The following is a 57303-nucleotide window of genomic DNA, read 5'->3' as shown; positions in this document are numbered from 1 at the left end:
GGCCCGTTCACCACCGCACGCACGTTGCCTGCGCCGGCGATATTCACATCAGCGCTGGTGGCGCGCAGCCCTGCCGCTTCGACATCGCCGGACCCGGCGATGTTCACCGCAAGCGCATCCGCCTCACCATTGGCCTCAGCGCTGCCGGAGCCGGCAATCGACAGCTCGAGCCGATCGACGCCCACCCGGCCCAGCTTCAGCGCGCCTGAGCCGGCGATGCTGCCGTCAAAGGCGCCGCCTTCGATGCGGTCGATGGCAATATCGCCTGACCCCGCCAGCCTGGCTGCCTCGATGCGCGGCATGGTGACGTAGATCTTGGCAGAGCCGGAGTTCCAGTTGATCCCGCTGCCCTCGCGCGTGATCAGCAGGCGGCTGCCATCCTTCGCGATCTTCACACGGGAAAGAACGTCGTCGTCTCCCTCGGCGCGAACCGAAAACCCGGTCCCGACACGAACGTCCACATCGTCCGGCCCGCGCTGTTCGATGCTGGAGAAGTCCGCAACGGCGTAGCGCCGCTCGTTCCCCGATCCAGTACCAGGAACGCCAGGCACATCATCGTCGCCGGACCACACCCCACATGCTGCCAACGGGAGCAAGAGAGCCAAAGCTGATACGCGCATCGTTTCCTCCTGTGTATTGCTACACTAATACACAACCCGCGTATCGGCAACCCTCAGCCGCCGCAGATCGCCCTTCCACTGCCGACGCGCCGTACGGTGCAGCGCGCGCGCTGCCCCAGATCGACGACGCCGCTGCCGACCAGCGAGACGGCGGCAGGGCCGTCGACCAGCGCGCTGATGCGGCCCGAACCGGCGGTGGCGACGGTGGCGCTCGATGCCCGCAATCCCGGCGCTGCGAACCTGCCAGATCCGCCATTGTTTACCGTCAGTTGGTTGACGCGGCCCGACGCGGAAATCTCACCGGACCCGCCGATCGAGACCGCCAGTTCGTCCAGTGCCACCGTGCCGAGTGCAAGAGTACCCGAGCCGCCCACCGATGCGCGCAGGCTCGCCCCGCTCACCCGGTCCACCGTCATTCGGCCAAATCCGCCGATGCTGGCCGCGGCAAGGCTGGGCATGGTGATGGTCACCCGCACCTGTTGATCCACCGCATTGCGGTTGTTGCGCCAGCCATTGCGGGGCCGGATACGCAGAGAGCGGCCTTCCCGCTCGATCAGCAGCCGCCCCAGCGCCTCTGCCGGCCCGGTCGCACGCACTGACCAGGCGGGCCCGACCCGTACGTCGACCGATGCCGACGTGCCCAGCGCGACGCTGTCGAAATCGCCGACGCGATAGACAAGCGCCTCGCCCTCGCGCTGCCCCGTGACTTCTTCGGCCTGGGCACTGGTCGCTACTGAGACGAGGGCAAGGGTGAACAGATAGCCGGTCAGTCGCATGATCATCTCCCTGGTGTATTTGTCGAATAATACACTCGGAGGATTACACATGTAAACAGTTGAAGCGTCTGCACACAAAAAGGGGCGGCCCGATGAAGGCCGCCCCTTTTTGGCGATCAGCAATCAGGCGCAGGGGCCGGAAGCCCCCGCCCGCCCTCAGGCCGGGACCTTGTCCTTGTTGTAGATGGCCGCAGCCTGACGGAGGATCTCGAGGATCTTCTCCTGCGCCGCCGGCTCGTCGATCTGCTCCATCGCGGCAAGCTCGCGCGCAAGGCGGCTGCATGCCCCCTCGAAGATCTGCCGCTCGGAATAGCTTTGCTCGGGCTGGTCATCGGCACGGAACAGGTCGCGGACCACTTCGGCGATCGACACCAGGTCGCCCGAGTTGATCTTCGCTTCATATTCCTGTGCGCGGCGCGACCACATGGTGCGCTTGACCTTGGGCTTGCCCTTCAGGGTCTCCATCGCCTCGCGCATCGTCTTGTCCGACGACAGCTTGCGCATGCCCACGCTCTCGGCCTTGTTGGTCGGCACGCGGAGCGTCATTTTTTCCTTTTCGAAGCGCAGCACGTAAAGCTCGAGCTGCATGCCGGCGATTTCCTGTTTCTGCAGCTCGATCACACGGCCGACACCGTGCTTCGGGTAAACAACATAATCACCGACATCGAAATGCAGCGCCTTGGCAGCCATAGGAACCGGATCCTCTGGGTTGAATCACGCCATCGGCACAATCATACGAACGTTTCCGCCCGCCTGAGCCCGTCCATCATGACGTGAAGGGTTAGCGTCTCCAGCGAACGCGCTAGATCAATGCGTCCGTCGCGGGCTTATATAGCAGCATTGCAACAATATTACCAGCGCAGATCAGTCAGCATCGCTGGCACAATCGCCGTGCTGCACGGTCGCGCGTGGAACCGTGCATTCACCGGCGGGAACGGCACGCTTCAGCCGCAAGGCTGGCACCCGCCTGCCCGCGCTTCAACTGCGGTCTCTACCTAGGGGATGAAGGGGGGCGCTCAGCCTTCAGTCACCGGCGCCGGGCTCGGGCGAGAAATATTTGTCATACTTCCCTTCCTCGCCCTTGTGCTCGTCCGCGTCCGCCGGCGTCTGGTCCATCTTGCGGGTAACATTGGGCCACTGGCCCGAGAAGGTGGCGTTCAGTTCCAGCCACTGCTCCAGGCCGTTCTCCGTATCCGGCAGAATCGCTTCGGCCGGGCACTCGGGCTCGCACACGCCGCAGTCGATACACTCGCTCGGATTGATGACGAGCATGTTCTCGCCCTCATAGAAGCAGTCGACCGGGCACACCTCGACGCAATCCATATATTTGCAACGGATGCACGCGTCGGTGACGACATAGGTCATGGCCGGCAAAACTCCTTCGATCGGCAGACTGGGCGCCGCTGCTATTCGGGCCGCCTGCCAGCGTCAATCGCCGTTGCTCTTCTGCGATTCGTTCGCGCTCACGGCATCTGCTTCAAGATCGCGATAGCACAGCCTGGCTTCGGGTGCAGGCCCACGGCGCTGGGGCAGTGCCTCGATGCGCAGGACGCGCACCGATCCCGCCTTGAAGAAGGTCAGGATGTTGCCGACTCGCACCGGCGCATGGGCCCGGTCGATCGGCCGCCCGTCGATGCGCAGGCGGCCATCGGCGGCCATTGCCTGCGCCATGTCGCGCGTCTTGGCGAGTCGGGCGAACCACAAAAAGCGGTCCAGGCGCATGGTCGCCTCAGTCAAAGGCCCACTCCGCCAGTGCGGCAAAGGCATTGTCGGACTTCGGCCTGACCACCTTGGCCGCAGGACGCCCGCGCCAGGCCCAGCGCCCTTCGGCGGCGGGGCGGAAGCCAAGCTCCGCCATCAGGCGCGTAATCGTGCCGACCTCCAGCCCGATCGACGTCGCGAGCGCCGGGTCCGGCAGGAACGGTGCCCGCCCCTTGCGCGCGTCATGCGCCGACCGTGCGATCCGCTCCACCAGGTCAACGCGGACCGCCTGCGTACCCAGGGGACGGAAGCCGGCGGCGAGTGTCGCTCCAGGCGCTCCGCGCGGCAGCACCGTCGCCCCTTCGCGAGCCGCCGGCGGGACGGGCACTCCCGCCGCCGCCAGCACCGCCTCGCGCCACGGGCGAGCGCGCGGCTTCAACAGCCGGGCGTCGAACAGGTCCAGCGCCCCGATCGTCACGCCTGCCTTGCGCAACCGCTGCCGATCATCGGGCGTCAATGCCTCCACGGCGCTCCGCACCGGCAGCCGCTGTGCCAGCCCCGCCCCTCCCTCGATCGCGGCAGCCACGCTGCGCAGCGCGGGCGTCGCGGCGGGATCACGCGCCATCGCCGCCATCTTCGCCAGCACGGGGAGATGCGCGGCCACCGCGTCATCCACCCAGGTCTGGATTCGTTCACTCACCGCACGGCGCAGCGGCGGGTCCAGGCAATCGAGCGCCTCATCGAGCTGGATCGACGGGCGCCCCAACGATCGGCCGCGCACCAGTTGCGCGACCGGATGGTCCTGCCACGTGACGATCCCGCCCTCGGTCAACGAAAAGGCCTCGTTCTGCGCCGTGCTGAGCGCGCCGCCGCGTGCAGCGCGTTCGCGGCTCAGTTGCTTCTCCGCCGTCGCAAGCAGCAGCCGCTTGTCCGCCGCACGCGCGTCGGGCGCGACAACAAAGCGAAAACCCTGAAGGCGCCCGATCGCATGAGTGTCGATCGTCACTTCGCCTTCCGCGCCAATCTCCACCGGCAGGGCGCCGGCGCCAGCGCCGATCTGCTTCAGCAACACGCTGGTCCGCTTGTCCACAAACCGCTGGGTCAGGCTGGTATGCAGCGCGTCGGACAGCCGCTCCTCCACCGCCATGGTCCGCGCTGCCCAATGTTGCGGATCGGCCAGCCAGTCGCGGCGCTGCGCGATATAGGCCCAGGTGCGGATCGCAGCGACCCGCCCGGCGATGGTCTCCACATCGCCATCCACCCGGTCGAGCCGGGCGACCTCATCGGCGAACCATTGGTGCGGCAAATGCCCTTCCGACAAATGGCCGAACACCCGGCTGACGAAGCGGGCATGCGGCTCCACCCCCAGCTTCTGGAAATCGGGAATGCCGCAGACCGCCCACAGGCGCTCCACCTGCCCGCGCGCCCGCGCCCGGATCGCCGGATCCTCGGCCAACCGGCGAAGCACCGCCAGATCCGTCGCTTCGGGTGCAGCACGCAGCGCCTCATGCTGGGGCGGCGCGCTGAGCGAGGCCAACAGGGCGGAGATGCTGGACAGATCCGGATCGCCCTCGCGCCAGTACAGCCAGTCGAGCGTGGGGAAGCGATGCGCCTCGATCGCCAGCACCTCTTCGGGCAGGAACGCCTCCGGCCCTTCTTCCGCCACCGCGCCGAACGTGCCGTCGCGCTGGTGCCGTCCGGCGCGCCCGGCGATCTGCGCCATTTCGGAAACGGTCAGCCGGCGCCGCCGCCGCCCGTCAAACTTGTGCAGGCCCGCAAAGGCGACATGGGCCACATCCATGTTGAGCCCCATGCCAATCGCGTCGGTGGCGACAAGGTAATCCACCTCGCCGGCCTGGAACATCGCGACCTGCGCGTTGCGGGTGCGTGGGGACAGTGCGCCCATGACCACCGCCGCGCCGCCGCGCAGGCGCCGCAGCATTTCGGCGACCGCATAGACCTCCTCGGCGCTGAACGCGACGATCGCGGACCGCCGCGGCAACCGGCTGATCTTCTTGGCCCCGGCATAGGACAGGTCCGAAAAGCGCGGACGCTCCACGATTTCGACGCCGGGCACCAGTGATCGCACCACCGGCTTCAGCGCGGCGGAGCCCAGGATCATCGTTTCCTCGCGCCCCCGCGCATGGAGCAGCCGGTCGGTGAAGACGTGACCTCGTTCGGCGTCGGCGCCAAGCTGCGCCTCGTCGATACCGACAAAGGCGACATCGCGATCCGTGGGCATGCTTTCGGCCGTGCACAGGAACCAGCGCGCGTCCTTGGGAACGATCCGCTCCTCGCCCGTGATCAGGGCAACGCGGTCCGGCCCCTTCATGGCGACGACCCGGTCGTACACCTCTCGCGCCAGCAGGCGCAGCGGAAAGCCGATCATTCCGGATGAATGCGCAACCATCCGCTCAACGGCTAGGTGAGTCTTGCCGGTGTTGGTCGGCCCCAGAACCGCTGTGACGCGGGCATTGTCGTGGCGAGGCATGGTGGGGACAACATCGGGGGAGAGGCATCGCGAATCAACCATTCCCTTCCGGCGCAGGTGCTGAACGGTTCGGCGCAACGCACCGGCTAAGCCTACGGGTTAATTTGACTTTAGGGTCTTTGCGCCACAACGGCTGGGCCTGCGCCGGGGGTGGATCGGCGAATTGTTGCGTTTGGGGGCGCTCACACTCGCCGTGTTCTTGCGAGAGCAGCCTGGGTTGGAATTGGCCGGCGGCGCGGGTGCGCGCGGGTTCGGCCGTGCCGTTGCGCCTGTGCGGGATCTGTCCTGGCGCGATCACGTGCGCCACACGCTTCACGAAATTGACTGGGTTCCCGATCTCGGCGCGCGCATCGGCAGCGGAACGTGGTGGCGCGGTCTTGCCACCTGCACCGGCCTGATCGCGGCGGCAGTGCTGACTGCACCCGGCATTCAACCGATCCCCGGCTTCGTCGCCACCAGCATGACCGCCGCGGAGCACGAGGAAGCGCGCACGCTCTCGATCGCGCCGCTGGGCCTCGGCGCCTCGACCGGCCGGCGCATGGCCGCCAATGATCTGGTGCGCCCGCTGGCCGAAACGCCGGAGCGCCCGATCATCGAGCTGACCGCAACGCTTGGCAGCGGCGACAGCTTTGGCGCGGCGCTGCAACGCGCCGGCGTTGGTCGCAGCGATGCCGCGCGGGTGGCTGATCTCGTCGCGGCAGAGGTATCGCTCGGCGATCTGAAGCCAGGCACCATGCTCGATCTCACGCTCGGGCGTCGCCAGGACCGCCGCACCGCGCGTCCGCTGGAAAAGATCGCCTTCCGCGCTCGCTTCGATCTCAACCTCGCCGTTCATCGGGAGGGCGATGAGCTCACGCTGGAGCGGCGGCCGATTGCGATCGACCGCACGCCGCTACGGATCCAGGGCCTGGTCGGCTCCAGCCTTTATCGTTCCGCCCGCGCTGCCGGCGCGCCCGCGAAGCTGGTCGAGGCATATATAAAGGCGATCGCCACCCGTACGTCCGTCGGTGCGATCGGCGCGAACGACCGCTTCGACATCATCGCCGATCACGCCCGCGCCGCTACTGGCGAGGTTCAGGTCGGCCAGTTGCAATATGCCGGGCTGGATCAGGGTCGGAAGAAGCTTCGCCTCGTCCGTTGGGAGGATGGTGACGGCAAGGGCGGCCAGTTCTGGGATGCCAATGGCCAGTCGGAACGCCGCGGCTTCATGGGCATGCCCGTCGCTGGCCGCGTTTCCTCCACCTATGGCATGCGCCGCCATCCGCTGCTCGGCTTCCTGCGCATGCACAAGGGCATGGATCTCGCCGCGCCGCACGGAACGCCGATCTATGCCCCGATCGAGGGCCGCGTGGTGATGGCCGGGCGCAACCGCGGTTACGGCAATTTCGTGAAGCTGAACCACGCCGCCGGCGTCTCGAGCGGCTATGGCCACATGAGCCGCATCGCCGTGCGCCCCGGCCAATCCGTGTCGCGCGGTCAGGTGATCGGCTATGTCGGCTCCACCGGCCTTTCCACTGGTCCCCACCTCCATTGGGAAGTGTGGAAGAACGGCCAACCCGTGAACCCGCGCTCCATCTCGCTCTCCAGCGTCGCCACCTTGTCCGGCGAAAAGCTGCGCGCGTTCAAGGCAAAGGTCGCGAACCTGCTGGCAGTGCAAGCGGCGAATTGATCGGCGAGCGGGGGGTGTTTCGCCTCCGCCACCATGGCGGCGAAAGGAAGCCCCACCCTCGCCTACTCCCCGTCACTCCCGCGAAGATGACGGTGGAATCTTGCCCGTGAGAACTCAGCTCAGCTGGTGTAAGCGTCCGGTTCTGCAACGGAAAGCGGAACGGTGGCAAACGCCACTAGCGGACGCCCGGCATAACCTAGAGCGCCTGCCCCGCTGCCCACCCGCTGGCCCAGGCCCATTGAAAGTTATAGCCGCCGAGCCAGCCGGTAACGTCCACCGCCTCGCCGATCACATGCAGCCCCGGCACCCGCCGAGCCTCCAGCGTCTGCGAAGACAAATCGGCGGTGGAGACGCCGCCCACGGTTACCTCGGCCTTGGCGAACCCCTCGCTGCCGTTGGGCAGGAATTGCCATGCCGCCAGCCGCTGCTCGGCGCCGGCAAGCTTCGCGTCGGGCAGGTTCGCCAGCTCGCCCGCCACACCCAGTTGCTGCGCCAGCGCATCGGCCAATCGCTGCGGCATCGTCGCCGCAAGCAGCTTCGCCACCCCCGCACGCGGCGTCGAACGCTTGGCCGCGCGCAGCCATCCTTCCTCATGCCCCGGCAGCAGGTCCACGGTGATCGGCTCGCCATGCCGCCAATAGGAGGACACTTGCAGGATCGCCGGCCCGGAAAGCCCGCGATGCGTAAACAGCATCGCCTCGCGGAAGGCCGCCTTGCCGCTTCGGGCGACAACTTCGGTGGCGACGCCGGCAAGCGCACGGAACGGATCGTCCCCGCCCAGCGTCAGGGGCACCAGCGCCGGCCGCGGCTCCACCACCTTCAGCCCGAACCGCCGCGCCAGATCATAGGCGACACCGGTCGCCCCCATTTTCGGGATCGAAGGCCCGCCGGTCGCGATCACCAGCGCTGGCGCGCTCGCCATGCGGCCGCCAAAGGACACGCGGAACCGCCCATCGGCATGATCGACCGCGCCGATCCCGTGCCCCAGGGCGATCTCCACCTGGCCCTTGTCGCATTCGTCCAGCAGCATGGCGACGATCTGCCGCGCCGATCCGTCGCAAAACAGCTGGCCCAGCGTCTTCTCGTGCCAGGCAATGCCGTGACGCTCCACCAGCGCCAGAAAGTCCGCAGCCGTGTATCGCGCCAGCGCCGACCGGGCAAAATGCGGATTGGCCGACAGGAACCGGTCCGGCGCCGTGCCAAGGTTGGTGAAATTGCACCGTCCGCCGCCCGAGATCAGGATCTTCTTGCCGGCTTTCTCGGCGTGGTCGATCACCAGCACGCGCCGGCCGCGCTGCCCGGCGGTCGCCGCGCACATCAGCCCCGCCGCGCCGGCCCCCAGCACGATTGCGTCATAGTCGGCCATGGCCGCGCGTCAGTGCAGCTTGGCGATCGATAGCCCGTCGCGCTTTGCCTGTTCCTTCACCGATTCCTCGCTGCGCGTCAGCGCCTTGGCAATCGCCTTCAGCGCCATGCCCTTCTTGGCCAGCGTATGCAGCTTCTGGATCTCGTCCGGCCGCCACGGCTGGCGGTGTCGTTCGAAGCGTTCGGCCATGGTGTGTCTTAACTCCAAAGGGGGGGCGCAGCGTTACTCAACCCGTCTCGTCATCCGCGCCGCAAAGCCCGAGCGCGCCGGCTCAACGCTCCCGCGTCGCTGCGAACTTCACCTTGCTATACCGGTCGGCGATATAGCCGACTTCCCACGCACTCTTGGCCAGGAAGACGGGATTGCCGTCGCGATCCTTGGCCAGCGCGCCGCGGTTCAGGTCCATAAAGTCCTTCAGCGCCGCGGGATCCTCGGCTGAAATCCAGCGCGCCGTGTCAAATGGCGAGGCTTCCAGCACTGCGCCCACCTTATATTCGGCCTCCAGCCGCGACAGCAGCACGTCGAGCTGAAGCTGGCCGACGACGCCGATGATCCAGTTCGATCCGATTTCCGGATAGAACACCTGGATCACGCCCTCTTCGCTGAGGTCGTCCAGCGCCTTGCGCAGCTGCTTCGTCTTGGTCGGGTCCTTCAGCGCCACGCGGCGCAGAATTTCGGGCGCGAAGTTCGGCAGGCCAGTGATCCGCACCCCCGGCTTCTCGCTCAGCGTATCGCCGACGCGAAGCGTGCCGTGATTGGGGATGCCGATGATATCGCCCGGAAACGCCTCGTCGGCGATCTCGCGGTCCTGCGCGAAGAACAGGATCGGCGAGTGCACCGCGATCGGCTTGCCATGCCCGGTCGGCGTCAGCTTCATACCGCGCTTGAACGTGCCCGAGCACAGCCGCATGAACGCGATCCGGTCGCGGTGCTGCGGGTCCATGTTCGCCTGCACCTTGAAGACGAAGCCGGTGACGTCCTTCTCGCCCGGATCGACCGGCGCGGGTTCCGCCGGCTGCGGGCGCGGCGGCGGCGCGAATTCGGCAAGCGCGGCGATCAGCTCGGCGGGGCCGAAATCCTTCAGCGCCGACCCGAAATACACCGGCGTCAGGTCGCCGGCGCGATAGGCTTCGGCATCAAACGCGGCATAGCCGGCCTGCGCCAGTTCGATCTCCTCCGCCACGTCCGCCGGCAGTTCCGGCGCATCCTCGACGCGCCCCTGGAAGGTGCGGCTATCACCATCCGGCCGGCTGATGCGGTTGGTCTTCAGGTCCAGCACGCCCTGGAACGTGCCGCCCATGCCGACCGGCCAGCTCATCGGGCAGACGTCCAGCGCCAGCATGTCGGCAATCTCGTCGAGCAGCTCGAACACCGGCCGCCCCTCGCGGTCGACCTTGTTGACGAAGGTGATGATCGGCACGTTCCGCAGGCGACATACCTCGAACAGCTTGCGCGTCTGCGCCTCGATGCCGCGCGCCGCGTCGATCACCATCACCGCCGAATCGACGGCGGTCAGCGTGCGGTACGTGTCCTCGCTGAAATCCTCGTGCCCCGGCGTGTCGAGCAGGTTGAAGAACACGCCGTCCTTCTCGAACGTCATCACGCTCGACGTGACGGAGATGCCGCGCTGCTGCTCGATCTTCATCCAGTCCGATCGTGCGCGCCGGTTCTGCCCGCGCGCCTTCACCTCGCCGGCCAGGTGGATCGCGCCGCCGACATACAGCAGCTTTTCGGTCAGCGTCGTCTTGCCGGCGTCAGGGTGCGAGATGATCGCGAAGGTACGGCGGGGAGATGGCATGGTCGTCCTGGTATCTGGGAATCGCAGCCCCTTAGCCTGTCAGGGCAGGAACTGTCGAAGCCGGTGTTCGCTGGTCGAACCCCGGCTCACGAAGGTCAATCGGACTGAGGTAGCTCAGCTGCGCGGCGTGGCGCGCTCGGCAATATAGGAGCTTACCGCCGCAAAAGTAGCATCCAGCGTGTCGCACGCTTCTTCGCGCTCGAAGAGGTCGCCGACCCGCGTCGGCAGAGGCGGGCTGATTCCCGTCGCGCGCTGCACCGCCTCCGGGAACTTCGCCGGATGCGCGGTGGCAAGCGTCACCATCGGCACGTCGAGCTTCTGCCGCTGCGCCGCGGCGAGGGCGATCGCGGTGTGCGGGTCGATCAATTCATTGGCATGCTCGTGCGCCCAGCGCATCGCCATTGCCATGCCATCGGAATCGACGCTGGCGCTGATCAGGTGAGTCGCCGCCCCGCTATGCTGGGCGTCGGTCAGCCGCATCGCCTTGCTCGCCTCGAACCCGCCCATCTGGCCGGCCAGTGCCACCCCGTCACGCCCGCCAAGGTCGAACAGCAGGCGTTCGAAGTTGGAGGACACCTGAATGTCCATCGACGGGGTCGCGGTCGGCACGACCTGTGCGGAGGAATAATCCCCGGCCGACAGGGCGCGGTGCAGAATGTCGTTCACGTTGGTCGCCACGACCAGCCGCGCGACCGGCAGGCCCATCTTCGCCGCGACATAGCCGGCGAACACATCGCCGAAGTTGCCGGTCGGCACGCTGAACGCGATTTCGCGTTCGGGCGCGCCCAGGCGCACGGCGGCGTAGAAGTAATAGACCACCTGCGCCATCAGGCGGGCCCAGTTGATCGAGTTCACCGCGCTGAGGCGGAACCGGCCGGCAAAATCCGGCGCATTGAACATCGCCTTCACCAGCGCCTGCGCGGTGTCGAAGTCGCCGCGGATCGCGATGTTGTGAACGTTGGGCGCTCGCACCGTCGTCATCTGGCGACGCTGCACGTCGCTGACCCGTCCGGCCGGGTGGAGCATGAAGATGTCGATACCCTCGCGCCCGGCGACGGCATCGATCGCGGCGGACCCGGTGTCCCCGCTCGTCGCGCCGACGATGGTCAGCGGACCCTCCGTGTCGTCCGTCAGGAATCGTTCGAACAGCAGGCCGAGCAGCTGAAGCGCCACGTCCTTGAACGCGAGCGTAGGGCCGTGGAACAGCTCCAGCAGCCATTGATCGTGATCCAGCTGCTTCAGCGGGGTGACAGCCGCATGGGCGAAGCGGCCATAGGCCTGCTGGCAAAGTGCCCGCAGCTCTTCACGCGACAGCGTTTCGCCGACGAACGGCGCCATCACCGCCACCGCCGTATCGACGTAGGAAAGATCGGCGAGGCCCGCGATCTCGTCACGCGAGAGCGTCGGCCATGCTTCCGGCACGTAGAGCCCACCGTCAGACGCGAGCCCGGTAAGCGTCGCGCCGCGGAAGTCGAGGGTCGGGGCGGCTCCACGGGTGCTGATGTAGCGCATGGACGTGCCGGTTAGCTGCGGGAGGGGCCGGATACAACCACGGCCAGCTATTGCCACGCAAAGCCCGCCTTGCTCGCGCAAAGAAGCAAGCGGCAGCCACGTGAATCGTGCAACGCCACCCCGCCTTCGGCGGACCATCTCCGCGAGAGGATTTGGCCCCGATCGAAGGGTGTCCTTTAGCCCCTGGCTGGACGACCTCACACGGGCCGAACCGTTCCCGCTCACCCGAGCCGGGGCCCCGCGATGTTCAAAACACCGACGCAACGGGTGTGATCCTCACCCGAGGATCAAACGGACAAAGACACCGCCCGGCGCCATCCCATCACAAGACCATGCGCCGTCCACAAACGGCGAGACGCCGAGCCCCCACCTTTGACCTCGCCGATGCACGTGCCGGAAGATGCCGATCGCATCGAACAGATTGACCGGCGCCGCTTCTGCTCGCGCCAAATCAATGCCGCCCTTCGCCGTGGCGGCAAGTCGGAATGGTGATGGGGTTACGCCAACCACCGCCCTGCACCGCCGCTGGAGCCAAGCGGGCCCCGCCCCGACCGGCATGGGCTAGGGCAAATGGTCCGCAGTGAAGTGCCGAGACAGGTGACCGATGCGGCCTTGCTCAGGCTTCCTGCGAATGAACCGCTATCCGCCTTGAAACCGCCGCGCCCGTTCCCGCGGATGTACCCGCCTCGCCGCCGTCCCCCTCAAGCGAGGCGCCCCGAGCCTGGCTAGCGCGACCCTCGCCGGCGCAGCGCCAGGACGTAGATGACGCACGCCAGCGCCGCGAAGAACAGCCACTGCCCGGCATACGCCAGGTGGTTGTTCGGCACGAGGCTGATGTCTGGCCGGGTGTTCGCCACAAGACCGGCCAATGGCTTGTCCGACACCAGCAGCATCTCTTGCGGCACATGGCTGAACAGCCGCGAGATCATCGGCGTGGCGTCGGGCGCATGGCTGATCCAGCCGCTCACGCGCCCACCGGACCATTGCACCTCTTTCAGCGGGTCACGCGTGGTGCCCAGCTGAACCTTGATCGCAGGCGTCCCCGCCGCGGTCCGGCATGTGGCGATCAGCCGATAGCCCGCACTCCCCGCTCCGGCGCGACTGATCCCCGTCACGTCCCGGCACAGGGCCGAGGTGCGGCGGAACAGCAGGCGATCGTCCGGCGTGGTGGGGAAAGCGACCGGCGGGCGCACCGGATTGGCCGCCAGCTGCGCCAGCTGCGCCTCTTTCTCGGGCAGCCGCACCAATCCCTGCCACAGACCGAGCGTGATCATGACGGCGACGGCCACGACGACCAGGATCGTCGGCAGGACGGGGATGCGCCTCATCTGCGCAAGCGCCCTTCCGCGGCGCGGTTGCGGTATTCCAGGGCGAGGAGCCAGCCCTTCGCCAGCCGCAGGCTCACCAGCACGCCGCCAAGCGTCACTGGCGTCCAGATCAGCATGTGGAGCCACAGCGGGGGGGACACGCTCAATTCCAGGGCGACGGCGCCGATGGTGACCAGCGTGCCCAGGATCAGCGTCAGGAAAGCGGCCGGCCCGTCGCCGACGTTGAACGCCGCGATGTCGAGGCCGCAGGCGCGGCAACGGTCGGCGAACCGGATCCATCCGGCAAACAGATCAGGGACGCCGCAGCGCGGGCAAAGCCCCTTCAACCCACAATCGAAAGGGCGCGGCTCACCCGATGGGGGAACCGCGCCCGTCTCGTCAGTCACTCGATCAGCCGCCGTGGACCGGCGCGCCCCAACCGCCCCAGATGTAGATGGAGACGAACAGGAACAGCCAAACGACGTCAACGAAGTGCCAGTACCAGGCAGCCGCCTCGAAGCCGAAGTGCTGCTTGGGCGTGAAGTCACCCTTGTACGCGCGGATCAGGCAGACGATCAGGAAGATCGTGCCGACGATCACGTGGAAACCGTGGAAACCGGTGGCCATGTAGAAGGCCGCGCCATAGTTGATTCCCTTGAACGGGAACGGCGCGTGCATGTACTCATAGGCCTGGATCGCGCTGAAGATCAGGCCGAGCACGACCGTCAGCCACAGGCCCTTCAGCACGCCGTCGCGGTCACCAACGCCAAGCGCACCCCACAGGCCGCGCTTCTCGCCGCCACGCTGGTTGTGGATCAGCGCATGGTGCGCCCAGGTCACGGTCGTGCCCGACAGCAGCAGGATCAGGGTGTTGAGCAGCGGCAGTTCAAAGGCGTTGATCACCTCCAGGCCCTTGGGCGGCCACTGCGCGGCAATCACCATCGCTTCGCTCGACCGTTCCACCGCGCCATCGATGAAGCCGATCGCGTCAGGGAAGAGGGCGAAGTCAAAATAGGCCCAGAACCAGCCGACGAAGAACATCACCTCGGAGGCGATGAAAAGGATCATGCCGTAGCGGAAATGCAGCTGCACCACCGGGGTATGATCGCCGGCATGCGCTTCCTTGATGACGTTGCGCCACCAGCAGAACATGGAAAACAGCACCGCGGCCAGGCCTGCGAAGAACAGGAAGCCGCCGCCATTCGGCTTGCCGACATGGCCGCCGTGCATCCACATGATGCCGCCAGCCGCCATGGCCAGCGCCGAGAGGGAGCTGATCATCGGCCAAGGATCGGGTGGTAGAATATGGTAATCGTGGTTCTTGGCGCCGGCCATCGGGCTCTTCCCCTATAGATGCTCGAATTTTCGTCCGCTTAACTCGACGCCTTGTCGGAATCTACCGGGTAAAACGTGTAGCTGAGCGTGATGGTCTCGATATCCCGCGTATCGGGATCCTCAAGGATTTTCGGATCGACGAAGTAGATGACGGGCATGCGCATGCTCTCGCCGGGCTTCAGCGTCTGCTCGGTGAAGCAGAAGCATTCGATCTTGGTGAAATACTGGCCCGCCTGGCTGGGCGTGACGTTGAACGTGGCGGTGCCGGTGACCGGCACGGCCGCACGATTCGTGGCGTTGAAGAACGTCATGTTGCGCGCGCCGACGACCACCGTCTGGTTCGGCTGTTCGGGCGTGAAGCGCCAGGGCAGGCGCGGGCTGGTGTTGGCGTCGAAATCAACCCGCATCCGCGCGTTGACGGCGCCCGGCGCCTCGCCGCCGCGTTGGGTCGTGCCGGCAAAGCCGGTCACCTGGCAGAACAGGCGGTAAAGCGGCACACTGGCAAAGGCGAGGCCGGTCATCAGGAAAATGCCCAGCACGGCAAACGCAGCCGTGCGGCCCTTGCTGGAAAACACCCGAATCATTTCGCGGCGATCCCCTGCTGGATCTTCACCAGCGAGATGGCGAAAACGAGGATCACGAACGCACCCAGCAGCACCGCCATCACGATCGCGCGGCCCTTCTGCCGCCGACGCACCAGATCTTCCTCGTCCTGCCTCATGCCATCCACCGATCGACCACCAACGCCCCGAACACCACGAAAAGGTACAGGATCGAATATTTGAACAGTGCCTTTTCGGGCAGCATCGCATCGTCCGCGCCCGTCGTGCGCATCGCCACCCGCAGCGCCAGCACGCCGAACCAGCCGGTCAGCGCCAGCGAGGCGATGCCATAGATCGGGCCGGTCAGCCCCAGCGGCCACGGCGCCACCGCGGCAAGCGCCATCGGGACGGTGTACAGCCCGATCTGTCGCCGCGTCACCTTCTCGCCCGCCACAACGGGCAGCATCGGCACGCCGGCATTGGCGTAATCGGTCTTCACGAACAGTGCGAGCGCCCAGAAATGCGGCGGCGTCCACAGAAAGACGAGCATGAACAGCAGCAGCGGCAGCAGCGCCACTTCACCGGTCGCCGCGGCCCAGCCGATCAGCGGCGGAAAGGCGCCTGCCGCGCCGCCGATCACGATATTCTGCGGCGTCCGGCGCTTCAGCCACACCGTATAGACCAGGACGTAGAACAGGATGGAAATGCTGAGGATCGCGGCGGCCGCGAAGTTCAGCGCCAGCCCCATCAGGATCACCGAAAACGCCGCGAGCCCCACACCGAAGTGAAGCGCCGACTGGCGCTCCATCCGCCCGGCCGGCAGCGGCCGCCCGGCAGTGCGTTTCATCATCGCGTCGAGATCCGCCTCATACCATTGATTGAGCGTCCCCGCCGCGCCGGCGCCAAGCGCGATGCACAGGATCGCGGTGAAGCCCAGCACCGGATGGATCGACACCGGCGCCGCCAGCATCCCGCACAGCCCGGTGAACACGACAAGCGTCAACACCCGCGGCTTGGTGAGCGCAAGGAAGTCCCGCCAGTCGGCTGGCGGCAGGAGGGGCGTTGCAGGTGTCATCGGTTAACAGGGGGCCATAGTCGCTTGCGCTACGGGGGGAAAGGGGAAGCGTTGCGCGTCTCACCGTCATCCCGGCCTCGCGCCGCGATCCAAGGTGTCGCGAGCGATGGCGATAGAGGGGCAAAAGACAGCGTCCGCGGAAAAATGGATTCCGGATCACGTCCGGGATGACGTGGCCGGATTACTCACCTCACCCCATCGTCATGCCGGACCCATCCCGGCATCCACCGCGCCGCACATCCCACACCAGCGGCGCGCGCGGAGGTCTGGATGCCGGCACAAGGCCGGCATGACGATCGCGACTCGCTACCCACTCCTCCCCTTCCCACGTCATCCCCGCGCAGGCGGGGATCCAGACGCGCAGGTCTCACGAGGAAAGCGGGGCTCAGCGGCTAGAGCCACCCGCCGCCGCGATGCTTATGAAGCACGCCGCATCACCCGTGCAGCACATGATCCCGGTCGCGCACCGTGCGCGCCGTATTCGCCGGATGGTCCGGATCCTCATAGCCAAAAGCGATGCCGAACAAGAGCTTGTGATCGTCCCCCACGCCCAGTTCGCGATGCACGATCTCGGCATGGTGGCTGAGCGCCCCTTGCGCGCAGGACGCAAGGCCGTTCGCGGTCAGCGCCAGCATGAACGACTGGGCATACATGCCGCAGTCCGCCGCCTCGCGCATGCCGGCCCAGGCCGGGATGAACAGGAACATGGCATGCGGCGCATCGAAGAAGCGGAAGTTGCGCAGGAACGATTCGGTGCGCGCCGCCACATCCTCGCGCGCCACGTTGGTCGCCGCGAACAGCGCCTTGGCCGCATCGATCTGCCGCCCGCGATAATGGCCGGGATAAGCGCCGGTCAGCGGGAAGTCCGGCGTCATCTTCGTCCCGGATTTGGCGGCATCGTGCAGCACGGTCCGCATCCGCTCCGCCGACTCCCCCGACACCACATGCGCGGTCCACGGCTGGACGTTGCAATTGGACGGCGCAAGCTGCGCCATGTCGAGCACGCGTTCCAACAGATCGGCGGGAACCGGATCCTTCTTGAAGCCACGTACCGAACGTCGCTCACGCAGCAGACCTTCCAGCACGTCGCTCTCGTTCACCCGCTCCACTGCCCCCGCCACTGCTGCCGTCGCCATCACCCGCTCCTAAGTCACTCGTTCGAATCTCCTTGCCTCATGCCCATGCGGAAGTCACCATCAGGGGCAAAAGACGAAACCGATGGAGAGGCGCGATGTACGACCTGATCATTCGGGGCGGCACGATCGTAGATGGATCGGGCGCGGCCCCTTACCGCGGCGATGTGGCGATTTCGGGCGATCGCATCGTCGCGATCGGCACCGTGACCGGCCCAGCTCGTCGCCAGATCGACGCTACGGGCAAGCTCGTCACCCCCGGCTGGGTCGATATCCACACCCATTATGACGGCCAGATCACCTGGGCCTCGCGAATGGACCCCTCCTCGACGCTCGGCGCCACCACCGTCGTCGTTGGCAATTGCGGCGTCGGCTTTGCGCCTGTCCGCCCGCAGGACCACGATACGCTGATTCGCCTGATGGAGGGCGTCGAGGACATTCCCGGCGCCGCGCTTCACGAAGGACTGTCGTGGCAGTGGGAAAGCTTCGGCGAATATATGGACGCCGTCGACCGGCTGCCGCACGATATCGACGTCGCGGTCCAGGTGCCGCACGGTGCGCTGCGCGTCTATGTGATGGGCGAACGCGGCGCGAACCGCGATCCCGCCACGCCCGAGGAAAATGAGGAGATGCGCCGCCTGACCGCGGAGGCGATCCGCGCCGGCGCGCTCGGCTTCTCCACCACCCGCACGATGGTCCACCGCACCGCCGATGGCGACCTCACCCCGACCGTGCGCGCCGCGCGCGAGGAGATGGAGGCGATCGCCCGCGGCCTGGCGGACGCTGGCTCGGGCGTCCTCCAATGGGTGTCCGACTTCCAGGACATGGACGAGGAGTTCAGCCTGGTACGCGATCTGACGCAGATCGCCGGCCAGCCCCTGAGCTTCTCGATGGTCCAGGCCGATGTCGTCCCCAACCAGTGGCGCGAACTGACCCAGCGGCTCGATGCCGCCGTCGCCGAAGGCTATCCGTTGAAGGCGCAGATCGCCGGCCGCCCGGTCGGGCTGATGCTCGGCCTGCAAGGCTCGGTCCACCCCTTCATCAGCCGGCCCAGCTACCGCGAGATCGCCGACCTGCCGCTCGACCAGAAGGTCGCCCGGATGCGCGATCCCGAATTCCGCGCGCGCCTCATTGCCGAGGCGCCGATGAAGGATCATCCCTTCGTCAATTCGGTCGCCGGCGCGCAGCACAAGATGTTCCGCATCACCGACCGCGTTGATTACGAGCCCGATCCCTCGACCAGCCTCGCGGCGGAGGCAGAGCGGCTCGGCGTCCATCCCGACGAACTGGTCTATGATGCCTTGCTCGAGGACGAGGGCCGCGCCTTCCTCTTCTTCCCGATGCACAATTACGTCGAGGGCAATCTCAACAACGTCCACGCCATGATCACCAATCCCAACACGCTGTCGGGCCTGTCGGACGGCGGCGCGCATGTCGGCGCAATCTGCGACGTCAGCCTGCCGACCTTCATGCTGACGCACTGGTGTCGCGATCGCACGCGCGGCCCCCTGCTCGACCTCGCCGATACGGTGAAGCAGCAGACCCGCGACACCGCGCTCGCCGTCGGGCTCGAGGACCGCGGCCTGCTCGCCCCCGGTTATCTCGCCGACGTCAACGTCATCGATTTCGACCAGCTCGAACTCGGCAAGCCCTACATGATCTACGACCTGCCCACCGGCGCCCGCCGCTTGATGCAAAAGGCGAAGGGTTATGTCGCGACGATCAAGTCGGGCCAGGTGATCTACCGGAATGGCGAGCCGACCGACGCCCTCCCCGGCAAGCTGATCCGCGGCCGCCAGCCCGCGCCCGCCCCGGCGACCGGCCGCGAGGCGGTCGCCGCCTGACATGCCGCCGCTCATCATCGAGGCCGCGCTGAACGGCGCGACGCCCAAGGCGCGCAATCCCAACGTGCCGGTCAGCCCGCAGGAACTCGCCAGCGAGGCGCTGGCCGCGATGGAGGCCGGCGCCGCGATCGTTCACACGCATATCGAGCGGATGGACATGACCGGCGACGTCGCGGTCGACCGCTATATGGAGGCTTATGGCCCCGTGCTCGCGGCGCGCCCTGACGCGATCCTCTGGGGCACCGTCGCCACCGGCCCCGATGTGGAGGCGCGCTTCGGCCATTATCGCGGCCTTGCGCGCGCCGGCGTGCGGATGGGCGCGTTCGATCCCGGCTCGGTCAATCTCGGCACGCACGGCGCCGACGGTTTGCCCGGCGCCTCGGTGCTCTACGCCACCACCTATCGCGACATCGCCTGGCTCGCCGACCTCCACGAACAGGAGAAGCTTGGCCCCGCCATCGCGATCTACGAGCCCGGCTGGCTGCGCACCACGCTCGCCTATGAACAGGCCGGCCGGCTCCCCGCTGGCACCTTCGTGAAGCTCTATTTCGGTGGCCGCTACAATTTCCTCGACGGCAAGCGCAGCAACGTCACCTTCGGCCTTCCGCCGACGGAGAAGGCGCTCGATGCCTATCTCGAATTGCTCGACGGCTCATCGCTTCCCTGGGCGGTCGCTGCGATCGGTGACTGCGTGGTCGAAACCGGCCTCGCCAAACTCGCGATCGAACGCGGCGGCCATGTCCGCGTCGGGCTGGAGGATTTCGGCGGCGAGCGTCGCCCGGGCAATCTGGAGCTGATCGCAGAGGTCGTTGCGCTGGCGAAGCAGGCCGGCCGCCCCGTCGCGACGCCGGATCAGGCAGCGCAAATCCTCGGTCTGCCGCGATGAGGCCGGCGCCCTGTCAGATATGGCCAATCGTCTCCGCAGACAGGCCAATGTTCGCCGGCAACAGGCCGGACTGACCCATTACGACCCCAGGAGAGGCCCTATGTTCGATCTGTTGGTGAAGAACGGCACAATCGTCGACGGCACCGGCGCCCCCCGCTTCCGCGGCGATGTCGCGGTACAGGGCGATCGGATCGTGGCGGTCGGCGTAGTGTCTGGAACAGCACGCGAAACCATCGACGCCGACGGCTGCATCGTCACCCCCGGCTTTGTCGACATCCACACCCATTATGACGGCCAGGTCTCCTGGGACAAAGTGTTGGCCCCCTCCTCCATCAACGGCGTCACTTCCGCCGCGATGGGAAATTGCGGCGTAGGATTCGCCCCCGCCCGTGCCGACAAGCACGACTGGCTGATCCAGCTTCTGGAGGGCGTGGAGGATATTCCCGGCACCGCGCTGGCGGAGGGGCTGACGTGGAACTGGGAAAGTTTTCCCGACTATCTCAATGCCTTGAGCGAGCGCGAATATACGATCGATCTCGGCGCCCACATGCCGCACGCGGCGCTGCGCGCCTATGTCATGGGCGATCGCGGCGGCGACCATATGGAGCGCCCAACCGACGCCGAGGTCGCCCGGATGGCGACGCTCACTGCCGAGGCGATGGAGGCTGGCGCCCTCGGCTTTTCCACCTCGCGCACCCACGCCCACCGCAGCCGCGACGGGCTCAACATCGGCACGCTGACCGCCGAAGACCCCGAATTGCTCGGCATCGCCGCCGCGCTGCGCAAGACCGGCAAGGGGGTCATCCAGCTGATTTCAGACGCTTATCTCACCGCCGACGATGATTTCGCCGCGGCCGAGCTCCAGCTGATTCGCCGCCTCGCCACCACCAGCGGCCGCCGCGTTTCCTTCACCGTGCAGCAGACCGACGACGCCCCGGATCGCTGGAAAAGCATCTACCGCGAGATCGACCAGATGGTCGCCGATGGCCTACCCGTTAGTGCGCAGGTCGCACCCCGCCCGATCGGCGCGATCCTCTCCTTCGCCTCCACCACCAATCCCTTCATCGTCGCGCCCACCTATCGCCGCATCGCGGCGCAAAGCGCCACCGTCGCCGATCGGCTTCAGGCGCTCGCCGACCCGCAGATTCGCGCTGAAATCCTCGCCGAACACGCCGCCTTCCATGCCAGCGAGGGCTTTATTGCGCTGATCACACGCGGTTTTTCGCGCATGTTCCGCATGACCGACCCGGTCGATTACGAACCGCATGAGAGTCAGTCTATAGCCGCCGAGGCTGCCCGCGCTGGCGTCGATCCCGCCGCCTACGTCTATGATGCCCTGATGGAGGAAGGCGGCCGCCGCCTCCTCTACATGCCGCTGATCAACTATGCGCGCGGCAACCTCGACGACGTCCACGGCATGATGACCGGTAATCATGTGCTCTACGGGCTGTCGGACGGCGGCGCGCATTGCGGCACGATCTGCGACGGCAGCTTCCCGACCACGACGATCGCGTTATGGTCACGGGGCAGCAAGTCAGGGCTCAGCGCGCCACTCGAGCAGCTGGTGCACGGCTATACGCAGCGCAACGCGCGCCATGTCGGCTGGCACGACCGCGGCGCGCTGGCACCTGGCCTGCTGGCCGACCTCAACGTCATCGCACTGGACAACTTGCAACTCGCCCCACCGGAAATCGTGCAGGATCTCCCCGCCGGCGGCACGCGCCTGCTCCAGCAACCGCGCGGCTACCGTTGGACGGTGAAGTCAGGCGTGCCGACTTTCGAACAGGGCGAATGGACTGGCCGGACGCCCGGGCGCCTGGTGCGGGGCGCGCGGGCGGTCGCCTGATCAACAGCTCGGGCTGGCATGGATAGGCCAGCCCGAGCGCTCGTAGCCACAGACTATGGAGAGCGCGCCTGAAGATCGCCACCTACAATGTGAACGGCGTGAACGGCCGGCTTCCAGTGCTCCTGCGCTGGCTGGAAGAAACCCGGCCCGACATTGTTGCGCTTCAGGAATTAAAGGCACCGGACGAACGCTTTCCCGCCGCCGCGCTGGCGGACCAGGGCTATGAGGCGATCTGGCATGGGCAAAAGAGCTGGAACGGTGTCGCCATTCTCAGCCGCGTCGGCTCGATCCACGAAACCCGGCGCGGACTACCCGACGATCCCGATCCCTCACAGAGCCGCTACCTGGAAGCGGCAGTAAACGGCGTGCTGGTCGCCGCTTTGTATCTTCCGAACGGCAATCCCCGGCCCGGCCCAAAGTTCGACTATAAGCTGGCTTGGTTTGATCGATTGATCGATCACGCCTCCGCACTGCTGGCAAGTGGCGCGCCAGTCGTTTTGGCTGGCGATTTCAATGTCATGCCGACGGATAAGGATGTCTACAAGCCGGAGCGGTGGCAGGATGATGCGCTGTTCGCGCCTGAGGTGCGCGCCCGCTTCGCCAGGCTGCTGGCGCAAGGCTGGACGGATTCTCTTCGTCACCTTCACCCAGAAGATACGATCTACACGTTCTGGGATTATTTCCGGAACGCATGGGCACGCAACGCAGGTTTACGGATTGATCATCTGTTGCTGAGCCCGTCGCTGGCAGGTCGCTTGGTCGGCGCCGGCGTTGATTGCGACGTGCGCGGATGGGAGAAGACCAGCGATCACGCTCCCACGTGGATCGAACTCGACGACCCCGTGCGCCCGCGCAAGGTGCGGTAGCGCGCCCGGGCGCAGCGAAGAGTTCACTTGCCCTTGCCGGCGATCGCCGCAAAGGCACGCGCCGAGGTTGCGCCACCTGACCTGCGTGCCGGTGCGGCGTCCTCCATCCCTCGTCGGGATGTCCGATCACGAATGTCCGGATTGCTTCCATGAACGTCGACCAGTTCGATTTCGATCTGCCTCAAGAGCGCATTGCCCTGCGGCCCGCATCCCCCCGCGACTCCGCGCGAATGCTCGTGCTCGACGGCGCATCGACCCGCGATCGCAGCGTTGCCGATCTCCCCGGCGAACTGCGCGCCGGCGACCTTCTCGTCTTCAACGATACGCGGGTGATCCCCGCGCAGCTTGAAGGCACACGCGGCGCCGCAAAGATCGGGGCGACACTCCACAAGCGGGAAGGACCGCGTCGCTGGCGCGCCTTCATCCGCAATGCGAAGCGACTGCGCGATGGCGATCCGATCGACTTCGGGCAAGGTGTCATTGCCGCCGCCTCGGACCGGGCAGAGGACGGCAGCTTCGCCCTCGAGTTCGCGGGTGATGAGCCGGTGGAGTTGCTGCTTGAACGTGCCGGCCAGATGCCTCTTCCACCCTATATCGCGGCGAAGCGACCGACCGACGCACGGGATGCCGACGATTACCAGACGATGTTCGCACGGGAGGCAGGAGCGGTCGCTGCGCCAACCGCAGCCCTGCATTTTACGCCGGACCTGCTGGCCGCGATCGAAGCGGCGGGCGTCGGCCATGCCACGCTAACGCTGCATGTGGGCGCGGGAACGTTTCTTCCCGTGAAGGCAACCGATACCGCCGACCACCAGATGCACGCCGAATGGGGCCGTATCGATAGGGCGACAGCAGAGCGTCTCAACGCCGTTCGGGCGAGTGGCGGTCGAGTGATCGCAGTGGGCACGACGTCCCTTCGCCTGATTGAAAGCGCAGCGACACCGGACGGGCTCGTGCACCCCTTCGAAGGAGACACGTCAATCTTCATAACGCCAGGCTATCGTTTCCGGGGTATAGACGGACTGATCACCAACTTTCACTTGCCCCGCTCGACACTGTTCATGCTGGTATCGGCGCTGATGGGGCTTGACCGAATGCAAGCGGCATACGCCCATGCGATCGAGAATGGTTACCGTTTCTACTCGTACGGAGACGCCTCGCTGCTCCTGCCGTGATATGCTTGCGGCGGGTGGCTTCGCGGATCTCAGCCGACAGAGAGTAGATCTGTGTTGCCCGCAACTTGGATCGCTTGAACCCCTTTTTTGAGCAGCGCTAACGCCGGCCCCGCGGCGCAGGATGGAGGTCAACCGCCTCGTACCCGCAGGGGAGCGCCAAACGTCCAGACCAACTCAGCAGCCGGGGTGCCGTCCTCAAGCTAGGCGCTCTAGCCGGATCTTTTGTGAGTGTTGGACTGATCACGGTTCGCTGCAACATATTTGAACCCCGCAGCCATGAAGAGAACCATCCGATCTCTGATCGCGTCCACATCACCGCAGCTGGACGGTCCCGCTGAAAGCTTGTTGATTGGACACGGCTGAGCGAGCGAGAGCATCAGTGCGCCTCTCAAAAAGTGACATCCCCAGAGAATGTCCTCGTCGGAGCACCCGGGTAGTGCCTTCTTCAGCAACTCAACGAGCCGCAGCACTACGGGACTGAAGTGCGCGTCAATCAATGCGGCACCGCTATCTGGCAGCTCATTCAGCTGAGCACCCAAAGCACCATAATGCCGCCAGCCGGAGTCATCCGGCTTTGGGTCGGTATCCAAATATGCGCGCAAAATTCCTTCAACGGTTAGCTCGCCAGCAGCCTCACGCTCGTACGACGCCAAGGCCGCCATGCGGCGCTCGCTTGTTCGCGGCGTGCGTTGGGTAATCACTGTTTCAAACAGGTGCTGTTTGTCTTTGAAGTAGTAGGCAAGCAGCGTGTTATGTACCCCCGCCGCCTGAGCGACGTCTTTGAGCATCACGTCGGCTAGGCCGTATCGGGAGAAGAGCTCCTCTGCTACGTCGAGGATCCGCTCTGACGTTGGTACTCGCCGGGGCGCTTTGATCGGGTGGGGCGACCCGTGAATCGCTGACTTAGCCATAACACCTCGACGCCTCACTGCTCGCCTCAAGGTAAACATGGTGGCACAGGACCGACGGTGTCTCTCGGCACCGCCCATCCAAGACAATCAACCTGCCTCGTCAGGACGTTGGCAGGAGCAGATGATCAAAATTTCACGCCCGCTGCGATGCCATAGCGGCGAGGCTCGAGCGTGAAGATGTTCGTGAAGAGGCCCGACGACTGATCCGTCAGGTAGAGCCCGGTCGTTGCACTGTTGTCGAATATGTTCTGAATAAAGCCACGCACGAACCAGCGGTCATTCAGCCCGTTTAGCTGGATTTGAGCGTTGGCCTGTTCATAGCCCTCGATACGATTGATGCGGCCGTTGAAGATGTTGCCGTAGCTCTCCCCTGTGTACGTGAGGTCGAACCGCGGAACGAGGCTCATGCCATTGGCGAACTCGAACGTCTTTTGCACGCCGGCCGAGAACTTCACCACCGGAGCCTGTGGCAACTCATTGCCTTTCAAGCTGATCCCAATGCCTTCCAGCACCGAAATCGCGCCAGCAGTATTCGCTGCCGCCCCCGTCAGCACTGAGCAGAGGCCAAAGGCACCGGTCGCCGCACCGACATTGGCATCGGCCGGGAATGGCTGCGGCCCACGCAGGCCGAGCCCAGTATTAACCGCGGTAACGAATGCCTGGGCGGCCGCCGCACCGCCGGCGTTCGCCAGGACGACGCAGTTGGAGGCATTGCCGATATCCTTGATGATGACGGTGTTCGGGTTGCCACCGGACACGTCGCGCTGATTGATGAACGGCGCAGACGAGGTCACCTTGGTGTTTAGATAGCTTGCGCCAAAATTCACCACCCAGCCCGGACCTGGTCGGATCGTGGACTCGGCTTCCACGCCCCAGATATCCGCATCGATATTGTCGTTGATCGAGGTTCGCGCGACGATCCGACTGAGCTGCAAACCCTTATACTTGTAGTAGAATCCCGTGAGGTTCAGCGTCAGCTTGCCGTCAGCGAAGGTGTTCTTGGAACCAATTTCGAAGGCGTTGATGATTTCCGGCTGGAATGCATCAGGCACGGTAAGGCCGGGCACCTGCACCGGAGGGTTGAAACCGCCCGATTTGTACCCGCGCGAATACGAGGCGTAGAGCAGGTTGTCGTCGGTGATCTTGTAATCAACTACCGCGCGCCCGGTAATCTCGTCGAACGTTCGATTCCGTACGGCATAAGGCTGAATACCTGGGATAACGGGATCGGCGTCATACAATGCTGCGCGCGGCGCATCGAAGGCGCTGCCTGTCTGGGTATAGGGCACGGCGAAACTCGCCAGCGTCGAACGCGATCGAACGAACTTCTTGTCGTTGTTGTAACGGGCGCCAAGCGTCAGCTTCAGGCTGTCCGAGAACTGGAAGTAGGTTTCACCGAAAATGCCGTATGACTTCAAACGGAACAGATCGGTGTTGCTACGGAAGAACGGCGTTGCCGAAAATTCCGGCGCCCGCCCCGCACCTAGCGCACCCACGCTGCCCAGAATTCCAGTCACGTAATCGATGGCAAAGGCGTTGACGTAGTAGTCGCCGTCGCGAACCTTGGCGTCGACATAAATCCCGCCCAGCAGGAAGTTGAACAAGCCGTCGAAGTTCGACGAGATGATCGCCTCTGCCGACCAGTCCCGTGTCTTCTGCACCGAACGGTCATAGGCGTTGGGGATCGGGCCGCAGCGGGCGAACCCGCCATAGACGCCAAGCCCGGACTTCTCGGGCAGTGAGGTACACAGGTCGCCCTGTGGCCCATTGGGAATTATCGCCCGGGCGATTGGCTGGAAGTACGCTGCGGGAAGGCCGGGGACGCCGCCGGCCGCGGCCGCCGCCAGCGTGTTGAGCGTCGGCTGGATCAGCGAGCGGTTGCTGACGCCGAGGTTATAGTCCTGCGACGAATCAACCGATGTCTCGTGATAGAAGCCGGTTAGCTGCGCCCTGACCGGGCCAAAACTATGCTCGATCCGCCCCTGTACCGTCAGTTCGTCGGTCTTGTAGGTCGGGTTGAACGCCGTGTAGACCTCGCGCGGATCATCGAGGATCGGGTTGCCGGCATAAGCGTCCGGCCCGTAGAGGCTGCCTAGGCCAAGAGCGTTGCCCAACGCGGGGCTTCCAAAGGCGATGGACAGGAACTCTCGGCTGCCAAGCGTACCTGTGAAGGTTGAATTGGTGTTGGTGCGCCCCCCGTCGCGCCGATTGTTGAGGCAGCCGAGTACGCCGGTCGGATCGGTTTGGCACAACTGCTTCTGAATGCGCAGCCGGTCGTCATCCTCCTTGAAGTAGGAGGCGAGCAGGTCGACCGTCGTGTCGATGGAGGGCTCCCAACGGATCGAGCCGCGCACCGAGTACATGTCCCGCCCGTCGATACGGCTGTTGTCGAAGGTGTTGAGGGTATAGCCGTCGCGATTGAGGTAGAAGCCGGCAACGCGCACCGCCAGCGTTTCACCCAGTGGCAAGTTGATCATCGCTTTGGCGCGGATCGAGTCGTAATTGCCATATTCCGCCTCGGCGGTAGCAGCGAACTTGTCGGTACGCGGCTTGGCGCTGATGAAGTTCACGACGCCCGATGAAGCCGAGCGGCCGAACAGCGTGCCTTGCGGCCCACGCAGCACCTCAACCCGTTCGAGATCGAAATATTCCGTTTCGAAGATGCGGGTCGCCAGCAATGGCGAGCCGTTGAGGTGAATGGCGGTTGCCTGATCGCAGGAAATGCCAACACACAAGTCGCCAATGCCGCGGATCGTAAAGCTTGAGCCGGAGAAATTACCCTTTGAGAACGTCACATTTGGAAGGGTGAGCTGGAGGTCGGACGCGTTGTCGATCTGTTGCGCCTCCAACGCGGCGGCTGAAAAGGCGCTCACCGCGATTGGCACTTCCTGCAGTGTCTGCGATTGGCGCTGGGCAGTAACGATGATGTCCGCCCCGTAGCCGCTGTCCTGCGCCGTGGATGCTGGCGCAGGCGGCGAGGATTGTGCCTGTGCCTGTGCCTGTGCCTGTGCCTGTGCCTGTGCGATCGATGGGTACGCTAGGAAGAGCGCTATTGCGGTAGCGCCGAACAGCTCAAACTTCTTCATTGGCATCCTCCCAGAGCCCTTGCCGCCGGTTCGTACCGGTCTAGCCAATGGGTCCGGATCGGATCCTGTGTCGCATGATTGCCCACGTCAAATCAGAATCGTAATATTAGTACTTTTCCTTAATGTCTCAAAAAACAATAATGCGTTATGAAAAGGCTGATAGTCAGGCGCTCGCTGCGTCCATGGAGAGACATCGGACGAGGAGCGCCTCGGTTCGCCAGCACCCCTACTCAGACTTGGCCTTCAACTGACCGCAACCCTGCGGATTGTAGCTAGCTCCAGCGGCTGCTGAAATTTCAGCCGCTGACAAGGACGCGAGCCGCCAGCTCATCACGAACATAGCTACCTAGCTTACGTTGGCCCGCCTCGCATCCATCGAATCGCGCATCTGTTGACCGAGGGCTGCCGCGCCAAATTGCGGGCGCTTGTCTGCGCGACATGATGACATCAACACCGCCACGGGAAGAGCGGGGGAGAAGCGCGTGCTTTGCCGCGTGATCGCCAGGGAAGCGGCACCTGTTGTCCGACCCATCATGATCGACGGTGGTTCACTGCCTTCTCGCCATCGACGTACCACAGACGCCGATCTGTCACCGAGGCGGAGGGGACGCGGGGATCGAAGCGTCGCCGAGCGCGATAGCCGGCGACGTTTCTGTGCTGGCCTCCGACTGGTCGGTGTCGTCCGCCGATGTGTCCGTGTCCGCCGCCACCAGGTCATCTCCGCCCAGCGTCGCGACCGCGGCGGGCGGGGCCTCCACGATGGGTGCGTCGATGGTTCGCACCACCGGTGGCGGGATCACCGGAGGTGGAGCTGGCTGATAATAGTCTCGCCAAGCGTCGTATGCCGCGTAAAACTCGACAAACGGGCGGTCGAGCCGCAGCAGCGCCGCTCGGGCAAAAGCAGGTAGGTCGTCATCCTCGACTTGAATGACTTTCGCGACCTCCTCACGGGCTACCGCGCAAAAGGCCGCTCGAATCGCCGGCTGCGCGTAGAAATTGTAGATGCGCGTCTGATTGTCGTCATAGACACGTTGCCAGTCCCACCAACCGGGTGCCTGCCATTCCCGAATGTAGGCTTGATAGTAGCGATCGATCGCGGCGGCACGTGTCCTGAGCCAGGCGTTATAATGCTCGAGCACCCCGCCACCTGCCTGGTCGCAGCCAAGCGCGGCGACGTTCAGTGCGTTGCGCAGATGCCAGACGGCAGCCTGGTCAGTATTGTCGAGATTGGGTGTGAAATACTTGCCATCGGCCCGCTTGGTCGGAATCTTCATGCCGATATAGCCACCCGCTGGCATCACCGGCGGCGGCGGCGGCAGCGTCGCGACAACCGGCGGCGGCTGCACGGGAGCAATCGGCGTGGCGCAACCAGACAGGGCGAGAGCTAGTCCGCCTGCCAGTCCCCAGCCGAGGTTCGCGCGCAATGTCATCGTGTCGCCCAGATAATCCGTCGCCCCGCGCTTAGCCCGTGGCGGCTGAACATCACAAGAATGGCTAATCACCACTCGCCCCTCTCTCCCTTCAATCAGTCGAGGATGCGGCCGAGCCGTCGGCGCTGACCTGGACGCAAGCGATCGCAGCGGCGTCATGGCGCGCCACGCCGCGACAAATGGCTATTGTCGGGAAGTGCGACGCTAACGCCCCGCTCAACGTATCGTTCACTACGAAGATCCTGTGGCTCGGCGGCGCAAGGCGTTGGTCGCTGGATTGCTCATGAGCGGCCTCATAAGCGCCACAACGCACGACCCCACCAAAAGCACCCCACTTGCGGTTGCTCCGGCGCTAGCTCAGTCTTTTTGAAGACAGCGCCCCTCGGCGCTGACGGGCTTGATGGGGGGCTGCGGCCTATGCGCGTGCGATTGAAAGTGGCTAATGTGCCTACTCTTCCGGAGACGCGTCGCCGCTTCCTTCCTGCGGCGTTGCGCGGACACCGAGCAGAGGGATATCCGCAGGGCAGCCAGAAAACACTTCACGACGGCACCACGCCCAATGGGACTTATCAAATCCTGGCGTGACCTCAGGACGCCAACTTCAAAGTCAGACAGGGATCTCCATGCCAGCCGATAGAATAGCAGCGCCAGGCATCGCGCCAGAAATCGAGATCCCGGCCGACCCTCACATGCCCCCTGAGGCGGTAGAGAAGCTTACCGAACTACTGGAGATGTCGAGCTGCTTTCTTGAGTATGGCGCGGGCGGAAGCACGCGGCTTGCCGGCAGAATAGGCGTTAGAGATGTCTATTCCGTGGAAAGCGATAAGATCTTTCTCAAAGCGGTTGGCGACGCTCTCGATAGAGACAGGAGCTCAGCAACGTTTCATCCAGTATTCGCGGATATTGGTCCTACTAAGGAGTGGGGAAATCCCGTTGATAACTCAGGGGTCAGGCGATGGCCAGACTATCCGCTCGGGGTTTGGGACGTACTGCGGACGCACCAGGTCATGCCCGACCTGATACTTGTGGACGGCCGCTTCAGGCTGGCTTGCACCCTCGCCAGCCTCTTACACGCTCCCGCAGGCACCACGATAATGATTGACGACTACATCAAGAGAGAGCGCCATTATCAGCCGTTCACTCGTTACGCCAAGATCAAGCAGCTTGTAACACGCTGTGCCATCGTCGAGGTACCGGAACGGCTCGACTATCGATCACTGGCGGTAGATCTTGCTCGCGCCTGTACGCAGACCCGGTAAGTACAAAATACCGGTCTCGCGACGATTCCATATCCTCTGCCAATTAGACGCAGGCTTCGTTCGTTATCGCTGGGTCCAGCAGTTCGGTCGCCACTCCCGACATCCTATGTTGTCCAACCCCGTGGGCGACATTGTCACGCCTGCGCCCCATCACGTGCCACGAGGTCCAACGCGGCTAGCCAGGCGCGTGCCATTTCAAGGTGATTGTGCCGGGCTCTCGCTCGCTCCTGACTGAGCTGGGAACGCGCCGCGAAGTTTTCCAGATGTGCGGTCGCCGCCTCAAGCAGCGCCGCCTCATCATCGTAACTTTCTACCTGCGATACGGCTGGCAGCATCAGCAGCTCACGCGGTATGTCACCGCGTCGCGCCAGCACCAGGGCGCCGGCCATTTGCGCCTCGACGATCTCGTTTTCGTAGAGGCCAAGAAACATTCGGTGCCCGTCCGGAGTGCGCGCCAAGCCTTTGACGTGCTCGCTGTGCTCGAAGTCGATCGGCATGTAGAGCCACAGCCGGTTGAGAAACCGGTCATAATAGTCGCGCAGCGGAAGCGTCGGCACTCCTTCACTACCCAGCGTGTCCACCTCCTCGCGCACACTCAGGAAGCGCAGGTCCGGCCATTGGCCGCGCAGTTGTTGGCCCAGCCTCGCGATGTGACCCCGGCCGCGGGCCGTATCTGCGCTTTTGGCCTGGTCCAGGCCGATCGTAGGCACCTTCCCACGCCCGTTGCCGTCCAGCCAGTCTGCGATGAACCCACGCGGTACATAGCGGAGTCGACGCTTCTGGTCGGGGAAATTCGCTCGCACGATCTGCTGGTCGGCGCGCAGCGATAGCGCAACCAGGTCGAAGTCCTTCAGATACGCGTTCACCCGCGCGGAGTCGCGGGCACGTTCCCCCGTGAACGCACGAGGCACGTTCTTGGTGCGGAGCATGGATGGACGACGAAGCTCCGGCAGCAGCCGCACGTCCTTTACATTATAGGTCTGCCAAACCAGCACATCCGCCGGCTCCAGGTCGGCCAACCCTGCGAGCGGCTTCACGTCGAACCGTCCGCCGAAGCGGGGCAGGTCATCGAAGCTGCGGTAGCCAGCGCGGCGCAGCCAGCTGCGGGGATCTCGCCCAGTCGTTTGCGGCAAGTACAGCGTCACCTCGCAGCCGTGCGCCTCGAAACCAAGCGCCTCATTCAGCGACATGGCCGCGTTGAAGCCAGGCGTCAGCGCCGTATGCAGGCCGACTATGGCAATTTTTCGCAACGTGCCCTCCTCACTTCGTGCCCCCCACCCGATCGGCAGTCACGTGCGGCTTGGCCGAACAATAGAAATTGCTTCGGTGCAAGCAGGCAATCACGTCCCTTTCGACGTCGCTGTGAAGCTGCGACGTCGGACTGGCCTTCATCCTCTCAGAACCACGGCACCGGGGGCGGTTCAAACCGAACCTGATCCGCATTGAAGCACGTCGATCGCCGGCCGAATGCGCGATAGTCAGCGCTTGCCCCATGACACGGCAAACGGACCCAAGGCCTCCGTCTCTGGCTCCGCTGTTATATCCTGGGCACTAAAGTCACGCGGCGGGGAGTGCTCCCGGAGCCGTGACACGATGTGATCACGGTTCGGGGTCCTGAACTGTCGCTGTCAGCATTTCCAGCAATTGATCGATCAAACGGTCGCGAAGGTCGGGCTCCTGATCATTGACAATGGCGTCCTCAACCCGACGCGCTGCCCCGCCAAGTTCAGTGAAGCCGAACAAGCCCGCATTCCCCGCCAAGCGATGGCAGATCGCTTGCAGGGCAGCCGCATCCGCCCCCGCATGCGCGACAAGAAGCGCTTCTCGATCCTCACTCAAGCGCTTGAGGAACCGCGCCCGAAGCGGACGCATCCGCTCCGTCAGATCGGTCGGTTCGTTCACGACAGATATGCTCGCGCTTGCGTCGCCAGCGTCATAGGATCGAATGGCTTGGCGATCACGCCTGCAGCCCCAAGCGCCTTCAGCCGCTCGACCTCCTTTTCCTGGAAGCGAGCCGTGATGAACACGACAGGGATGGCGGCACTGGATGCCTCTGCGCGCAATCGTGCCAGCGTTTCGGGTCCATCCATTCCGGGCATCATCACGTCGAGCAGCACCAGATCAGGCGTCCAGCTGGCCACCGCGTCAATGGCCTCGGCGCCACTTGAGCACAACCGGACCTCCAGATCGGGATCCAGTTCCAGCGACATCTCGGCGATCTGCCGAATATCGTCGTCATCATCGACATAGAGAATGCGGGGCATGGGAGTCCTACTGTTTCGGAGCGGCAGGAAGATCGACGTGAAAGGTTGCCCCTTCGCCAGCTACGCTGTCGAAGCTCACCTCACCTTTCAACCGCGACACGATTTCCGCGACGATGCTCAGGCCAAGGCCAGTGCCGCCCTTCTGCCGCGTGTCCGACGCATCGGCCTGCGCGAACTTCTGGAAGATACGGCTTCGGAACGGATCGGGTATTCCAGGGCCAAGACCGGCCACACTGATCCGGTGAGCCAGCTCTCCGGGAACCACTGTGATCCGTACCGCTTCTCCCTCCGGCGAAAACTTGATGGCGTTGGAGAGCAGATTGGTGATTACCTGGATCAGACGATCCTCATCGGCCATGACCGCCACTCCCGCCGCAACAGGTTCCACGACGATCTGCACGCCATATTCTGCCGCAAAGCCCGCATTTCCCTGGGCACATTGCTCCAGCAGCGAAGCCAGCGGCACCGGCTTGATGTCGAACGTCATTTTGCCCGCTTCGATCTTCTCGATATCGAGAATGTCATTGATCAAACGGACCAGCCTCGCGCTGTTCGCCTGAGCAATACCAATCAGCTTGCGCGCCCTTTCCGGCAACTCGCCAGCGGCGCCGCCGGCCAGCAGCCCCAACGATCCGGCAATTGATGTCAACGGAGTCCGCAGTTCGTGGCTGACCACCGACACGAACTCGCTTTTCATCTGCTCCACTTGCTTCCGCTTCGTGATGTCGCGGATAACTGCCAGAAAGCTGCGCTGCGTCTCGCCCGGAACGGTGCTGAGCGCGACCTCGACCGGGAAGTGAGTTCCCGCGCTCGTCTCGCCTTCAAACTCGCGCACATGGCGCAGGCGTGACCGGGTTGGATCAAGCGCAAGCGTGCGGAGGAATGCAGCAACGTCCTCCTCCCGCGGCGCTTCCTTGAACAACATGCCGACGGCCCGCCCGCGCATGTCGTCCTCAGCATATCCGAACATCTTTGTTACCGCCGGATTCAAGCTGCGAATGCGTCCCGACGCATCGAGCAGCATCATGCCATCGTCGGCGCTGTCGAAGATCGCGCTTTGGCGCTCGTTTGACTCACGCATCCGGCTAAGCGCGACGGTGCGGGCCGAATTGATGCGCATCCCGAGCAACGCTGCGATGAACAGGAGGAACAGCACGGCGGTATGAAGGCCAATCGTCGTGCGACGGAGATGCCGGCTGTCGCGTTCCGATGCTTCCAGCCGCGCGCGCAGCTGCTCTTGCCTCAACGTATCGATTTGGGCGACCAATGCACGGATCCTGTCCATGAACAGCTTGCCTTGGCCGGACGCGACCGCCCGTCGCGCCTCGTCGTCCCGTCCCTCCTTGATCAGCGTGACCATCTGCCCGGCAAACGCCCGCTTGTTCCGGGATTCGACGACCAGCCGCCGGTATAGCGGCTCCTCTTCCTTGAGCTCGCGCGTTGAGCCCAGTTGCTCCAGAACGGCCGAGATCCGCCCTTCCGCTTCATTGTACGGCGCCAGAAATGCCGCATTACGCGAGATGATGAAGCCGCGCTCTGCAGTTTCCAGATCAAGATGGAGTTTCAGAAGCTGTTCGAGAGTGTATCGCGTCTCGAACGTGGCGCTGGTCGCGTTGCGTAGCGCGCGGTTTTCGTCGAACTCGCGCTGGAGCAGCCAGTTCGATCCGAGCAGCAGGAGCGGTACGCAAGCCGCTACCGCGACAAGCAGGATCTGAAGCGGCGCGAAGTTGCGGAACAAGGCTGACCTTCGCATCGCTCCTCAACTCGCAACTCGCGACTTTGGTAGCAGAGCCGGCCCCGGATGTGCTGACAATGCGGCGAGCGCCCTGCCTCCGGCGACCAGTGTTAAGATTTCGCTAACGAGATCGGTTATAATTGATCCATGGCAAGGGTTCTCGTTGCGGAAGACGATCCGCTTACGCTCGCAGGCATCGAGGTCCTGCTCGCCAACTCCAACTTCCAGGTCGTTGTGACGGCCAGCACCGGCGTGGAAGCGATGGACAAGCTTGCGGCGGCCCGGCCGGACCTGCTGGTACTGGACGTCGAAATGCCGGAACGCAGCGGTCTTGATGTGCTGCGGACATTGCGCAGCCGTGGTGACCAACGGCCTGTCGTGCTGCTGACCGGCAGTATCAAGGATGCCCGCGTGCAGGAGGCAATGCAGCTTGGCGTCAATGGCTTGGTGATCAAGGCCAATGCGCCCCGTGACCTGCTGCTCTGCCTAGAGGCGGTGGCGCAGGGGCGGCGGTGGTTCGATCAGGAAACATTGCAGCGGGCGATGGAGCTTGTTCAGTCGCCGACCGCAGCGAAGCGCGACCCGCTCCAGGGGCTCAGCGATCGCGAACGAGCCATTGCGGCGCTCGTGCAGCGCGGGCTGCGCAACAAGGAAGTGGCGGCCGAACTCGGCCTGACCGAGGGCACGGTTAAGGTGCACCTGCACAAGATCTTCGACAAGGTAAACGTGCGCAGCCGCACCGAACTCATCCTGCTCGCCAAGGACCAGGGCGACTGAGCCTATATCCAAAGACATAGGTATGTGCGCCGAGGGTTAGCAGCATTCTCGCCGGGCGATGAATGGTCTCGCACCCCGCGTCGCCGCATCTGACCAACAGTGAAGCGGACATCAGTCCGCGGGCTGTGACGGCGGAAGATGCGGTTTCTGAAGACCTTGGCAATGGCGGTGATGGGGGTAGTGCTTGGCACTGCCGCTGTTGGCGCACATGCGCAGGTCACCGCCTACGCCCCGGGCCAAGGCGCGGTGAACAGCGTCGCAGTGAACATCGATGTGAAAGCTTCGGTCAGTGGCCGCTGCGGCTTCGCCACCGGCGGCGCTCCCAGCGGCGCGCTAAGCCAGACCGATTTCGATCAGACAGGTTTCTCGCGCGATTTCGGCATTTCTCTGAACTGCACGGTTGCCTCGCGCATCGCGGTGAGCTCACGCAACGGCGGGCTGCTCGCGGATGGCGCGTCGGCACCAGGTTATGCCGTGACCGCCCCTTATCAGGTAGCGCTGCGCATGGTCGGGGACAACGGCGCCACTGCCGAGGCGGCTTGTGCCGCAGACAAGCTCGGCACGGCAGGCGGCTGCACGTTTGCCGGCACCGCCAGCCAGAGCAACGGCTTGCGTCTGCCGGCGGCTTCCACGCGGGCCAACGGTTCCTATCTGCGCGTCAGCGCGCCCGCTTATACCGGCGCAGCGCCCCTGGTCGCGGGCCGCTACGCCGACACGCTGACCGTGACGGTAAGTATTGCACCGTAATCCCATGGCATTAATGATTAACAGCGAGCGCTTGTTTACGGATCAGGCCGCATGGTCGATGCGTTATGTCGCCCGTGTCCGATCCTTCTGCCAGGTTCCATTTGCCCGAAGGCTGGACAGCGGCGGCAGTCGTCATCTTTTCTACCCTTTATCATGCCCCTGCCCTGGCGCAGGCCGGCAATCGCATCGGAATCTCGGGCTATGTCGCCCCGCGTTGCTGGGCCGCCGTGCCCGCGGCAGGCCGGGTCAGGCAGCAGGCGGGACACTGGATGATCGACGGGCCAGCGGCGGCGCGCTGCAGCCAGGGAGCGATGGCGCTGACGATCAGTGTAGCGAAGCCGGCGGCTCGCGCGGTGCCAGGCGCGGTTCCGGTATCCGGCCAAACCGCTCGCGAAGGAGTAGCGATCGTCGTATCACCGACGGTATGAAGCTGACGACCTATGCCGTCCCGCTCGCTCTGGTTGGCGCGTTCGCGGCCACTGCACTGGCTTCTTCGGCAGAGGCTCAGACCCAGATTTCTCCGCTGTGCGGCGTCACGGGTGACGCAACCGCCCCAACCACGATCAGCTATGATCCGTTCTCCTCGTCCGGGCTGTCCCAGGCAACGATTCCGCTGATCCTGCGTCGGAACCGCGGCCTGCTGACCGGTCGCACCGACGAGGTCAGTCTGGTGCTGGTGGCGCCGGCGGGTACGCCCGCCCTCGACATTACCTATCAGGGCTTCCGCGTCCTCTATCCGGAGGGCTCCACGGCCGGGCGGCCGCGCGCGCTTACGTCCAACGATAATGGCGCCGGCGCTGCTGGCGAGATCCGCTATGAATTCGGTGGCATCTTCGCCACTGATCTCTCCGCCCCACTGAACCTGCGCGTCACCGTGCCGCCAGGTACCGACCTCAGCGCCGGCGAGCCGATCAATCTCGACATCCTCTACATCTGCTCAGGCGCTGGCGGGATGCTCAGCGTACCGGTTCCCGTCCGACTCGCAGGAGCGGTGCGGTTGAACGTCAACACCGTCAGCGCCTTGCAGGCCTCCTATGCTGGCGCCGCGCTCGATTTCGGCGAGATCGGCGAGGCGACTACCCAGACCGTCCTTGCTGCTCCTGATCGCTACACCACCACCGCCTCCAACGCGCTGCGGGTGCGCAGTTCCGGGCCGTTCCAGGTGCAGGTGCGGTCACAGAACAACTTTCGCCTCACCTATCCCGGGGGCAACCTGGCCGATGCAAACCAGACGATCGGCTATCGGGTGCGTTTTCTGGGGCAGGATATCACCTCAAACGCCTCCCTCGGTACCCGCACCTGCGCCCGCGCAGGTGTCGCAGGCGCGGGCGCTGTGCTGCCGATCCGCGCCACGCTGACGGAGGGGGGTGCAAGCAAGACACCCTCGCCCAGTTACGCGGACACCATCAGCATCACCTTCTCGCCCGTTGTCTCCGCCTCCAGCGCGCAGTCCTGTTCGGGCCTTTGATGCTGCGGTCATAACGCAGCGGCCGGACTAACTTCGGATATACGGGATCGCACCTCTGGTTAGCTTCCTTTTCGCCACCGGGTAAATGTCGGGCAGCCCGCCGCCGGGGCATATGCAGGTCATCGAGACAACGACGCCGATCACGGCGAACCACGAAGGACCTGACATGAAGAAGACCGCTCTCTCCGTCCTGATGGCTGTTTCCGCCCTGGCTTCGGCTCCCGCCTTCGCACAGGCGAGCGGCACCGTAGATGTTTCCGGCACCGTCGCAGCGAAGTGCGCCGCGGTCACGCCGCTGACCGGCAACATCACGCTGGGCGAACTTGCCAAGTCCGACGGCACCGTCGACGCTGCCTTCTCCGCGAACAGTGGTGGCCTGACCCGGAACTTCACCGTACGCTGCAACGGCGCCAATCCGAAGGTTGCGGTAAACGCCCGTCCGCTGGTGAACGCCGCAGCGCAGAATTCGCCGGCCGGCTACACCAACACGGTTCACTACACCGCGTCGGTGACCGCAAAGACCGCCCAGGGCAGCTCTGCAGTGATCGCGGATGAGTCGCTAAGCGCTGGTGCCACCGTGGGCAACCTGGGCGACCGGATCGCCGCCACCGCGGACAACATCTCGCTGCGGATCGGCAGCGGCCTTACCACCGACGCAGCGGCCATCCTGGAGGCCGGCACCTATCAGGGCAGCGTCGAGATCGTGGTTTCGCCGACTGCCTGAGGCATCGGACCGGCGAGGCGGGCCATCCGCCTCGCCGCAGCATGAGAAGAATATGTCCGCGCACCAGCTCCTCGATCTTGCCATGAAACTTCGCGCCAGAGCAGCATCGGCCGGACCGAGCGAGCGCGAGGACCTGCTGTTCCTTGCCAATGAATATGAAGCGATGGCGGCCCGGTCGTTCAAGACGGATCAAGCCGAGCCCGTCTCCGTTATACTCCCGAACTGATCAGGCCCCAGGGCGCTCCCGGGGCCGGGATGCGTAAACATTGCGTTAGGGCTTGGGGCAGAGAATCATGGTCTCCCCTGCCCCAGTAGAAGGCTGATCGCGTGAAATCTCTGCCGAAGCGGCTCCTCGCCGGTCTCGCTTGCCTCCTCGCCATGATCGGCTTTGCCACCGCGCTACATGCCATGACGGTGCAGCCGGTGGTGCTGGATCTCACCACCTCCGGCCGGGGCATGAGCCAGGTCATCACGGTGGAGAACACCTTTGATCGGCCGCTGCCCGTCGAGTTGCGCATGGAAGGGCTGGAACTTACGCCTGACGGCGTCCGTGGCACCGGGCGCGACAGCGGTGAACTCGCGATCTTCCCGCCGCAGGCCGTGATTCAGCCGGGTCAGCGCCAGAATTTCCGCGTGCAATATGTCGGCGATCCCGCCGTTACGAACAGCCGCCATTCCTTTGTCACGGTGGCGCAATTGCCCGTGCAGCTTCCTGAGAGCAGCTCGAATATTCAGCTTCTTTATAATTTCCAGGTCCTCGTCAGCGTGTCTCCGCAGAACGTGCGCCCGCAATTGTCGGTCACCGCTACGGAGGTCGGCCGCGACGAAAGCGGCGCACCGGTGCCGGTGATCACGGTCACCAATGCGACCGGCGCACATGGCTACCTTTCCCGTGGCCGGATCGAGATCGTTCAGACAGACGCCAGCGGGCGCGAGATCTTCCGCCAGCAGATGGCGGGCGCACAGATGCAGCAGACCATCGGCTATGGCCTGGTTGGCGGCGGCCAAGTTCGCCGGATCACGCTGCCGCTGCGCTTGCCGAGTGCGGATGGGCGGATCACGGCGCGCTTCACGCCCGACGCGTGATGAACACCGTTGCCCTTGCGGCAACTTCTATTCTCGTCGCTACGGCGCCGTCGCAAGATCAGGGAACCGTCCCGGCCGGTGATCAACAGGTCGTCGGCGGCACCGTCGTGATCGAGCCCGGGCCTGCCGGGAACGAGATCAATCCGACCGCGCGGCCGGTGGTGCTCACGGTACCATTGCTCGATGGCGAGCAACTGCTCGGCGACGTGACGGTGACGCTCGATCCTGGCGGTCGGGCGAGCTTTTCTGCTCAGCGCCTGCTCTCGCTCCTTGAAGGTCGGCTGCGCCCAGAGCTGTTGGCGGCGCTGCGCGATGCACTTTCCGGCAGAGGGCGCATCGGCAAGACGGAGCTGGACGCCGCCGGCATCGCGCTTCGCTATAATCCGCAGTCGCTGGAAATGGAGATGACGGTCGCCGCCGTCAGTCGCGGTTCGACTGCCTTGACCCTCGCGGGTGATCAGCCACGCACAGGCATCAGCTATGTCGCACCGGCGCGGCTCAGCGGGTACCTCAACGTGCGCGGATCATTTGATTGGATCCAGCAGGGCGAAGGCTCTGGCTTTGCGGCACCACTCTTCTACCTGGATGGTGCAACGCGCCTTGGCGATCTGGTGCTCGAGGCGGAGGCCAACTGGCAACCTGGCGGGGCTGCCCCCTCATTTCAGCGTCGCGGGTCGCGCCTGGTCTATGACGACCGGGCGAATCTCGCCCGCTGGTCAGCAGGCGATCTGCTAACGCTCTCGCGGGGCTTTCAGTCCGCCCCGGAGATCGCCGGCTTCTCCGTGTCGCGGCTCTATTCCTTGCTCGAGCCTCAAACCATCATCCGCCCGCGCGGCAACCGCAGCTTTCGCGTCGATCGCAGGTCCATGGTGGAGGTGCGGGTCAACGATCAGTTCGTTCGTCGACTGGAACTCGACCCAGGCTCCTACGACCTGAAGGACTTTCCCTTCACGCAAGGCTCAAACGATGTTCAGCTGATCGTCACCGATGATGCCGGACAAACCGAAACGCTGAACTTCGACATCTTCCTTGACCAGGCGCAACTGGCCAGCGGGCTGAGCGAGTTTGGGCTGTACGCCGGCGTTCTCACCACGCCCGGCCGCCGTGGCCCAATTTACAGCGACAATCCGGCGATTACCGGCTTCTACCGGCGCGGCCTGGGGGATCGTTTGACGCTGGGCGTCAATGCTCAGGGTGATCGCTACGGCTGGATGGCTGGCGGAGAAGCGGTGATCGCCACGCCATTCGGCTCATTGGCGGGTTTCGGCTCGGCATCCCGCATCAAGGGCTATGGCAACGGCTGGGCTGGCATCGTCAGCTTTCAGCGTACCATCGCACGCGCAAGCGGTCGCGCCGACGCGCTGTCGTTCTCCCTCGAAGCACGGAGCCGAGCCTTCGGACCGATCGGAACGCGTCGCCCCTTCAACCCTTATGATCTGATCGCCGGCATCGGCTATACCAGCGCACTCAGCGAAACCGTCTATGCCGGTGCCGACGCCCGCTACTCGCGAGGCCGCGATGGGGAGCCCGACGTACGCAGCCTGCGTGGCACCCTGGGCTGGCGGGTCAATCCCTTGCTGAACTTCACTGGCGACGCCAGCTACGAACGGGACGCGCGTGGTCAACGGGTCGCGGTGTTCCTGTCGCTCACCTATCGCCTGAGCGCCCGTTCCAACCTGCGCACCGACTACGACAGTCGCTTCAACCGGGCGCGGCTCGCCTATCAAAGCTACGGCGGATCCGGGACTGGTGCCTATAATCTGAGCGCGGAGCTGGAACGCAGCGATATCGGCGCGGGTGCGCTGGTCAACGCCACCTATTTCGGCAATCGCGCGGAGCTCGGCTTCAGCCACTATGGCACGTTCGAACGGGACCTCGGGCGCTCGCTAGGTCAACGCACGTCATTGCGCTTCGGCACGGCAATCGCCGCCGCGGATGGCGCGTTCACGATTGGGCGCCCTGTGCAGGACGCGTTCGCGATCGTCGAGGCGCACCCCTCCCTCCGCGGGGCTGATGTGCTGATCGATCCCAGCGGTGCGTCTTCGGCAGCAAGCACCGGCGCGCTCGGAACTGCCATGCAGCCCAGCATCGGCAGCTATGCCGAGCGTACCATCTACGTCACCGCCCCCGACGCTCCGCTTAGCGCCGAGTTGGGCGAAGGCTCGTTCCGGCTGTTGCCTCCCTACCGTGCCGGTTATCGCCTGCGTGTGGGATCGGACTATAACATCAGTGTCGTCGGACGCTTGTTGAGTGCCGGCGGGGAGCCGATCCGCCTGGTCTCCGGCTCAGCGACGGAAGTGGCGCACCCTGAACGCGAACCGGTCATGCTCTTCACCAATGCTGATGGTCGCTTTGGCGCGACTGGTCTCGCGCCCGGCAAGTGGCGGATCACCATGAACGACGCGGACAAGACGTCGTTCACCATCGACATTCCCGAAAAGAGCGAGGGCACGCTGACGCTGGGTGACACGCGGTCAGCGAGTCCGGAAGGACCATCGCCGCAATAAGTCGTGTGCTTGCGCTCCATCATTGATGCAGATGGACACGGCAGGTGGCCCAGGCGCAACTCGCGCCCCTCGCCGGCGGGCTTGCCAGCCGCAAACGGGGCTTATGGCTGGCAGGGACTCCCGTTAAGGGGCGGTATCGAAGCCGCGAAGTACAGGTCACGGTCCATAGCGGTCGGATCCAAGGAGCTAGAATGTCGAGCGTTCTCGATCGCCGCCAGTTGCTACGCGGCGCCGGACTGGTGGGCAGCGGTCTCGCCCTGTCCACCTACATGCCGGCATGGGCACAGCCTGTTTCCGCCGGCATCTCCAAGCCTCTTCCGACTGTATCGGGTGAGGAGATCACCTTGCGTATCGCTCATCAGAAAATGGTGATCGATGGTCGCGAGAGTCATGGGATCGGGATCAACGGCACCATCCCGGCGCCTCTGATCCGTTTGCGTGAGGGGCAGAATGTCCGACTGCACGTCGAGAATACGTTGGACGAGGACAGCTCCATTCACTGGCATGGCCTCATCCTGCCGTTCCACATGGATGGCGTGCCTGGCGTCAGCTTCCCCGGCATCAAGCCGCGCTCGACCTTCACCTACGAGTTCCCGATCGTACAGTCCGGGACCTATTGGTATCACAGCCACTCCGGGCTTCAGGAACAACTCGGTCACTACGGGCCGATCGTGATCGATCCGCGTGGTGCTGATTCGGTTCAGTCCGACCGGGAGCACGTCATCGTTCTGTCCGATCATAGCCCGCTGCACCCTCACGTCATCTTCAAGAAGCTCAAGCAACAAGGTGGCTATTTCAACTTTCAGAAGCAGACGCTGAGTGGCCTGCTCAGGGGCGAGGATCAGCCGGCGAAAGAACGGCGCCAGTGGGGGGCCATGCGGATGGACCCGACTGATGTCGCGGACGTAACGGGCAGCACCTATACCTACCTCGTCAATGGCTACGGCCCGCGGGACAATTGGACCGGGCTTTTCCGCCCGGGTGAGCGTATTCGCCTGCGGCTTATCAATGCATCCGCAATGACGACCTTCAACGTTCGCATTCCGGGCTTGAAGCTCACCGTCGTTCAGGCGGACGGCCTCCCTGTTCAGCCAGTAACGGTTGATGAGATGCAGATCGCCGTTGCCGAGACGTACGACGTGATCGTGCAGCCAAGCGACGATCGTGCGTACACGATCGTTGGCGAGAGCGTCGATCGATCAGGAATGGCGCGCGCTACTTTGGCGCCACGCGAAGGCATGTCCGCCGCCGTTCCTCCGCTGCGCCGCCGCCCGCTCGCGGACATGAAAGACATGGGCATGGGCGGAACGGCCCACGGCGCCCATGGGTCGATGAACCATGCGAGCCACGGTGCCAAAACCGGAGGTGACATGCACGGCGCGGAGCATGGCGCGGCCACCCCCAGCCGGGCCGCCGATCCCTCCTGCCCGGCGGAGCATGCCGCGATGGGGCACTGCTCGCCTGCCACGCCTGCGGAGCATGGTAACGCCAGCGGCACCCCAACCCAGCACGCGGGCACGAGCCACGGCTCGGGTGCGATGAACCATTCGATGCGCGACTTCTCCGCGGCGCCCGAGGTGAAAAAAACTGCGGCGGTACAAACGATTTCGCCCATGCCGGTGGATCGGATGGGCGACCGCGGCCAAGGCCTCGACGATGTCAGCCACCGGGTGCTGGTCTACACCGATCTGAAGGCCGTGGAACGGAACCCCGATGTTCGCGCGCCCGACCGGGCGCTGCGCATTCATCTGACCGGCAACATGGAACGCTACATGTGGGCGTTCGATGGCGAGAAGCTCAGCGAAGTGAAAAAGCCCATCCCGTTCCTGAAGGACGAACGAGTACGGATCACGCTCGTGAACGACACGATGATGGGGCACCCGATCCACCTGCACGGGCATTTCTTCGAACTGGTGACGGGTCACGGAGACTTTGCTCCGCGCAAGCACACGATCCAGGTTCAGCCTGGCGGCACCGCCACCTTCGACGTGACCACAGACGCCGTCGGTGATTGGGCCTTCCATTGCCACATGCTCTACCACATGCATGCGGGCATGATGCAGGTCGTCTCGGTCCGGCCCCGCGAGGGAGCTGCGGCATGATTTCGCACCTTCTCGCCGCCGCGACCATGTGGGGCATCGGCACCGCGCCGCAAGCGATGGACCATTCACAGCATCGCCCCACGTCGGCCTCGGCGGGGGACGCCGAAACCCAGATGTCTGAACATGCTCCGGACAAGGCGCCGGCGCATCACCCCTCCCCGACCACTCCTGACGCCGTCCATGCTCATCCGTCGGGGGTGTCCGGTGCTGCAACCAGTGCGACGTGCCCGCCGGAACATGCGGCAATGGGGCATTGTTCGCCTCAACGGGTCGACCCGCCATCTGCTGTTTCTGAAGAGGCCAGCGGCACGGCTCTCGCGGCCGGAAACGCCCAAGCACCGGCCGCTCCCGACGCAAATTATGCCGATCGCGTCTGGGGTCGGGCCGCGATGCTCGCCGCACGCGAGACCATGCGCACCGAACATGGCGGAATGTCTTTCTCCCAGACCATGCTGAATCTTGCCGAGGTTCAGGTCCGCGGAGGGGCCGAAAGCTACCATTGGGACGGCGAGTTCTGGTACGGCGGCGACCTCAATCGCCTTACCGTCAAGACGGAAGGCGAAGGGGCCTTCCGCGAGAAGGCGGCAGGCGAAGTTCAGGCCCTCTACAGCCGAGCGGCCGGTCCATATTTCAACCTTCAGGCTGGCATTCGCCAGGATTTCGTACCCGGTCCCGACCGCACCTATATTACCGTCGGCTTTGAAGGGCTTGCCCCTTATTGGTTCGACGTGGAAGGCGCTGTGTTCCTGTCAAACAAGGGCGATGTGCTCGGACGATTGGAGGGCTATTACGACCAGCGGATCACGCAACGCCTGATCCTCCAGCCGCGGGCCGAGGTGAACCTTGCCGCTCAAGATGTGCCGCGCAACCGGATCGGCTCAGGCTTGACCGACGCCGAAGTGGGCCTGCGTCTGCGCTACGAAATCGTTCGAGAACTAGCCCCTTATGTCGGCGTCTCCTGGGAAAGGGAGTTCGGCCGGACGGCCCGCTTCTCTCGCGCCAGCGGAGACAGAACCGGCGGCCTCAGCTTCGTTGCGGGCGTGCGTGCGTGGTTCTGAGCAAACACTTCTCTGCTGTCAGCAGCCTATCTACATCATACGAGCGGTAGTGACGGCAGAAGCACGATCGGCTCGCCTAAAGACGAAAAGCTGCACCCTATATTAGTGGCCGTTTCTCGAGCTTTCGGGCCAGCGTCCGTCGATGCATGCCCAGCCGCCTAGCTGCTTCCGAGATGTTGAAACCAACATCACTCAAGGTGCCCTGAATGAGTTCCCATTCATGAGTCTTGAGGGAGGCGGCGCGATCAGCCAGCGGCACGTCTGGATCCCCGTCCAGCTTGCCGAATGCCGCCTCGATTTCCTCGATCGAGGAAGGCTTCACGAGATAATGGCACGCTCCCAGCTTTATCGCTTCGATGGCGGTAGCCAGGCTCGCAAAACCCGTCAGCACCACGATCGACATGGCGTCGCTGCATTCGCGCAGCCGTTGTACGCACGGAAGCCCGGAAACGCTGCCTAGCTTAAGGTCGACGACGGCGCATTCCGGCACTCGCGCCTCAAGAACCGACTCCAGCTCTTCCGGGTTTGCGGCAACAGCCACGTTATACCCGCGTGCGTCGAATCCTTCCTTAAGGACCATGGCAACAGCAGAATTGTCCTCAAGGATCACGACACTTCGCGGCTCCATGAATCTGCACTCCTGCTGTTGTTTTACCGCACCTTAGGACGAGGGCAGCGTACAGGTCCATGGCGAGCTACGCGAAGCCCACCGGATGATAGCCTTCAATGGACGACCGCTCGTTTGCCGAGCGACAGTCCGACGGCGGCGGCGGGTCTAGGGCGACAGGCCGCCGCCCCAACGCTCTTAGGAACTGCGCAATCGCGAACCACTCACAGATTTGACTCTCATAATGGTTCGCATTAGCGGCATGCGCGATATGATCGGGGGTCACATGAAAACGTCGTCGGCGCAGAAGAGCGCATCATTCCTTGCGCTGTCCTGCATCGGCTTCATCGCCACCGCCCACTCGGCCGAAGCAACAAGCGCGGATACCCCCGCCACGCCGACAAACGCTCAAGATCGAACGCCCGAAGGTGACGCCTCCGCTCCTGGCGACATTCTGGTCAACGGCCAACGGCAGCGCAGCGAGTTTCAGGGACCGAAAGCCTTGGCCCCGCTGGTCAACACGCCCCGTTCGGTGGTCGTACTGCCGAAGGACGTTATTGAGCAGACCGGTTCCACCACGCTGGCTGAAGCACTGCGCACCGTTCCCGGGATCACCTTCGGCGCGGCAGAAGGCGGCAATCCGGTGGGCGATCGCCCGTTCATCCGTGGCTTCGACAGCCAGGGATCGACGTTCGTTGATGGCGTTCGGGATCTTGCCGCGCAGAGCAGGGACACCTTTGCCGTAGAGCAAGTTCAGGTAGTGCGAGGTTCGGATTCGGCCCTTGGCGGCCGCGGCAGCGCCGGCGGATCGATAAACATCATCACCAAGTCGCCCCAGGCCACCGACTTTGTACGGGCAAGTGCCAGCTTGGGCAGCGCAGATTACAAGCATGCCGCGCTCGACGTTAACCGATACCTGGGCGACGGCATCGGCGTTCGCGTGTCAGCGATGTGGCATGACCAGGATTTTGCCGGACGCGATGCAATTTGGGCACGCCGATGGGGCGTGGCGCCCTCGATCACCATTGGCCTGAGCAGCGACACTCGGCTGACGGCGTCCTACTATTATCTGGAAAGCCACGAATTGCCCGATTCCGGCATTCCTTATCTTTATTCGGCGAGCAATCTCCCCGGAACGGGAGAGATTTATGTGGAGCCGGCGATTGGCCGCGTCACCACGATCGCAGGGGTCACCGGAAAAGTTGATCGCGACGCTTTCTATGGGGTGAAAAGCCGCGACTTTCGTGATGCTTATACCCATCAGGCGAGCATGCGTGTCGAACACGATTTCGGCGGGCTCACTTTACGCAATACGTCTCGGTTCAGCCACAACGAACAGAATTACATCTTCACTCAACCGGATGATCAGCAGGGAAATGTGTTCGGCACCAACCCTGGATCACCGGCGACCTCCGGCGGCTTGGTCTGGAGGCGGAGCAACACCCGTTATGGCTATGCCGAGGGCCTGACCAACCAGACTGACCTGTTCGGCGCCTTTGACACTGGCGCCATCAAGCACAGCATCGCGGCGGGGGTTGAACTCAGCTGGGAAAAAGCCCGTCGCGGAACCTATGCCGTCTCGAACGGCTCCAGTGTCTCGCCTCGCTGCACGCCAGCCGCCGTCGCCCGCTTCTATTGCACCAGCTTGTTCGATCCGAACCCGAACGATCCCTGGATCAATTATGCGAGCGACGCCTCGACAGTTGTCGCCCCGATCTTGAAGAACGCGCTGGCCACGGAAACTCAGAACAACGCCCGGACCATTTCCGTTTACGCCTTTGATTCGATTACGTTGATACCGGAATTGATCCTCAATCTTGGCGCCCGCTATGATGATTTCACGTCGAAGCTGAGGCCTGGCCAAGCTGCCACCGCGACAGACTCCATCAGCTTCACGCGCAACGACAAGCTGTTCAACTGGCAGGCCGGGCTGGTGTTCAAGCCCAGCCGAAACACGTCGCTTTACGCAAGCTATGCGACGGCAGCGACCCCGCCGAACAGCCTGCTTGGCGAAGGACAAGAGCCGAACGCGATCCCGACCACCGCAACGCCGGCAAACATCGCGCTCCTCGACAGCCTCAAGGTCGAGAAGACGAAGTCTTACGAAGTGGGCGCAAAGGCGGAACTGTTCGACGCGCAGCTGGCGCTTTCGCTCGCCGCTTTTCAGACCGACACGTCAAACGCCCGCGTCACTGGTCCAGACAACACCGTGCAATTCATTGGTGAGCGTCGGATCCGCGGCATTGAGTTCAGCTTCAACGGCAATGTCACGCCGTGGCTCTCGATCTTCGGCGGCTACACTCACCTTGACCCGAAGATCGTCGACGCCGGCTTTACTGCGCTGACGGCGCCCGCTGTCATCGCCAACGGCGCAACGTTGCAGCCCGCGCGTCCGGTGCTTGTTCCGTCGGTCAGCAACGGCCGACAGGCGCCCCAGACAGCAAAGGACAGCTTCACGCTGTGGGCGAATGCCACGCCGCTTGATGGCCTCTCCGTGGGCGCAGGCGCCTTCTACATAGGTCGCGTGTTCGGCGGCTATTCGGATAACCGCAGCGCCACGCAGGACGCGGCCGGCAATGTCACGGTGAATCCCGCGACCCGCGTGCGGATCCTAACCGTTCCCGCCTATTGGCGCTTCGATGCCCGGCTTGGGTACGCGATCAACGAGCACGTCGATCTCAGCGTAAACGTGCAAAATCTCACCAACGAAACCTACTTCCCACAAGCCTTCACTGCTCATTATGCCTCGATCGCGCCCGGTCGATCGGCATTTGCCACGCTGGGACTGAAGTTCTGACCGACCGAGTTAGCGAGCTTACCCCGGACCAAGTACGCGCCCGCCTGTCCGGTGGGGCGCGGGAACGGGCATCCATCATACGTGCCGGCGCCGAACAGGGCATTGCCGAGGCTCAGGCCGTCTGGGCTCAGATGCTCCTTGACGACGGCAAAGCAAAAGAAGGCTTCGCCTGGTTCAACAAGGCGGCGGCGCAGGGGCACCTGATGGCCCTGAACATGGTGGGACGCTGCTACGATCAGGGCTGGGGCGTCACGGTGGACAAGAAGCGCGCCGCCGAATGCTTCCGCATCGCCGCAGAACGTGGCCTTGACTGGGGCATGTACAATTTCGCCACCGCTCTCACGCTGGGAGAGGGTGTGGCTGCGGATAAAGCGGCGGCGCTTGCCTGGTTCAGAAAGGCCAGCGCGCTCGGCAACGCAAAAGCGATCAATTATGTAGGCAGCTTCTATGAAGACGGCTGGGTCGTGGCGCGCGACATGGTGACTGCCGCCGATTGCTACGCCCGAGCGGCAGAAGGCGGCGACTTTCGCGGCGCTTTTAATCATGCCCGCATGCTGATGACCGAGAACCGGGCTGAGGACGCCGCCTACTGGCTACAGCGCTGCGCAGAGTCGGCTACGCCGGCGTTCCTGCATAAGGCGCGCGCCTGGCTGTCCGCCAGCTCCTGGCCCCAACTGGCACAGGCGCTGGCGTTGGAGCAGCCGAGCGACAGAACGAAGCCTTAGGCAGTCGCCTCATCCATGAGCGCCTTGGCCTCTGGCCCGGCCCAATCCATGGCTCCGCTCACCCGCCACAGTTCGCGGCCATCGGCACCCAGCATGATGGTCGTAGGAAGGTTCACCTTGTAAGTCAGGCTGAGCCCCAGATCCGGATCAACATAGGGATCCAGGTTCTTCAGTTGGCGCTCGGCAAAGAACGGGGCGACCTTCTGGCGCTCCATGTCCTGGCTCACCGCGATGACGCGCACTTTCCCGCGCATAGCTGCCGCCGCCACGTCAAGGCTGGGCATTTCTTTGATGCAGGGCGCGCACCAGGTCGCCCACAGGTTCAACAGCACTGGCTCACCCCGAAAGTCAGCAAGGCTGATCTTCTTGCCTGCGGGGTCGAAAAACGAAACGGCGGGTGCGGCTTCCCCCTTGTGTGAACGATCGACGGTTCCGGCCGCTGCCGCGGGCTGTGCCTTGCTTGGGGCAACTTCATCCGATGTCATCGCGTCGGATGCAGCGACGTTTGCTTGCTCCGGGGCAGGCGTTTGCCTATCGCAAGCCGCGGCCGCCAGGGCGGTCCCGAGGAGAAAGACAGTTCCCGAGCGCGATGGCATGAGCGATTCCAACCAGATGTGGGGCGGCCGGTTTGCGGAAGGTCCGGCCGCGGTAATGCGCGAGATAAATGCCTCCATCCCCTTCGACAAGCGGATGTGGCGACAGGACATCCGCGGCAGCCAGGCGCATGTCCGCATGCTGGCTCAACAGGGCATTGTCGAAGCGTCTGACGCAGCCTCCATATCAAAAGGCCTGGAACAGGTCGCTGCTCATTATGAGGCGGAAGGCGTCGCCGAAGACCTGGCGCTCGAAGACATCCACATGCAGACCGAGGCGCGGCTTGCCGACGCCATTGGCCCGGCGGCGGGACGCCTTCACACTGCCCGCAGCCGCAACGACCAGGTCGCGACCGACTTCCGGCTCTGGGTGCGTGACGCGATTGACGAGACCCTGGCCGCTCTCGCCGCTTTTCAGCAAGCGCTTCTCAAGCGGGCCGAAGAACATGCGGCCAGCGTGATGCCCGGCTTCACCCATCTTCAGTCCGCCCAGCCTGTGACGCTGGGCCACCATCTGATGGCGTATGTCGAAATGGCTCGGCGCGACGTCGGCCGGTTTTCCGATGCTCGAGTACGAATGAACCTTTGCCCGCTTGGCTCTGCTGCGCTCGCAGGTACTGGGTTCCCGGTCAACCGCCACGCTACGGCAGCCGCCCTTGGCTTTGACGGGCCGACCCGCAACTCGCTGGATGCGGTGTCTGACCGTGACTTTGCGATCGAATATCTCACCTGCGCGGCACAATGCGCTCTTCACCTGTCGCGGCTGGCGGAAGAGTTCGTGTTGTGGGCGTCGCAGCCGTTCGGCTTTGTGAGCCTGAGCGATCAATGGTCGACCGGTAGCTCGATCATGCCGCAGAAGCGCAATCCTGACGCGGCGGAACTGGTGCGCGGCCACGCCGGCCGCATCACCGGGTGCCTCGTCAGCCTGATGGTGACGATGAAGGGGCTTCCCCTTGCCTATTCAAAGGACATGCAGGACGACAAGCCGCCGGTGTTCGAGTGCCACGACCTGCTCGGACTGTGCCTAGCCGCGATGACTGGCATGGTGGAGAGCGCGACCTTCCGGACCGATCGGATGCGGGCATTGGCCGAGAGCGGCTATGCCACGGCCACTGATCTCGCCGATTGGCTGGTGCGTGAAGCAGGCGTGCCCTTCCGGGAGGCCCATCACATCACGGGTCGTGCCGTTGCTCGCGCCGAGGCGCTGGGTGTCCGTCTGGATGAGCTGCCGATCGAGGATCTGGTCGCCATCGACAGCCGGATCGACTCCCGGGTCTTCAACGTTCTTTCGGTCGATGCCTCGGTGGCCAGTCGCACCAGCTTCGGCGGCACAGCGCCGGACAATGTCCGTGCGGCTATCCAACAAGCGCGGGAGGCGCTGTCATGAAGGTTGCTGCCCTCATGCTGGCGACGCTGCTGGCCGGCTGCGGCGCTGCTCGCGGCCTCAAGCCGGCGGAAGGACAGCAGTTGCCCGTCGCTCCCTATGGCGCGACCGCCACCCCTACCCCTGCAGACCTGCTCGAGCCACAGCCGCAAGCTAGGCCAGGCCGCAGCGATGAATTGCTACGCAACTCCGAGGAGCGGCGTAGCGATGAATTTGACCTCCCGCCAAGGTAATCGATGGATCACTTTTCGCTCGTTGATGGAGAGCTTCACTGTGAAGCCGTTCCGCTGTCCCGCATTGCGGCGGAAGTGGGAACGCCCGTCTATGTTTACTCTGCGAATACGCTGCGCCGTAACGCACGCGTGTTCCGCGACGGGCTGAAACAGGCTGGCCGCGTACATCTTGCCTATGCGATCAAAGCCAACCCGAACATCGCCGTGCTGAATGTGCTCGCCCGCGAGGGCTATGGCGCGGACGTTGTTTCGGGCGGAGAAATGGCGCGAGCGCTTGCTGCCGGCATGCCGGCCGAGGACATCGTCTTTTCCGGTGTCGGCAAAACCCGTGCAGAACTCATCAAGGGGATCGACGCAGGAATCGGCCAGTTCAACATCGAGCTGGAAGAAGAAGGCGTGGTACTGGCTCAGCTTGCTGCGGCACGAGGAACCAAGGCCCGCGCAGTGCTGCGCGTAAATCCGGATGTCGATGCCGGCACGCACGCAAAGATCTCGACCGGAAAGCGCGAGAACAAGTTCGGCGTTCCCATCGACGAGGCGGCCGGGATCTTCGCCCGTCTCGCCGGGCTCGACGGCCTGGACCTGCGGGGAGTTGCCATTCACATCGGCAGCCAGCTGCTGGACCTGTCGCCGCTCGAGGCGGCCTATACCCGCATCGGCGCCTTCGTGGCCGAACTGCGCGCGGCTGGACATACGATCACTCATGTCGATCTCGGTGGCGGCCTGGGCGTCACTTACAAGGCAGGCGACGTACCACCTGATCCCGCCGACTTCGGGGCCATGGTGGCACGGGTGACCAAGGACTGGGACGTCACGTTGATGTTCGAACCGGGCCGCGTCATTGCAGGCAATGCCGGGGTGCTGCTGACGGAGGTGATCTGGGTGAAGCCCGGGGTCACCAACCCTTACGTGATCGTTGATGCAGCGATGAACGATCTCGCGCGGCCTGCCCTCTACGATGCCTGGCATGATTTCGACGCGGTGCGACCCACCGGTGAGCGGATGACCGCGAGCATCGCCGGCCCGGTTTGCGAGACCGGTGATACCTTTGCACGCGACCGAAAGATTGATGTCGTAAAGTCGGGTGACCTCGCCGTTTTCCGAACAGCAGGCGCATATGGCGCGACGATGGCCTCGACGTACAACTCCCGTGCACTGGTGCCAGAGGTGTTGGTGGATGGCGACCGTTACGCCGTGGTTGCCGATCGCATCGCCGCGGAGACCATCCTCGCCGCAGAGCGAGTTCCGGACTGGCTGTGAGCCTGCACAGCCTGCCAATATTCGTACGGCTGCAAGGGCGTACGGTCATCCTGGTAGGCGATGGGGACGCGGCGGAGGCCAAGCGACGCCTGCTGAAGCGCGCCGGTGCAATCGTGGTCCGCGAGGACGGCAGCGTTTGGCCTAACCATCGTGGCGTGCACGACGGTGAAGGGGCAGACGCTGCTTCGCAAATGGACGCTTCACATGCACCGGCCCTTGCCATTGTCGTGGACGATGACGAGGCGGTCGCTCGATTGAAGGCGCGAGGCATTCTGGTGAACGCGGTTGATCGACCTGATCTTTGCGATTTCACCCTGCCCGCGATCATCGATCGCGCGCCGGTCATCGTTGCGGTCGGGACCGGAGGAGCCTCGGCCGGGCTGGCGGCGGCACTCCGCCAGCGCCTGGAGGCCTTGCTCCCGGCAAGCTTAGGCCCGCTGGCCGATGCGCTGTTTGCCGCACGTGATGCCTGGCGGAAGCGATATCCGGAAGCTGCGGATCGTCGCAGGGCAATTGCCGCGGCGCTGGCGCCTGGCGGGGTCTACGATCCCCTTCAACCGGCGAACACGCTCGGCACTCCACCGGAACATGCGTCCGAGCCAAATCGTACTTTGGTTTCGATGAAGCTCCATTCGGCTGATCCCGACGATCTGACACTGCGGCAGGCCCGGCTGCTCGCCAACGCGGACCGGGTGACCCACGGACCAGACGTTCCTCCTGCCATCCTGAACCGCGCGCGGGCTGATGCGGATCGTCTCTTGTGTAACCGCCCCCCCAGCGACCTTCCCGGGCTTACCGTCGATGTGAGGATGATTTGAGCGGCTTTGCCTACCACATCGGGGATGGCGCCGCCCGGAAGATCCCGGTGAAGGAGGCCATGTCGGGCAACAGCGCGATGGTGTGGGTTCACCTGACCACAACCGCGGAACATGCCGAGGGCTGGCTCCGGGAAGTGGCGAAGTTGCCGGACTATGTCGTCGACCCGCTGATCGCACAGGAAACCCGCCCCCGCTGCGATGCGCTGGACGAGGGCGCGTTTGTTAACCTGCGCGGGCGAACCGAGGAGGAACTGGATCCATCGGACATGCTCGCCTCCGTGCGGATCTGGGCCGAGAAGGGCCGCGTGATTTCGGTCACGCGAAAGCACCTCCTGGCGACCGATGCGGTGGAGAAGGAGGTCACAAACGGCCGTGTGCATGACCCCGGCGACATCATCACGGCCTTTGCGAGCGCCATCACGGCCGATCTTGATCCTGTCGTGGCCGACCTGGGTGATGATCTCGACGATTGCGAACAGCAGCTTGATGCCTCCAGGGCATTTGCCCTGCGCCGAAGCGTGACTCGGGTACGAGTGGAGGCAATCAACTATCGCCGCTTCCTCAATCCGCAACGCGCCGCGCTTGAAAAGCTTGCGTCGCTACCCGGCGAGTGGCTTGGCCCGGACGACCGCGCTCACCTGGCGGCCGCGGCGGATCGCGCCGCGCGCATGGCGGAGGAAGTGGAAGCTATTCGCGAGCGGGCGAGCCTGATCCATGAGGCGTTGACCGACCTTCGTGCCGAGCAGCTGGATCAGCGCGGCCTCATCATCTCGATCGCCGCCATGGTGTTCTTGCCACTCACCTTCATCACCGGTCTGTACGGCATGAATGTGAAGGGCCTGTGGCTCGCTGAGGAGCCATGGGCGTTCGACGCGATCGTGGGCCTTTGCGCGGTCATCTCCGTCGCGGTGACCGGCTGGTTCGTCGCCCGCCATTGGTTGCGCTGACCGAACGAACGATCCGGCCGCGGGGCGTGCCGCTTGTCAGGTATCAGGCAGCACGCGCCATTCGCCACGCCTCAGCGATCTCCGCCAGGGTTTCGGCGACCTGCCGAAATGGAGCGCCGTCATGGCCCAGGCTCGCCTCGATCACCTGCTTGCGCGCTCCCGCATATACGCGCGCCAAGGTGGCAGAAACCTGTCCTCCTCTTTCGAAATCCAGATTCGCTTCCAGGGCGAACAGGATGGCTGTGGCACGAGTCACGCGCTCGCTTTTTACTGCGAACTTCTTGTTCTCTGCCGCCCAAGCGGCGACGCGCAGTGCCTGGCAGAGCTCTTCGTAAAGAAGCTGCACCAGCGCCGGACCGTCCGCATTGGCGGTGCGGCCGGCCAGATCGATCTGACGGTACGTCTGCGCCGGATCGCGCGACAAAACGGACGCGTACGCCATTAGTCGTTGCCGTTCGTCCAGGCCTTGATCTGGTTTTCCATGAAGGTCTGCGTGGACTTATAGGCAGCCACGCGGGCGTTCATCGAGGCGAACTGCTGCGTCAGGCGGGTGGTCATCTTTTCCTGCTGAACCGTGAGCTTGTCCTGCTGGTCCGCCAGATCACTCTTCGCCTGATTGTAGCGCGTTGTTGACGCGCCAAGCCCATAAAGCGTGCTGGTCGCGTTCAACTTGATGGAATTCATCGCGGCGAGGACGCCGGAACCGTCGGTGGAGTTGGAGAACATCGCTTCGAGCGCACCAGGGTTGCTGGCGATCGCCTTCGTCAGCGTGTCGTTGTTCACGGACAGGGTGCCGTCGCGGTTGGTCAGCACGCCAAGTTGAGCCAAGGTACGCGGCGTCCCTTCCGCTGCGCCCGGCAACAGATTGCGCATGGTCAGCCCCTTGAGGCTGCGCAGCATGTTCTGCGCGCCCGAATCGCCGCGCAGATCACCGGAGATCGGATCGGTCTGCTTCTGCAGTTCGCTCAATACCTGGTTGAACGTGAAGACGAAGTCCTCGACCGCATTGGTCAGGGCTGTCGTCGGCGTGGTGGCGGATAGCGATACAGGAGCGGCCGAGGTTCCGACCAGATCAAGCTTCACGCCCTCAACAAGATCGCTGACGCTGTTGCTCGAACGCTCGACCGTGATCCCGTCCACCGACAGAATGGCGTTACCCGCCTTGCCCGTGATGTTCATGTCGGTGGCGCTTGGGCCGACGTTAAACTGCGCGAGCTTTCCGGATGGGTCGTTGGTCGCCTCAAGCGTGAAAGCCTTGGCCGTGCCCGTCTCGCCCTTCAGCGAAAGAAACGCGCGACCATCAGCGTCAGTGACGACGGACGCAGTCACACCTGCCTTTTTGGCATTGATCGCCGCCGCAATGGTGGTGAGCGAGCCGTCCGTGATGTCGATGGCGATCGTGTCTTCAACATCATCGCCGTTGGCATCGACGCCGGTCAGCCCGGTCATTGCCCCATTGGCGTCGTAGGTCGCGGTACCGAGCTTAAGCGTGAAGGTGCCGGAACCGATCACTTCGCTCTTGGAGCCCAGACTAACCGTGGAAACGGCGGTTTGTGCGGTCGCCAACCGGTCAACGCGGATGCTGGCGGTGAGGCCGGTGAGCTTCGCGCCGGAGATTGCCGTGGCCGTAAGCACAGAGGCATTGGTGCTCATCGGCTGGGACTGCAACGTCCCGCCTTTCACCAGCGAATCCAGCGCGGCGGTGAAGTCCGTAATCGCGCTCTTCAGGGTGGAAACACCGGAAAGCTGCGCCGTCAGTTTGTCCGACCGCGCGGTAAGCGCCGCGGTTTTAGCCGCGAATTGCGCCTGCACCAGGCTGGTCACCAGCGTGTCCGTGTCGACGCCCGAGCCAGTGTTGAGCGAGGTCAGCAGCGCACTGGCAGCCGACTTGGTAACGCTGGTTGTGGTCGCGCTCGGCGCGGAGGTGCTGGAGACGCTCGTCATGACACCGTCTTAAACGGCCGCACCAGCCGCAACTTTAGCGCTGTTCGGCTGGTCTAGTGAGTGGGCATGTCTCGGAAGAGAGGCGTCATCGGGGGTAGCCGCTCTCTACTGGAGCGCCGCGCCATTTTCGTCGAAGCGGGCGCCAACCGGCACCTCGATCGGTGGCAGCTGCGCGCCGCCCGCAGCCGCGTTCAGGTTGAACACGAACGCAAGCACCGTTGCGATTGCCATGTAGAGATCGTCGCGGACCTCCTGGTTCTCGCGGCTGGTGTAGTAGATCGCACGTGCGAGCATCGGAGATTCGAGGATCGGCACCGCCATGTCGCCGGCGATTTCGCGGATCGCGAGTGCGGTGGCGCCGCGTCCCTTTGCGACCACCACCGGCACTTGATCGCGCCCGCGATCGTAGCGCAGGGCGACCGCGAAATGGGTCGGGTTGGTCAGCACGACGTGCGCCTCGCCCACGGCGCGGCGGGTGGAGCGCGACAGCATGGCGTGCTGGCGCGAGCGGATCTGCGCCTTCACCTCCGGGTTGCCTTCACTCTCCTTATGCTCGTCCTTCTGCTCCTGCTTGGACATGCGCAGCTTCTTCATGCGCTGGAACATCTGGAGCGGCACATCGAGGAGCGCGATGGCGACCAAGCCCATCGACATGACGATCATCAGCGTCGTGAGCGTGCCGCCGAGCGCATCCACCGCGGCCCCAAGGTTCGCACGAGCAAGGCCCAAAGTGGTGCGCGCGGTGCTCATCAGCAGCCACGCGCCAATCGATCCAAGCAGGGCAACCTTCAGCAAGGATTTGCCGAGTTCGATCCAGCCGTTCATGCCGAAGATGCGCTTCAGCCCGGAGGCAGGATTGATGCGGTTGCCCTTCGGCGCGAGCAGGCCGGCGTTGAACT

The 57303-nt window shown here is 64.3% G+C and carries 53 protein-coding genes (2 of these 53 only partly in view); 24 read left to right on the top strand and 29 right to left on the bottom strand.

All coding sequences use genetic code 11. The features are described from left to right. The 6 genes from LQ954_RS01555 to LQ954_RS01530 form a co-directional block, all read right to left on the bottom strand. Nucleotides 1-620: the 5' portion of a head GIN domain-containing protein gene (locus tag LQ954_RS01555; RefSeq protein ID WP_231021600.1), read on the bottom strand. Its footprint begins 103 nt before the window's first position; 620 of the gene's 723 nt are visible here — the first part of the coding sequence; its start codon is at nt 618-620; its stop codon lies off the left edge, out of view. A 53-nt stretch (nt 621-673) separates the two neighbouring features. After that, nucleotides 674-1396 carry a head GIN domain-containing protein gene (locus tag LQ954_RS01550; protein WP_231021598.1) on the bottom strand — a complete coding sequence of 241 codons (723 nt, stop codon included), beginning with the start codon at nt 1394-1396 and terminating at the stop codon, nt 674-676. A 156-nt stretch (nt 1397-1552) separates the two neighbouring features. Next, nucleotides 1553-2086 (bottom strand): CarD family transcriptional regulator, encoded by a 534-nt coding sequence (locus tag LQ954_RS01545; RefSeq protein ID WP_066777570.1) that lies wholly within the window; start codon nt 2084-2086, stop codon nt 1553-1555. A 333-nt stretch (nt 2087-2419) separates the two neighbouring features. Continuing rightward, nucleotides 2420-2761 carry a ferredoxin FdxA gene (gene fdxA, locus LQ954_RS01540; RefSeq protein WP_227771390.1) on the bottom strand — a complete coding sequence of 114 codons (342 nt, stop codon included), beginning with the start codon at nt 2759-2761 and terminating at the stop codon, nt 2420-2422. Nucleotides 2762-2824: 63 nt separating this feature from the next. After that, nucleotides 2825-3118: an RNA-binding S4 domain-containing protein gene (locus LQ954_RS01535; protein ID WP_231022696.1), complete on the bottom strand. Its 294-nt coding sequence runs from the start codon at nt 3116-3118 to the stop codon at nt 2825-2827. Between the two features lie 7 nt (nt 3119-3125). Next, nucleotides 3126-5588: a helicase-related protein gene (locus tag LQ954_RS01530; protein WP_231022695.1), complete on the bottom strand. Its 2463-nt coding sequence runs from the start codon at nt 5586-5588 to the stop codon at nt 3126-3128. A gap of 163 nt (nt 5589-5751) precedes the next feature. Here LQ954_RS01530 and LQ954_RS01525 point away from each other — a divergent pair, with 163 nt between their 5' ends. Further along, a complete protein-coding gene (locus tag LQ954_RS01525; RefSeq protein WP_269142112.1) occupies nt 5752-7257 on the top strand; it encodes a M23 family metallopeptidase in 1506 nt (501 codons plus the stop codon). A gap of 196 nt (nt 7258-7453) precedes the next feature. Here the strand turns inward: LQ954_RS01525 and LQ954_RS01520 are convergent, their stop codons facing one another. The 11 genes from LQ954_RS01520 to LQ954_RS01470 all read right to left on the bottom strand — a co-directional run bounded on the left by LQ954_RS01520 (nt 7454) and on the right by LQ954_RS01470 (nt 17328). Next, entirely contained in the window at nt 7454-8623 is a 1170-nt protein-coding gene (locus tag LQ954_RS01520) for an NAD(P)/FAD-dependent oxidoreductase (protein ID WP_231021596.1), read from the bottom strand. A gap of 9 nt (nt 8624-8632) precedes the next feature. Next, nucleotides 8633-8812, bottom strand: a complete 180-nt coding sequence (locus tag LQ954_RS01515; protein WP_227771388.1) for a hypothetical protein — start codon at nt 8810-8812, stop codon at nt 8633-8635. Nucleotides 8813-8894: 82 nt separating this feature from the next. Next, nucleotides 8895-10421: a peptide chain release factor 3 gene (locus LQ954_RS01510; protein WP_231021594.1), complete on the bottom strand. Its 1527-nt coding sequence runs from the start codon at nt 10419-10421 to the stop codon at nt 8895-8897. A 114-nt stretch (nt 10422-10535) separates the two neighbouring features. Then, a complete protein-coding gene (gene thrC, locus LQ954_RS01505; RefSeq protein ID WP_231021592.1) occupies nt 10536-11933 on the bottom strand; it encodes a threonine synthase in 1398 nt (465 codons plus the stop codon). Between the two features lie 725 nt (nt 11934-12658). After that, entirely contained in the window at nt 12659-13261 is a 603-nt protein-coding gene (locus tag LQ954_RS01500) for an SURF1 family cytochrome oxidase biogenesis protein (RefSeq protein ID WP_231021590.1), read from the bottom strand. Then, complete coding sequence (locus LQ954_RS01495) at nt 13258-13647, bottom strand: DUF983 domain-containing protein (RefSeq protein WP_231021589.1); 390 nt, start codon at nt 13645-13647, stop codon at nt 13258-13260. The genes LQ954_RS01500 and LQ954_RS01495 overlap by 4 nt, the downstream gene beginning before the upstream one ends. 4 nt (nt 13648-13651) lie before the next feature. Continuing rightward, nucleotides 13652-14575, bottom strand: a complete 924-nt coding sequence (locus LQ954_RS01490) for a cytochrome c oxidase subunit 3 (protein ID WP_227771384.1) — start codon at nt 14573-14575, stop codon at nt 13652-13654. A gap of 38 nt (nt 14576-14613) precedes the next feature. Beyond that, complete coding sequence (locus LQ954_RS01485; protein ID WP_227771383.1) at nt 14614-15159, bottom strand: cytochrome c oxidase assembly protein; 546 nt, start codon at nt 15157-15159, stop codon at nt 14614-14616. Further along, nucleotides 15156-15296 (bottom strand): hypothetical protein, encoded by a 141-nt coding sequence (locus LQ954_RS01480; protein WP_227771382.1) that lies wholly within the window; start codon nt 15294-15296, stop codon nt 15156-15158. Before LQ954_RS01480 ends, LQ954_RS01485 begins: the two co-directional genes overlap by 4 nt. Further along, the gene (locus tag LQ954_RS01475; RefSeq protein ID WP_231021587.1) at nt 15293-16192 is read right to left on the bottom strand and encodes a heme o synthase; all 900 of its coding nucleotides are present in this window, start codon (nt 16190-16192) and stop codon (nt 15293-15295) included. The genes LQ954_RS01480 and LQ954_RS01475 overlap by 4 nt, the downstream gene beginning before the upstream one ends. A gap of 434 nt (nt 16193-16626) precedes the next feature. Beyond that, a complete protein-coding gene (locus LQ954_RS01470) occupies nt 16627-17328 on the bottom strand; it encodes a nitroreductase family protein (protein WP_227771380.1) in 702 nt (233 codons plus the stop codon). Between the two features lie 95 nt (nt 17329-17423). Between LQ954_RS01470 and LQ954_RS01465 the strand changes: the two genes are divergently transcribed. The 5 genes from LQ954_RS01465 to queA all read left to right on the top strand — a co-directional run bounded on the left by LQ954_RS01465 (nt 17424) and on the right by queA (nt 23942). Next, nucleotides 17424-19169, top strand: a complete 1746-nt coding sequence (locus LQ954_RS01465; protein WP_231021585.1) for an N-acyl-D-amino-acid deacylase family protein — start codon at nt 17424-17426, stop codon at nt 19167-19169. Between the two features lies 1 nt (nt 19170). Next, on the top strand, nt 19171-20055 hold the full coding sequence (locus LQ954_RS01460) for a 3-keto-5-aminohexanoate cleavage protein (protein WP_231021583.1): 885 nt from the start codon (nt 19171-19173) through the stop codon (nt 20053-20055). A 100-nt stretch (nt 20056-20155) separates the two neighbouring features. Next, on the top strand, nt 20156-21901 hold the full coding sequence (locus LQ954_RS01455) for an N-acyl-D-amino-acid deacylase family protein (RefSeq protein WP_231021580.1): 1746 nt from the start codon (nt 20156-20158) through the stop codon (nt 21899-21901). Between the two features lie 68 nt (nt 21902-21969). Beyond that, on the top strand, nt 21970-22767 hold the full coding sequence (gene xth, locus LQ954_RS01450) for an exodeoxyribonuclease III (protein WP_231022693.1): 798 nt from the start codon (nt 21970-21972) through the stop codon (nt 22765-22767). Between the two features lie 149 nt (nt 22768-22916). Beyond that, nucleotides 22917-23942: a tRNA preQ1(34) S-adenosylmethionine ribosyltransferase-isomerase QueA gene (queA, locus tag LQ954_RS01445; protein WP_231021578.1), complete on the top strand. Its 1026-nt coding sequence runs from the start codon at nt 22917-22919 to the stop codon at nt 23940-23942. A 209-nt stretch (nt 23943-24151) separates the two neighbouring features. Here queA and LQ954_RS01440 read toward each other — a convergent pair whose 3' ends face one another. From LQ954_RS01440 to LQ954_RS01430, 3 genes are all read right to left on the bottom strand, one after another. Then, nucleotides 24152-24853 carry a TetR/AcrR family transcriptional regulator gene (locus LQ954_RS01440; RefSeq protein WP_227771364.1) on the bottom strand — a complete coding sequence of 234 codons (702 nt, stop codon included), beginning with the start codon at nt 24851-24853 and terminating at the stop codon, nt 24152-24154. A 125-nt stretch (nt 24854-24978) separates the two neighbouring features. Then, nucleotides 24979-27939 (bottom strand): TonB-dependent receptor, encoded by a 2961-nt coding sequence (locus LQ954_RS01435; protein WP_231021573.1) that lies wholly within the window; start codon nt 27937-27939, stop codon nt 24979-24981. A gap of 590 nt (nt 27940-28529) precedes the next feature. Then, on the bottom strand, nt 28530-29369 hold the full coding sequence (locus LQ954_RS01430) for a hypothetical protein (protein ID WP_231021572.1): 840 nt from the start codon (nt 29367-29369) through the stop codon (nt 28530-28532). A 623-nt stretch (nt 29370-29992) separates the two neighbouring features. Between LQ954_RS01430 and LQ954_RS01425 the strand changes: the two genes are divergently transcribed. Further along, nucleotides 29993-30628: a hypothetical protein gene (locus tag LQ954_RS01425; protein ID WP_231021570.1), complete on the top strand. Its 636-nt coding sequence runs from the start codon at nt 29993-29995 to the stop codon at nt 30626-30628. A gap of 134 nt (nt 30629-30762) precedes the next feature. Here the strand turns inward: LQ954_RS01425 and LQ954_RS01420 are convergent, their stop codons facing one another. The 4 genes from LQ954_RS01420 to LQ954_RS01405 form a co-directional block, all read right to left on the bottom strand. Beyond that, nucleotides 30763-31878: a hypothetical protein gene (locus LQ954_RS01420; protein ID WP_231021568.1), complete on the bottom strand. Its 1116-nt coding sequence runs from the start codon at nt 31876-31878 to the stop codon at nt 30763-30765. Between the two features lie 349 nt (nt 31879-32227). Then, on the bottom strand, nt 32228-32530 hold the full coding sequence (locus LQ954_RS01415) for an Hpt domain-containing protein (RefSeq protein WP_231021567.1): 303 nt from the start codon (nt 32528-32530) through the stop codon (nt 32228-32230). Continuing rightward, nucleotides 32527-32892: a response regulator gene (locus LQ954_RS01410; protein WP_231021566.1), complete on the bottom strand. Its 366-nt coding sequence runs from the start codon at nt 32890-32892 to the stop codon at nt 32527-32529. Before LQ954_RS01410 ends, LQ954_RS01415 begins: the two co-directional genes overlap by 4 nt. A gap of 7 nt (nt 32893-32899) precedes the next feature. Beyond that, nucleotides 32900-34645, bottom strand: coding sequence for a sensor histidine kinase (locus LQ954_RS01405; protein ID WP_231021565.1), 1746 nt, complete (start codon nt 34643-34645; stop codon nt 32900-32902). Between the two features lie 129 nt (nt 34646-34774). Between LQ954_RS01405 and LQ954_RS01400 the strand changes: the two genes are divergently transcribed. The 10 genes from LQ954_RS01400 to LQ954_RS01355 all read left to right on the top strand — a co-directional run bounded on the left by LQ954_RS01400 (nt 34775) and on the right by LQ954_RS01355 (nt 45096). Then, a complete protein-coding gene (locus LQ954_RS01400; RefSeq protein ID WP_231021564.1) occupies nt 34775-35404 on the top strand; it encodes a response regulator in 630 nt (209 codons plus the stop codon). A 138-nt stretch (nt 35405-35542) separates the two neighbouring features. Next, nucleotides 35543-36151 carry a hypothetical protein gene (locus tag LQ954_RS01395; protein ID WP_227771355.1) on the top strand — a complete coding sequence of 203 codons (609 nt, stop codon included), beginning with the start codon at nt 35543-35545 and terminating at the stop codon, nt 36149-36151. A gap of 74 nt (nt 36152-36225) precedes the next feature. Beyond that, the gene (locus LQ954_RS01390; RefSeq protein WP_227771354.1) at nt 36226-36579 is read left to right on the top strand and encodes a hypothetical protein; all 354 of its coding nucleotides are present in this window, start codon (nt 36226-36228) and stop codon (nt 36577-36579) included. Further along, nucleotides 36576-37619, top strand: a complete 1044-nt coding sequence (locus LQ954_RS01385) for a hypothetical protein (RefSeq protein ID WP_227771353.1) — start codon at nt 36576-36578, stop codon at nt 37617-37619. Before LQ954_RS01390 ends, LQ954_RS01385 begins: the two co-directional genes overlap by 4 nt. Before the next feature lie 166 nt (nt 37620-37785). Next, on the top strand, nt 37786-38343 hold the full coding sequence (locus LQ954_RS01380) for a hypothetical protein (RefSeq protein WP_227771352.1): 558 nt from the start codon (nt 37786-37788) through the stop codon (nt 38341-38343). A gap of 52 nt (nt 38344-38395) precedes the next feature. Then, nucleotides 38396-38569 carry a hypothetical protein gene (locus tag LQ954_RS01375; protein ID WP_231021562.1) on the top strand — a complete coding sequence of 58 codons (174 nt, stop codon included), beginning with the start codon at nt 38396-38398 and terminating at the stop codon, nt 38567-38569. A gap of 101 nt (nt 38570-38670) precedes the next feature. After that, nucleotides 38671-39429 (top strand): molecular chaperone, encoded by a 759-nt coding sequence (locus LQ954_RS01370; RefSeq protein WP_227771350.1) that lies wholly within the window; start codon nt 38671-38673, stop codon nt 39427-39429. Next, on the top strand, nt 39429-41936 hold the full coding sequence (locus LQ954_RS01365; protein WP_231021559.1) for a fimbrial biogenesis outer membrane usher protein: 2508 nt from the start codon (nt 39429-39431) through the stop codon (nt 41934-41936). The genes LQ954_RS01370 and LQ954_RS01365 overlap by 1 nt, the downstream gene beginning before the upstream one ends. A 191-nt stretch (nt 41937-42127) precedes the next feature. Beyond that, on the top strand, nt 42128-44038 hold the full coding sequence (locus tag LQ954_RS01360; protein ID WP_231021557.1) for a copper resistance system multicopper oxidase: 1911 nt from the start codon (nt 42128-42130) through the stop codon (nt 44036-44038). After that, entirely contained in the window at nt 44035-45096 is a 1062-nt protein-coding gene (locus tag LQ954_RS01355) for a copper resistance protein B (protein ID WP_231021555.1), read from the top strand. Before LQ954_RS01360 ends, LQ954_RS01355 begins: the two co-directional genes overlap by 4 nt. A 97-nt stretch (nt 45097-45193) precedes the next feature. Here LQ954_RS01355 and LQ954_RS01350 read toward each other — a convergent pair whose 3' ends face one another. Next, nucleotides 45194-45724 (bottom strand): response regulator transcription factor, encoded by a 531-nt coding sequence (locus LQ954_RS01350; RefSeq protein ID WP_227771346.1) that lies wholly within the window; start codon nt 45722-45724, stop codon nt 45194-45196. Nucleotides 45725-45989: 265 nt separating this feature from the next. On the opposite strand from LQ954_RS01350, the gene LQ954_RS01345 reads away from it, so the two are divergent. Both LQ954_RS01345 and LQ954_RS01340 read left to right on the top strand, forming a co-directional pair. Continuing rightward, entirely contained in the window at nt 45990-48500 is a 2511-nt protein-coding gene (locus LQ954_RS01345; protein WP_231021553.1) for a TonB-dependent receptor, read from the top strand. A gap of 131 nt (nt 48501-48631) precedes the next feature. Beyond that, entirely contained in the window at nt 48632-49225 is a 594-nt protein-coding gene (locus tag LQ954_RS01340; RefSeq protein ID WP_231021552.1) for a tetratricopeptide repeat protein, read from the top strand. Here LQ954_RS01340 and LQ954_RS01335 read toward each other — a convergent pair. Continuing rightward, a complete protein-coding gene (locus LQ954_RS01335) occupies nt 49222-49710 on the bottom strand; it encodes a TlpA family protein disulfide reductase (RefSeq protein ID WP_231021549.1) in 489 nt (162 codons plus the stop codon). The genes LQ954_RS01340 and LQ954_RS01335 overlap by 4 nt on opposite strands. Nucleotides 49711-49837: 127 nt before the next feature. Between LQ954_RS01335 and argH the strand changes: the two genes are divergently transcribed. From argH to LQ954_RS01310, 5 genes are read left to right on the top strand one after another with little or no spacing between them, the layout of a single operon-like run. Next, nucleotides 49838-51205 (top strand): argininosuccinate lyase, encoded by a 1368-nt coding sequence (gene argH, locus LQ954_RS01330; RefSeq protein WP_231022692.1) that lies wholly within the window; start codon nt 49838-49840, stop codon nt 51203-51205. Next, nucleotides 51202-51435: a hypothetical protein gene (locus tag LQ954_RS01325; RefSeq protein ID WP_227771342.1), complete on the top strand. Its 234-nt coding sequence runs from the start codon at nt 51202-51204 to the stop codon at nt 51433-51435. Before argH ends, LQ954_RS01325 begins: the two co-directional genes overlap by 4 nt. A 3-nt stretch (nt 51436-51438) precedes the next feature. Continuing rightward, the gene (gene lysA, locus LQ954_RS01320) at nt 51439-52695 is read left to right on the top strand and encodes a diaminopimelate decarboxylase (RefSeq protein WP_231021548.1); all 1257 of its coding nucleotides are present in this window, start codon (nt 51439-51441) and stop codon (nt 52693-52695) included. A 2-nt stretch (nt 52696-52697) separates the two neighbouring features. Continuing rightward, nucleotides 52698-53513, top strand: a complete 816-nt coding sequence (locus LQ954_RS01315) for a precorrin-2 dehydrogenase/sirohydrochlorin ferrochelatase family protein (protein WP_231022691.1) — start codon at nt 52698-52700, stop codon at nt 53511-53513. Beyond that, nucleotides 53510-54460 (top strand): CorA family divalent cation transporter, encoded by a 951-nt coding sequence (locus LQ954_RS01310; RefSeq protein WP_227771340.1) that lies wholly within the window; start codon nt 53510-53512, stop codon nt 54458-54460. The genes LQ954_RS01315 and LQ954_RS01310 overlap by 4 nt, the downstream gene beginning before the upstream one ends. Nucleotides 54461-54503: 43 nt before the next feature. On the opposite strand, the gene LQ954_RS01305 is transcribed toward LQ954_RS01310, so the two are convergent. The 3 genes from LQ954_RS01305 to LQ954_RS01295 all read right to left on the bottom strand — a co-directional run. After that, complete coding sequence (locus tag LQ954_RS01305; RefSeq protein ID WP_231021547.1) at nt 54504-54902, bottom strand: flagellar export chaperone FliS; 399 nt, start codon at nt 54900-54902, stop codon at nt 54504-54506. Beyond that, the gene (gene fliD / locus LQ954_RS01300; protein ID WP_227771338.1) at nt 54902-56404 is read right to left on the bottom strand and encodes a flagellar filament capping protein FliD; all 1503 of its coding nucleotides are present in this window, start codon (nt 56402-56404) and stop codon (nt 54902-54904) included. Before fliD ends, LQ954_RS01305 begins: the two co-directional genes overlap by 1 nt. Before the next feature lie 105 nt (nt 56405-56509). Then, nucleotides 56510-57303: the 3' portion of an EscU/YscU/HrcU family type III secretion system export apparatus switch protein gene (locus tag LQ954_RS01295; RefSeq protein WP_231021546.1), read on the bottom strand. It continues 337 nt past the right edge of the window; the window shows 794 of its 1131 coding nt (coding positions 338-1131); its start codon lies beyond the right edge, outside the window — the gene reads right to left on this strand; it ends in the stop codon at nt 56510-56512.

This window comes from Sphingomonas sp. IC-11, from assembly GCF_021043365.1.
Taxonomy (GTDB): domain Bacteria; phylum Pseudomonadota; class Alphaproteobacteria; order Sphingomonadales; family Sphingomonadaceae; genus Sphingomonas.
The sequence above is the reverse complement of the archived record's forward strand: the minus strand, read 5'-3'. Positions and strand labels throughout refer to the sequence as shown.

Coding starts and splice junctions, on each gene's coding strand:
- LQ954_RS01550 (WP_231021598.1), bottom strand. CDS start 1,396: ATGCGACTGACCGGCTATCTGTTCACCCTTGCCCTCGTCTCAGTAGCG.
- LQ954_RS01545 (WP_066777570.1), bottom strand. CDS start 2,086: ATGGCTGCCAAGGCGCTGCATTTCGATGTCGGTGATTATGTTGTTTAC.
- fdxA (WP_227771390.1), bottom strand. CDS start 2,761: ATGACCTATGTCGTCACCGACGCGTGCATCCGTTGCAAATATATGGAT.
- LQ954_RS01535 (WP_231022696.1), bottom strand. CDS start 3,118: ATGCGCCTGGACCGCTTTTTGTGGTTCGCCCGACTCGCCAAGACGCGC.
- LQ954_RS01530 (WP_231022695.1), bottom strand. CDS start 5,588: ATGCCTCGCCACGACAATGCCCGCGTCACAGCGGTTCTGGGGCCGACC.
- LQ954_RS01520 (WP_231021596.1), bottom strand. CDS start 8,623: ATGGCCGACTATGACGCAATCGTGCTGGGGGCCGGCGCGGCGGGGCTG.
- LQ954_RS01515 (WP_227771388.1), bottom strand. CDS start 8,812: ATGGCCGAACGCTTCGAACGACACCGCCAGCCGTGGCGGCCGGACGAG.
- LQ954_RS01510 (WP_231021594.1), bottom strand. CDS start 10,421: ATGCCATCTCCCCGCCGTACCTTCGCGATCATCTCGCACCCTGACGCC.
- thrC (WP_231021592.1), bottom strand. CDS start 11,933: ATGCGCTACATCAGCACCCGTGGAGCCGCCCCGACCCTCGACTTCCGC.
- LQ954_RS01500 (WP_231021590.1), bottom strand. CDS start 13,261: ATGAGGCGCATCCCCGTCCTGCCGACGATCCTGGTCGTCGTGGCCGTC.
- LQ954_RS01490 (WP_227771384.1), bottom strand. CDS start 14,575: ATGGCCGGCGCCAAGAACCACGATTACCATATTCTACCACCCGATCCT.
- LQ954_RS01485 (WP_227771383.1), bottom strand. CDS start 15,159: ATGATTCGGGTGTTTTCCAGCAAGGGCCGCACGGCTGCGTTTGCCGTG.
- LQ954_RS01480 (WP_227771382.1), bottom strand. CDS start 15,296: ATGAGGCAGGACGAGGAAGATCTGGTGCGTCGGCGGCAGAAGGGCCGC.
- LQ954_RS01475 (WP_231021587.1), bottom strand. CDS start 16,192: ATGACACCTGCAACGCCCCTCCTGCCGCCAGCCGACTGGCGGGACTTC.
- LQ954_RS01470 (WP_227771380.1), bottom strand. CDS start 17,328: ATGGCGACGGCAGCAGTGGCGGGGGCAGTGGAGCGGGTGAACGAGAGC.
- LQ954_RS01465 (WP_231021585.1), top strand. CDS start 17,424: ATGTACGACCTGATCATTCGGGGCGGCACGATCGTAGATGGATCGGGC.
- LQ954_RS01460 (WP_231021583.1), top strand. CDS start 19,171: ATGCCGCCGCTCATCATCGAGGCCGCGCTGAACGGCGCGACGCCCAAG.
- LQ954_RS01455 (WP_231021580.1), top strand. CDS start 20,156: ATGTTCGATCTGTTGGTGAAGAACGGCACAATCGTCGACGGCACCGGC.
- queA (WP_231021578.1), top strand. CDS start 22,917: ATGAACGTCGACCAGTTCGATTTCGATCTGCCTCAAGAGCGCATTGCC.
- LQ954_RS01440 (WP_227771364.1), bottom strand. CDS start 24,853: ATGGCTAAGTCAGCGATTCACGGGTCGCCCCACCCGATCAAAGCGCCC.
- LQ954_RS01435 (WP_231021573.1), bottom strand. CDS start 27,939: ATGAAGAAGTTTGAGCTGTTCGGCGCTACCGCAATAGCGCTCTTCCTA.
- LQ954_RS01430 (WP_231021572.1), bottom strand. CDS start 29,369: ATGACATTGCGCGCGAACCTCGGCTGGGGACTGGCAGGCGGACTAGCT.
- LQ954_RS01425 (WP_231021570.1), top strand. CDS start 29,993: ATGCCAGCCGATAGAATAGCAGCGCCAGGCATCGCGCCAGAAATCGAG.
- LQ954_RS01410 (WP_231021566.1), bottom strand. CDS start 32,892: ATGCCCCGCATTCTCTATGTCGATGATGACGACGATATTCGGCAGATC.
- LQ954_RS01405 (WP_231021565.1), bottom strand. CDS start 34,645: ATGCGAAGGTCAGCCTTGTTCCGCAACTTCGCGCCGCTTCAGATCCTG.
- LQ954_RS01400 (WP_231021564.1), top strand. CDS start 34,775: ATGGCAAGGGTTCTCGTTGCGGAAGACGATCCGCTTACGCTCGCAGGC.
- LQ954_RS01395 (WP_227771355.1), top strand. CDS start 35,543: ATGCGGTTTCTGAAGACCTTGGCAATGGCGGTGATGGGGGTAGTGCTT.
- LQ954_RS01385 (WP_227771353.1), top strand. CDS start 36,576: ATGAAGCTGACGACCTATGCCGTCCCGCTCGCTCTGGTTGGCGCGTTC.
- LQ954_RS01380 (WP_227771352.1), top strand. CDS start 37,786: ATGAAGAAGACCGCTCTCTCCGTCCTGATGGCTGTTTCCGCCCTGGCT.
- LQ954_RS01375 (WP_231021562.1), top strand. CDS start 38,396: ATGTCCGCGCACCAGCTCCTCGATCTTGCCATGAAACTTCGCGCCAGA.
- LQ954_RS01365 (WP_231021559.1), top strand. CDS start 39,429: ATGAACACCGTTGCCCTTGCGGCAACTTCTATTCTCGTCGCTACGGCG.
- LQ954_RS01360 (WP_231021557.1), top strand. CDS start 42,128: ATGTCGAGCGTTCTCGATCGCCGCCAGTTGCTACGCGGCGCCGGACTG.
- LQ954_RS01355 (WP_231021555.1), top strand. CDS start 44,035: ATGATTTCGCACCTTCTCGCCGCCGCGACCATGTGGGGCATCGGCACC.
- LQ954_RS01350 (WP_227771346.1), bottom strand. CDS start 45,724: ATGGAGCCGCGAAGTGTCGTGATCCTTGAGGACAATTCTGCTGTTGCC.
- LQ954_RS01345 (WP_231021553.1), top strand. CDS start 45,990: ATGAAAACGTCGTCGGCGCAGAAGAGCGCATCATTCCTTGCGCTGTCC.
- LQ954_RS01340 (WP_231021552.1), top strand. CDS start 48,632: ATGCTCCTTGACGACGGCAAAGCAAAAGAAGGCTTCGCCTGGTTCAAC.
- LQ954_RS01335 (WP_231021549.1), bottom strand. CDS start 49,710: ATGACATCGGATGAAGTTGCCCCAAGCAAGGCACAGCCCGCGGCAGCG.
- argH (WP_231022692.1), top strand. CDS start 49,838: ATGTGGGGCGGCCGGTTTGCGGAAGGTCCGGCCGCGGTAATGCGCGAG.
- LQ954_RS01325 (WP_227771342.1), top strand. CDS start 51,202: ATGAAGGTTGCTGCCCTCATGCTGGCGACGCTGCTGGCCGGCTGCGGC.
- lysA (WP_231021548.1), top strand. CDS start 51,439: ATGGATCACTTTTCGCTCGTTGATGGAGAGCTTCACTGTGAAGCCGTT.
- LQ954_RS01305 (WP_231021547.1), bottom strand. CDS start 54,902: ATGGCGTACGCGTCCGTTTTGTCGCGCGATCCGGCGCAGACGTACCGT.
- fliD (WP_227771338.1), bottom strand. CDS start 56,404: ATGACGAGCGTCTCCAGCACCTCCGCGCCGAGCGCGACCACAACCAGC.